Origin of the sequence: Microvirga sp. M2 (genome assembly GCF_047497095.1) — a bacterium.
Classification (GTDB): Bacteria; Pseudomonadota; Alphaproteobacteria; order Rhizobiales; family Beijerinckiaceae; genus Microvirga.
Map to the genome: position 1 here is coordinate 3,757,218 of NZ_CP134063.1, position 57,671 is coordinate 3,814,888.

48 protein-coding genes and 3 pseudogenes (2 of these 51 cut by a window edge) are annotated in these 57,671 nt (G+C 65.6%); 30 read left to right on the top strand and 21 right to left on the bottom strand.

What is annotated here, in order from left to right; genetic code table 11:
• Both gltB and RE429_RS17870 read left to right on the top strand, forming a co-directional pair.
• Positions 1-4,161: the 3' portion of a glutamate synthase large subunit gene (gene gltB / locus RE429_RS17865; protein WP_414472029.1), read on the top strand. It extends 576 nt beyond the left edge of the window; only the last 4,161 of its 4,737 coding nucleotides appear in the window; its start codon lies off the left edge, out of view; its stop codon occupies positions 4,159-4,161.
• An 18-nt stretch (positions 4,162-4,179) separates the two neighbouring features.
• Positions 4,180-5,601, top strand: a complete 1,422-nt coding sequence (locus RE429_RS17870; protein WP_414472030.1) for a glutamate synthase subunit beta — start codon at positions 4,180-4,182, stop codon at positions 5,599-5,601.
• Between the two features lie 74 nt (positions 5,602-5,675).
• Here the strand turns inward: RE429_RS17870 and RE429_RS17875 are convergent, their stop codons facing one another.
• The 3 genes and pseudogenes from RE429_RS17875 to RE429_RS17885 form a co-directional block, all read right to left on the bottom strand.
• The gene (locus tag RE429_RS17875) at positions 5,676-6,914 is read right to left on the bottom strand and encodes a DUF459 domain-containing protein (protein WP_414472031.1); all 1,239 of its coding nucleotides are present in this window, start codon (positions 6,912-6,914) and stop codon (positions 5,676-5,678) included.
• A gap of 54 nt (positions 6,915-6,968) precedes the next feature.
• The gene (locus RE429_RS17880; protein WP_414472032.1) at positions 6,969-8,195 is read right to left on the bottom strand and encodes a lytic murein transglycosylase; all 1,227 of its coding nucleotides are present in this window, start codon (positions 8,193-8,195) and stop codon (positions 6,969-6,971) included.
• A gap of 194 nt (positions 8,196-8,389) precedes the next feature.
• Positions 8,390-9,087 (bottom strand): annotated as a pseudogene (locus tag RE429_RS17885) (NAD-dependent epimerase/dehydratase family protein).
• 247 nt (positions 9,088-9,334) lie between these two features.
• Between RE429_RS17885 and RE429_RS17890 the strand changes: the two are divergent.
• Together RE429_RS17890 and RE429_RS17895 are read left to right on the top strand one after the other, a co-directional pair.
• Positions 9,335-10,201, top strand: coding sequence for a UTP--glucose-1-phosphate uridylyltransferase (locus RE429_RS17890; RefSeq protein WP_414472033.1), 867 nt, complete (start codon positions 9,335-9,337; stop codon positions 10,199-10,201).
• Between the two features lie 49 nt (positions 10,202-10,250).
• Positions 10,251-11,246, top strand: a complete 996-nt coding sequence (locus RE429_RS17895) for a KpsF/GutQ family sugar-phosphate isomerase (protein WP_414472034.1) — start codon at positions 10,251-10,253, stop codon at positions 11,244-11,246.
• A gap of 174 nt (positions 11,247-11,420) precedes the next feature.
• On the opposite strand, the gene RE429_RS17900 is transcribed toward RE429_RS17895, so the two are convergent.
• Genes RE429_RS17900 through RE429_RS17910 form a run of 3 tightly spaced genes read right to left on the bottom strand, consistent with a single transcriptional unit; the run spans position 11,421 to position 13,529 of the window.
• Positions 11,421-12,074: a glutathione S-transferase family protein gene (locus RE429_RS17900; protein WP_414472035.1), complete on the bottom strand. Its 654-nt coding sequence runs from the start codon at positions 12,072-12,074 to the stop codon at positions 11,421-11,423.
• A gap of 19 nt (positions 12,075-12,093) precedes the next feature.
• The gene (locus tag RE429_RS17905; RefSeq protein WP_414472036.1) at positions 12,094-12,543 is read right to left on the bottom strand and encodes an NfeD family protein; all 450 of its coding nucleotides are present in this window, start codon (positions 12,541-12,543) and stop codon (positions 12,094-12,096) included.
• Positions 12,540-13,529 (bottom strand): SPFH domain-containing protein, encoded by a 990-nt coding sequence (locus RE429_RS17910; protein WP_414472037.1) that lies wholly within the window; start codon positions 13,527-13,529, stop codon positions 12,540-12,542. Before RE429_RS17910 ends, RE429_RS17905 begins: the two co-directional genes overlap by 4 nt.
• Positions 13,530-13,685: 156 nt before the next feature.
• Here RE429_RS17910 and RE429_RS17915 point away from each other — a divergent pair, with 156 nt between their 5' ends.
• Entirely contained in the window at positions 13,686-14,402 is a 717-nt protein-coding gene (locus RE429_RS17915; RefSeq protein ID WP_414472038.1) for an alanyl-tRNA editing protein, read from the top strand.
• Between the two features lie 14 nt (positions 14,403-14,416).
• Here the strand turns inward: RE429_RS17915 and hemH are convergent, their stop codons facing one another.
• The 3 genes from hemH to RE429_RS17930 form a co-directional block, all read right to left on the bottom strand.
• On the bottom strand, positions 14,417-15,478 hold the full coding sequence (gene hemH / locus RE429_RS17920; protein ID WP_414472039.1) for a ferrochelatase: 1,062 nt from the start codon (positions 15,476-15,478) through the stop codon (positions 14,417-14,419).
• A 163-nt stretch (positions 15,479-15,641) separates the two neighbouring features.
• Entirely contained in the window at positions 15,642-17,798 is a 2,157-nt protein-coding gene (locus tag RE429_RS17925) for an HWE histidine kinase domain-containing protein (protein ID WP_414472040.1), read from the bottom strand.
• A 230-nt stretch (positions 17,799-18,028) separates the two neighbouring features.
• On the bottom strand, positions 18,029-19,543 hold the full coding sequence (locus tag RE429_RS17930; protein ID WP_414472041.1) for a bifunctional metallophosphatase/5'-nucleotidase: 1,515 nt from the start codon (positions 19,541-19,543) through the stop codon (positions 18,029-18,031).
• A 266-nt stretch (positions 19,544-19,809) separates the two neighbouring features.
• Here RE429_RS17930 and ung point away from each other — a divergent pair, with 266 nt between their 5' ends.
• Together ung and RE429_RS17940 are read left to right on the top strand one after the other, a co-directional pair.
• Positions 19,810-20,517: a uracil-DNA glycosylase gene (ung, locus tag RE429_RS17935; protein WP_414472042.1), complete on the top strand. Its 708-nt coding sequence runs from the start codon at positions 19,810-19,812 to the stop codon at positions 20,515-20,517.
• A 91-nt stretch (positions 20,518-20,608) separates the two neighbouring features.
• The gene (locus tag RE429_RS17940; protein ID WP_414472043.1) at positions 20,609-21,808 is read left to right on the top strand and encodes an aromatic amino acid transaminase; all 1,200 of its coding nucleotides are present in this window, start codon (positions 20,609-20,611) and stop codon (positions 21,806-21,808) included.
• A 150-nt stretch (positions 21,809-21,958) separates the two neighbouring features.
• Here RE429_RS17940 and RE429_RS17945 read toward each other — a convergent pair whose 3' ends face one another.
• On the bottom strand, positions 21,959-25,462 hold the full coding sequence (locus tag RE429_RS17945; protein ID WP_414472044.1) for an indolepyruvate ferredoxin oxidoreductase family protein: 3,504 nt from the start codon (positions 25,460-25,462) through the stop codon (positions 21,959-21,961).
• A 239-nt stretch (positions 25,463-25,701) separates the two neighbouring features.
• On the opposite strand from RE429_RS17945, the gene RE429_RS17950 reads away from it, so the two are divergent.
• Entirely contained in the window at positions 25,702-26,352 is a 651-nt protein-coding gene (locus tag RE429_RS17950; protein ID WP_414472045.1) for a DUF1007 family protein, read from the top strand.
• Positions 26,343-27,353 (top strand): nickel/cobalt transporter, encoded by a 1,011-nt coding sequence (locus RE429_RS17955; RefSeq protein WP_414472046.1) that lies wholly within the window; start codon positions 26,343-26,345, stop codon positions 27,351-27,353. Before RE429_RS17950 ends, RE429_RS17955 begins: the two co-directional genes overlap by 10 nt.
• Before the next feature lie 16 nt (positions 27,354-27,369).
• Here RE429_RS17955 and RE429_RS17960 read toward each other — a convergent pair whose 3' ends face one another.
• The gene (locus tag RE429_RS17960) at positions 27,370-28,965 is read right to left on the bottom strand and encodes a gamma-glutamyltransferase family protein (protein ID WP_414472047.1); all 1,596 of its coding nucleotides are present in this window, start codon (positions 28,963-28,965) and stop codon (positions 27,370-27,372) included.
• Between the two features lie 99 nt (positions 28,966-29,064).
• Here RE429_RS17960 and RE429_RS17965 point away from each other — a divergent pair, with 99 nt between their 5' ends.
• Complete coding sequence (locus RE429_RS17965) at positions 29,065-29,301, top strand: hypothetical protein (protein ID WP_414472048.1); 237 nt, start codon at positions 29,065-29,067, stop codon at positions 29,299-29,301.
• Here RE429_RS17965 and RE429_RS17970 read toward each other — a convergent pair whose 3' ends face one another.
• From RE429_RS17970 to RE429_RS17980, 3 genes are all read right to left on the bottom strand, one after another.
• On the bottom strand, positions 29,302-29,673 hold the full coding sequence (locus RE429_RS17970; protein WP_414472049.1) for a DUF1850 domain-containing protein: 372 nt from the start codon (positions 29,671-29,673) through the stop codon (positions 29,302-29,304).
• Entirely contained in the window at positions 29,670-31,967 is a 2,298-nt protein-coding gene (locus RE429_RS17975) for a TRAP transporter permease (RefSeq protein WP_414472050.1), read from the bottom strand. Before RE429_RS17975 ends, RE429_RS17970 begins: the two co-directional genes overlap by 4 nt.
• 92 nt (positions 31,968-32,059) lie before the next feature.
• On the bottom strand, positions 32,060-33,025 hold the full coding sequence (locus tag RE429_RS17980) for a TAXI family TRAP transporter solute-binding subunit (protein WP_414472051.1): 966 nt from the start codon (positions 33,023-33,025) through the stop codon (positions 32,060-32,062).
• 155 nt (positions 33,026-33,180) lie between these two features.
• Between RE429_RS17980 and RE429_RS17985 the strand changes: the two genes are divergently transcribed.
• From RE429_RS17985 to RE429_RS18010, 6 genes are all read left to right on the top strand, one after another.
• Entirely contained in the window at positions 33,181-34,758 is a 1,578-nt protein-coding gene (locus RE429_RS17985; RefSeq protein ID WP_414472052.1) for a glucan biosynthesis protein, read from the top strand.
• A gap of 143 nt (positions 34,759-34,901) precedes the next feature.
• On the top strand, positions 34,902-35,066 hold the full coding sequence (locus RE429_RS17990) for a hypothetical protein (protein WP_414472053.1): 165 nt from the start codon (positions 34,902-34,904) through the stop codon (positions 35,064-35,066).
• A 5-nt stretch (positions 35,067-35,071) separates the two neighbouring features.
• Positions 35,072-35,821 carry a zinc ABC transporter ATP-binding protein AztA gene (aztA, locus tag RE429_RS17995; RefSeq protein WP_414472054.1) on the top strand — a complete coding sequence of 250 codons (750 nt, stop codon included), beginning with the start codon at positions 35,072-35,074 and terminating at the stop codon, positions 35,819-35,821.
• Positions 35,800-36,699, top strand: a complete 900-nt coding sequence (locus RE429_RS18000) for a metal ABC transporter permease (protein ID WP_414472055.1) — start codon at positions 35,800-35,802, stop codon at positions 36,697-36,699. The genes aztA and RE429_RS18000 overlap by 22 nt, the downstream gene beginning before the upstream one ends.
• A gap of 31 nt (positions 36,700-36,730) precedes the next feature.
• A complete protein-coding gene (locus RE429_RS18005; protein ID WP_414472056.1) occupies positions 36,731-37,669 on the top strand; it encodes a metal ABC transporter substrate-binding protein in 939 nt (312 codons plus the stop codon).
• Positions 37,670-37,728: 59 nt separating this feature from the next.
• Positions 37,729-38,691, top strand: a complete 963-nt coding sequence (locus RE429_RS18010; protein WP_414472057.1) for a CobW family GTP-binding protein — start codon at positions 37,729-37,731, stop codon at positions 38,689-38,691.
• A 48-nt stretch (positions 38,692-38,739) separates the two neighbouring features.
• Here RE429_RS18010 and RE429_RS18015 read toward each other — a convergent pair whose 3' ends face one another.
• A complete protein-coding gene (locus tag RE429_RS18015; protein WP_414472058.1) occupies positions 38,740-39,000 on the bottom strand; it encodes a hypothetical protein in 261 nt (86 codons plus the stop codon).
• Positions 39,001-39,198: 198 nt separating this feature from the next.
• On the opposite strand from RE429_RS18015, the gene RE429_RS18020 reads away from it, so the two are divergent.
• From RE429_RS18020 to RE429_RS18035, 4 genes are all read left to right on the top strand, one after another.
• On the top strand, positions 39,199-40,203 hold the full coding sequence (locus RE429_RS18020) for a WD40 repeat domain-containing protein (RefSeq protein WP_414472059.1): 1,005 nt from the start codon (positions 39,199-39,201) through the stop codon (positions 40,201-40,203).
• Entirely contained in the window at positions 40,200-40,484 is a 285-nt protein-coding gene (locus RE429_RS18025) for a hypothetical protein (RefSeq protein ID WP_414472060.1), read from the top strand. The genes RE429_RS18020 and RE429_RS18025 overlap by 4 nt, the downstream gene beginning before the upstream one ends.
• Positions 40,485-40,502: 18 nt before the next feature.
• Positions 40,503-41,018 (top strand): DUF2937 family protein, encoded by a 516-nt coding sequence (locus RE429_RS18030; RefSeq protein ID WP_414472061.1) that lies wholly within the window; start codon positions 40,503-40,505, stop codon positions 41,016-41,018.
• 203 nt (positions 41,019-41,221) lie between these two features.
• Positions 41,222-42,301, top strand: coding sequence for an IS4 family transposase (locus tag RE429_RS18035; protein WP_414470626.1), 1,080 nt, complete (start codon positions 41,222-41,224; stop codon positions 42,299-42,301).
• 97 nt (positions 42,302-42,398) lie between these two features.
• On the opposite strand, the gene RE429_RS18040 is transcribed toward RE429_RS18035, so the two are convergent.
• Complete coding sequence (locus tag RE429_RS18040; RefSeq protein WP_414472062.1) at positions 42,399-42,737, bottom strand: hypothetical protein; 339 nt, start codon at positions 42,735-42,737, stop codon at positions 42,399-42,401.
• 257 nt (positions 42,738-42,994) lie between these two features.
• Between RE429_RS18040 and RE429_RS18045 the strand changes: the two are divergent.
• Positions 42,995-43,752 (top strand): annotated as a pseudogene (locus RE429_RS18045) (IS5 family transposase).
• 13 nt (positions 43,753-43,765) lie between these two features.
• On the opposite strand, the gene RE429_RS18050 reads toward RE429_RS18045, so the two are convergent.
• A complete protein-coding gene (locus RE429_RS18050) occupies positions 43,766-45,196 on the bottom strand; it encodes a homospermidine synthase (RefSeq protein WP_414472063.1) in 1,431 nt (476 codons plus the stop codon).
• Between the two features lie 254 nt (positions 45,197-45,450).
• Here RE429_RS18050 and RE429_RS18055 point away from each other — a divergent pair.
• Together RE429_RS18055 and RE429_RS18060 are read left to right on the top strand one after the other, a co-directional pair.
• Positions 45,451-46,374: pseudogene (locus RE429_RS18055) on the top strand (MFS transporter); the annotation flags it as partial.
• 55 nt (positions 46,375-46,429) lie between these two features.
• On the top strand, positions 46,430-46,663 hold the full coding sequence (locus RE429_RS18060; RefSeq protein WP_414472064.1) for a hypothetical protein: 234 nt from the start codon (positions 46,430-46,432) through the stop codon (positions 46,661-46,663).
• An 80-nt stretch (positions 46,664-46,743) separates the two neighbouring features.
• Here RE429_RS18060 and RE429_RS18065 read toward each other — a convergent pair whose 3' ends face one another.
• Positions 46,744-47,316 carry a GNAT family N-acetyltransferase gene (locus RE429_RS18065; protein ID WP_414472065.1) on the bottom strand — a complete coding sequence of 191 codons (573 nt, stop codon included), beginning with the start codon at positions 47,314-47,316 and terminating at the stop codon, positions 46,744-46,746.
• 127 nt (positions 47,317-47,443) lie between these two features.
• Positions 47,444-48,598, bottom strand: coding sequence for a type III PLP-dependent enzyme (locus RE429_RS18070; RefSeq protein ID WP_414472066.1), 1,155 nt, complete (start codon positions 48,596-48,598; stop codon positions 47,444-47,446).
• A gap of 632 nt (positions 48,599-49,230) precedes the next feature.
• Between RE429_RS18070 and RE429_RS18075 the strand changes: the two genes are divergently transcribed.
• From RE429_RS18075 to RE429_RS18105, 7 genes are all read left to right on the top strand, one after another.
• The gene (locus tag RE429_RS18075) at positions 49,231-50,805 is read left to right on the top strand and encodes a glucan biosynthesis protein (protein WP_414472067.1); all 1,575 of its coding nucleotides are present in this window, start codon (positions 49,231-49,233) and stop codon (positions 50,803-50,805) included.
• 124 nt (positions 50,806-50,929) lie between these two features.
• Positions 50,930-51,943 carry an ABC transporter substrate-binding protein gene (locus tag RE429_RS18080; RefSeq protein ID WP_414472068.1) on the top strand — a complete coding sequence of 338 codons (1,014 nt, stop codon included), beginning with the start codon at positions 50,930-50,932 and terminating at the stop codon, positions 51,941-51,943.
• Positions 51,944-51,977: 34 nt separating this feature from the next.
• A complete protein-coding gene (locus RE429_RS18085; RefSeq protein ID WP_414472069.1) occupies positions 51,978-52,754 on the top strand; it encodes an ABC transporter ATP-binding protein in 777 nt (258 codons plus the stop codon).
• Positions 52,751-53,566 (top strand): ABC transporter permease, encoded by an 816-nt coding sequence (locus RE429_RS18090; RefSeq protein WP_414472070.1) that lies wholly within the window; start codon positions 52,751-52,753, stop codon positions 53,564-53,566. The genes RE429_RS18085 and RE429_RS18090 overlap by 4 nt, the downstream gene beginning before the upstream one ends.
• 162 nt (positions 53,567-53,728) lie before the next feature.
• Positions 53,729-54,256, top strand: coding sequence for a MarR family winged helix-turn-helix transcriptional regulator (locus tag RE429_RS18095; protein ID WP_414472071.1), 528 nt, complete (start codon positions 53,729-53,731; stop codon positions 54,254-54,256).
• A gap of 103 nt (positions 54,257-54,359) precedes the next feature.
• Positions 54,360-54,665, top strand: a complete 306-nt coding sequence (locus tag RE429_RS18100) for a TfoX/Sxy family DNA transformation protein (RefSeq protein WP_414472072.1) — start codon at positions 54,360-54,362, stop codon at positions 54,663-54,665.
• A gap of 17 nt (positions 54,666-54,682) precedes the next feature.
• Positions 54,683-55,654: a 2-hydroxyacid dehydrogenase gene (locus RE429_RS18105; RefSeq protein ID WP_414472073.1), complete on the top strand. Its 972-nt coding sequence runs from the start codon at positions 54,683-54,685 to the stop codon at positions 55,652-55,654.
• Here RE429_RS18105 and RE429_RS18110 read toward each other — a convergent pair.
• Positions 55,651-56,400, bottom strand: coding sequence for an SDR family oxidoreductase (locus RE429_RS18110; RefSeq protein ID WP_414472074.1), 750 nt, complete (start codon positions 56,398-56,400; stop codon positions 55,651-55,653). The genes RE429_RS18105 and RE429_RS18110 overlap by 4 nt on opposite strands.
• A gap of 28 nt (positions 56,401-56,428) precedes the next feature.
• Positions 56,429-57,671: the 3' portion of an IlvD/Edd family dehydratase gene (locus RE429_RS18115; protein ID WP_414472075.1), read on the bottom strand. Its footprint extends 566 nt past the window's final position; 1,243 of the gene's 1,809 nt are visible here — the last part of the coding sequence; the start codon falls outside the window, past its right edge; it ends in the stop codon at positions 56,429-56,431.

A 57,671-nucleotide genomic window follows, 5' to 3' on the forward strand; every position in this document is an offset into this window, starting at 1 on the left:
GACGACCAGGAGACCTTCGAGCGTCGCCTGTTCATCGCCCGCAAGGTCATCTCCAACGCCGTCTACGACATGAAGGACGAGCGCACCGTCGGCTATTACCCGGTGAGCCTGTCCTCGCGCACCATCGTCTACAAGGGCATGGTGCTCGTGACCCAGCTGCGGCAATACTATCCCGACCTGCAGGATCCGCGCTTCGAGAGCGCCATCGCTCTCGTGCACCAGCGCTTCGCCACCAACACCTTCCCGACCTGGCAGCTCGCGCATCCCTACCGCATGGTCGCGCATAACGGCGAGATCAACACCCTGCGCGGCAACGTGAACTGGATGGCCGCGCGCCAGGCCTCCGTCGATTCCGAGCTCTTCGGAAACGACATCTCGAAGCTCTGGCCGATCTCCTATGAGGGCCAGTCCGACACCGCCTGCTTCGACAACGCGCTCGAATTCCTGGTGCGCGGCGGCTACTCCCTGTCGCACGCCATGATGATGCTGATTCCGGAGGCCTGGGCCGGCAATCCGCTCATGAACGACGACCGGCGCGCGTTCTACGAGTATCACGCGGCCCTCATGGAGCCGTGGGACGGCCCGGCGGCCGTGTGCTTCACCGACGGCAAGCAGATCGGTGCGACGCTCGACCGCAACGGCCTCCGGCCGGCGCGCTATCTCGTGACCGACGACGGCCTCGTGGTGCTTGCCTCCGAGATGGGCGTGCTGCCGATTCCCGAGGAGACGATCGTCGAGAAGTGGCGCCTGCAACCCGGCAAGATGCTCCTCATCGATCTGGAGGAAGGCCGCATCATCTCCGACGACGAGATCAAGCAGCAGCTCTCCGACGCCCATCCCTACAAGGATTGGCTGAAGCGCACGCAGATCGTGCTGGAAGACCTGAAGCCCGTCCAGGCGCGCGAATCCCGCACCGACGTGTCGCTCCTCGACCGTCAGCAGGCCTTCGGCTACACGGCGGAAGACCTCAAGCTGCTCATGCAGCCCATGGCCGTGACCGGCCAGGAGGCCGTGGGCTCCATGGGCTCCGATACGCCGATCTCGGCGCTCTCCGACAAGCCGAAGCTGCTCTACACCTATTTCAAGCAGAACTTCGCCCAGGTGACGAACCCGCCGATCGACCCGATCCGCGAGGAGCTCGTCATGAGCCTCGTGTCGTTCATCGGCCCGCGCCCGAACATTCTCGATCTCGAAGGCACCTCGCGCCGCAAGCGCCTGGAAGTGCGTCAGCCGATCCTCACCAACGAGGACCTGGAGAAGATCCGCTGCATCGGCCATTTCGAGGACCGCTTCGACACGAAGACCCTCGACATCACCTACGATGCCGAGCTCGGCGCATCCGCCCTCGACGGCGCGCTCGACCGTCTCTGCGACCGCGCGGAAGCGGCTGTTCACGGCGGCTACAACATCATCATCCTGTCCGACCGCATGGTGGGTCCGGACCGCATCCCGATCCCGGCGCTCCTGGCCACCGCGGCCGTGCACAACTACCTCATCCGCAAGGGGCTGCGCACCTCGGTCGGCCTCGTGGTCGAATCCGGCGAACCGCGCGAAATCCATCACTTCGCGTGCCTCGCCGGCTACGGCGCGGAAGCGATCAATCCCTATCTCGCGTTCGAGACCATCGCCGACATGCACGCCCGCGGCGAGCTGCCCGAAGAGGTGGACGGGGACGAGGCGATCAAGCGCTACATCAAGTCCATCGGCAAGGGCCTGCTCAAGGTGATGTCCAAGATGGGCATCTCCACCTATCAGTCCTATTGCGGCGCGCAGATCTTCGATGCGGTCGGCCTCAAGTCCGAGTTCGTGGCCCGCGACTTCTTCGGCACCGCGACCACCATCGAAGGCATCGGCATGGGCGAGGTGGCGGAAGAGAACGTCCACCGCCACCGCGACGCCTTCGGCGACGCGCCGATCTATCGCGGCGCGCTCGATGTGGGCGGCGAATACGCCTTCCGTCAGCGCGGTGAGGTGCATGCCTGGAATCCCGATACCGTCGCCACGCTCCAGCACGCGGTGCGCCTCAACGCGCAGGACCGCTACCGCGAATTCGCCCGCCTCGTGAACGAGCAGGACAACGAGCTCAAGACCATCCGTGGCCTGTTCCGCATCAGGACGGCGCAAGAGGCAGGCCGCGCGCCTGTTCCGTTGAGCGAGGTCGAGCCCGCGCAGGAGATCGTGAAGCGCTTCTCGACCGGCGCCATGTCGTTCGGCTCGATCTCGAAGGAAGCGCACGAGACTCTGGCGCTCGCCATGAACGCCATCGGCGGCAAGTCCAATACCGGTGAGGGCGGCGAGGAGCCCGAACGCTTCCGCCCGCTGCCCGACGGGCGCTCCAAGCGCTCCGCCATCAAGCAGGTCGCCTCGGGCCGCTTCGGCGTGACGACGGAATACCTCGTCAACGCGGACATGATGCAGATCAAGGTCGCTCAGGGAGCCAAGCCCGGCGAGGGCGGCCAGCTGCCCGGCCACAAGGTCGACGTGAAGATCGCCCGCGTGCGCCATTCGACTCCGGGCGTGGGCCTCATCTCCCCGCCCCCGCATCACGACATCTACTCCATCGAGGATCTCGCGCAGCTGATCTTCGACCTGAAGAACGTGAATCCCCAGGCCGACGTGTCGGTGAAGCTCGTCTCGGAAGTCGGCGTGGGCACCGTGGCGGCAGGCGTCGCGAAAGCGCGCGCCGACCACATCACCGTCTCGGGCTTCGAGGGCGGCACGGGCGCCTCTCCCCTCACCTCGCTCAAGCACGCGGGCTCGCCATGGGAGATCGGCCTGGCCGAGACGCAGCAGACCCTCGTGCTCAACCGTCTGCGCGGACGCGTGGCCCTGCAGGCCGATGGCGGCCTCCGCACCGGCCGCGACGTGGTGATCGCGGCGCTGCTCGGGGCCGACGAATACGGATTCTCGACCGCCCCGCTCATCGCCGCGGGCTGCATCATGATGCGCAAGTGCCACCTGAACACCTGCCCGGTGGGCGTGGCCACGCAGGATCCGGTTCTGCGCAAGCGCTTCAAGGGCCTGCCGGAACACGTCATCAACTACTTCTTCTTCGTTGCCGAGGAAGTGCGCGAGATGATGGCCGAGATGGGCTTTGCCTCCATCGACGAGATGATCGGCCGGTCCGACCTTTTGGACAAGAACGCGGCCATCGATCACTGGAAGGCGAAGGGCCTCGACTTCACGAAGCTCTTCCACAAGCCGGATGTTCCCGCCGACGTCGCCGTCCGTCACCAGGAGCGTCAGGCTCATCCCATCGCGAACGTGCTCGACCGCGACCTCATCGCTCAGGCCGGCCCCGCGCTGGAAAAGGGCGAAGCCGTCGCCATCGAGGCGCGGGTGCGCAGCTCCGACAGGTCCGTGGGCGCGATGCTCTCGGGCGAGGTCGCCAAGCGCTATGGCCATGAGGGCCTGCCGGACGACACGATCACGGTGAACCTGACGGGCACGGCGGGCCAGAGCTTCGGCGCATGGCTGGCCGCGGGCGTGACGGTGAAACTCGAGGGCGAGGCGAACGACTATGTCGGCAAGGGCCTCTCGGGCGGCAAGCTGATCATCAGGCCGACGCTGTCCTCGAAAGCGGTGCCCGAGCGCTCGATCGTCGTCGGCAACACGGTGATGTACGGCGCGATCGCAGGCGAAGCCTATTTCCGCGGCGTCGCGGGCGAGCGTTTCGCCGTGCGCAATTCCGGCGCCATCGCGGTGGTGGAAGGCACGGGCGATCACGGCTGCGAATACATGACCGGCGGCCTCGTGGTCGTGCTCGGCCAGACGGGCCGCAACTTCGCGGCGGGCATGTCGGGCGGCATCGCCTACGTGCTCGACGAGGACGGCACGTTCGGGAAGCGCTGCAACCTCTCCATGGTCGATCTCGAACCGGTCGAGGAGGAGGAGGACCTCATGCGCCGCCTCCATCATCACGGCGGCGACCTGGAAACCAAGGGCCGCATCGACATCCTGGCCAACATGTCCGGCCCCGATGAAGAGCGCCTGATGCAGCTGATCACCAATCACCACACCTATACGGGCTCGGCCCGCGCGAAGGAGATCCTCGACAACTGGGCGACCTTCCGCACCAAGTTCGTGAAGGTGATGCCGGTCGAATACCGCCGCGCGCTCCAGGAGATGGACCGTCTCCGGAACCTGCAGGCAGCGGAATAAGGAATAAGGGGCAAACCGATGGGCAAGGTCACAGGCTTTCTCGAATACGACCGGCAGGAGCAGAAGTATCAGCTCGCCGGTGAGCGCGTGCGGCACTTCCGCGAGTTCACGCTGCCGCTCGACGACAACGATCTCAAGAAGCAGGCGGGACGCTGCATGGATTGCGGCATCCCCTTCTGCCACGGCCCGACGGGCTGTCCGGTGCACAACCAGATTCCCGACTGGAACGATCTCGTCTGGCAGAGCGACTGGGAGGAGGCCGCGCGCAACCTCCACACCACCAACAACTTCCCCGAGTTCACCGGCCGCATCTGCCCCGCCCCGTGCGAGGAGGCCTGCACCCTGAACCTCGAGAACCAGCCGGTCGCCATCAAGACCATCGAGCAGGCGATCGCCGACAAGGCGTGGGAGATGGGCTACATCAAGCCTGAGCCCGCCGAGATTTCAACCGGCAGGCGGGTGGCCGTCATCGGCTCGGGCCCCGCGGGGCTGGCGGCGGCGCAGCAGCTCGCGCGCGCAGGCCACGAGGTGCATGTGTTCGAGCGTCAGGCTAGGCCCGGCGGCCTGCTGCGCTACGGCATTCCGGACTTCAAGATGGAGAAGTACCACATCGACCGCCGCGTGAAGCAGATGGAGGCCGAAGGCGTCGTCTTCCATTGCGGCGTCAATATCGGCGTGGACCGGAGCTTCGCCTCGCTCCACAACGAGTTCGACGCGGTGCTCTTCGCGGGCGGCGCGGAGGACCCGCGCAACCCCGACCTGCCGGGACAGGACCTGAAGGGCGTTCACTACGCGATGCCCTATCTCACCCAGTCCAACAAGCGCGTGGGCGGCGAGGACGTCGCCGACGAGCCGATCCTCGCCGGCGGCAAGCATGTCGTCGTCATCGGCGGCGGCGATACGGCCTCCGACTGCGTCGGCACCGCGTTCCGCCAGGGCGCCCTGTCCGTCACGCAGCTCGACATCCGCCCCAAGCCCCCCGAGCGCGAGGACAAGCTGACCGTGTGGCCCTATTGGCCGACGAAGATGCGAACCTCCTCCTCGCAGGCCGAAGGCGCGGAGCGCGAGTTCCAGGCGGCGACGCTGGGCATCGTCGGCAAGAAGGGCCAGGCGACAGGCGTGCAATGCGCCCGCGTCGACGAGAAGCGCCAGCCGATTCCGGGCACGGAATTCACCCTCAAGGCCGATCTCGTCTTCCTGGCCATCGGCTTTGCCGGATCCGTGAAGGAAGGCCTGCTGGAGCAGTCGGGCGTCGCGATCGACCGGCGCGGCAACGTGGTGGCCGACGACACGAGCTACAGGACCTCGAACGACAAGGTCTTCGTCGCCGGCGACATGCGCCGCGGCCAGTCCCTCGTCGTCTGGGCGATCCGCGAGGGCCGTCAGGCGGCGCGCGCCATCGACACCTATCTGACGGGTTCGAGCGACCTGCCGGTTTGATCGTCCGGCAAGGGCAAACATAAGGGCGGCCGATCGGAGCGATCAGGCCGCCCTTTCAATTCTCGCTGTTAAGGTCAGGATTTCGGCCAGCGGAAATCGTCTGCGCGTCCGGGGCGCGAACCCGGTGCAATGCCCGTGCGCAAAGCGCGCCTCACCGGATAGGCCTGATCGCCGGTGAGCTTCGGCGCACCGGAAACCAGGGTTCCGCCCGGCGTCACGTCCTGGCGCGTCAGCGGCAGGACCGGGCCGACGAGAGGCTTCATCGGGAGTGAAACCGGAGCGGCGGCATCGGGGAGCGCGGGAAGTGCGGCCTCGATGTCCACACCGCCGGTCGGAGCGGTCGCCACCGGCGTCCCGGTCCGCAGCGATTCCAGGATCTTCTTGATCTCCACATCCGCGAAAAACGCGATCTTGCGCGCGCCCGCCTTGGTGAAGGACACGCCATCGTCGGTGCGCAGCCGTGCGGGCTCGCCATCCACGTCCGGTCCGGTGGAGGTATAGCGGTTCTCGTCGTCCACGAAGCCGGGGAAGATATCCACGTAAGTCCCGCCGTGGCGCGATACGCTCTCTTGGTAGACGTTGTTCACGTCCAGGAGCTCCTCCGAGAGCCTGCTGCTCTTCATGGGCGGCAGGCCGATCCAGATGACGGGAATGCCGCGTTCCTGGAAGGCATTCAGGATCCCGTCGATCCTTTTGCCGTAGAGGTCCTTCCAACGGTCGGAGAGAAGCTCGACCCGTTCCTCTCCCTCCTGCAGGCTCTGCCGGTCGCTCAGGCCCAGCATGACGACGGCGACGGTCGTCTTCTGGCCGGAATCGAGGGTGGACTTGATGAAGTTCGGCCACTCCGCCGGGTCGCTCCGCACGAGATTGCTGCCGTTCCTGATCTTGCCGACGACGGCCACATCCTGATTGTCCGCATAGACCGCCTCGAGACCCTGGCGCGCGAATTCGGCGAGGGAATCGCCGAAGACCACGACATGGGTGCCGGGATCCACCTTGGGCTTTTCCGTGCGCGCGACCGGCGCCGGAGACGGCGCCTTGCGGGGCTTTGCCACGGGGGCGCGCACCGTCGGGGCCGGTTCGTCGGGAATGCCGAAGAAACGGCGAAGGCTGAAACCCTGCTGGGGCTGCGCCGGCTGGACGAGCTTTCCCGGGTAATAGCCCGGCGGATAGGCCCGGGGATCGCGGTAAGGTTGCTGCTGCTGTTGCTGTTGAGGCGGATAATAATAGCCCTGCGCCACGACCGACGTCCCGCTTCCCAGGGCGAGAAGCAGGCTCAAGGCAACCAGACTGAGGATCGTCAGCAACCGCATCGGTGGTTCCACTAGGTCCGCGCCACCCAGTTTATAGAGCTTTTGCGGGACCTGTCAGCGGGCCGCACGCAATTCGCGCAGGACCACGGAATCAGCATAGCCATCGGGAATTAAGCCACGCCTGAGCTGGAAGTTCCGCACGGCCTCCCGGGTCTTGGACCCGAATTTGCCGTCCGCCTCGCCTTCATAGAAGCCGAGCCGGGCGAGGCGCTGCTGCAGCTCGTGGCGCTCGTCCTTGTCGAGCATGGGCTGGTCCTTGGGCCAGGCCCCCTGGATCGGCAGGCCGCCCATGATCCGATCGCCGAGATGGGCTACCCCCATGGCGTAGGCGTCCGAGGAATTGTAGTTCTTGATGACATCGTAGTTCTTCGTGACCAGGAAGGCCGGACCGCCGGCTCCGCCCGGCAGGAACAGAGTCGCCTCGCCGGATCGGGGCATGGCCTTTCCGTCGCTCCGGTTCAGACCCAGGGTCTGCCATTGTGAAAAGGTCAGCGTCAGGTAACGGAAATCGAAGCGCGGCGGCAGCTTGACCTCGAAGCCCCAGGGCAGGCCCGGCTCCCAGCCCTGCTGGCGCAGGTAGTTGGCCGTCGAGGCCATGGCGTCCGGCACCGAGGACCAGATATCGCGCACCCCGTCCCGATTGCCGTCGACGGCGTATTTCATGAAGCTCGAGGGCATGAACTGGGTCTGGCCCATGGCCCCGGCCCAGGAGCCCAGCATCTTGTCGCGGCTGATATGCTCCTCTTCCAGGATCTGGAGCGCGATGAGGAGCTCTTCCCTGAAGAAATCGGCGCGATAACCCGTGTAGGCGAGCGTCGCGAGAGCCCGCACGACGTAGATGGAGCCGGTGAAGCTGCCGAAATTGGTCTCCATGCCCCAGACACCGAGGACCACGGAGCGGGGGACGCCATATGTCTTTTCGACGGCCGCCAGGGTCTTCGGCCATTCGGCCGCCATGTCACGGCCGCGCTGAAGGCGCTGGGCCGACACCGCACCGTTGACGTAGTCCCAGATCGGACGGACGAACTCGGACTGCTTCCTGGTGAGCGCGACGATCTTCGGATCGGGCGAAACGCCCCGGAAAGCCTCGTCGAAGGTGGCGCGCGAAACCCCGCGCGCCTGGGCGGCCGGCCACAGGCCCTGCACGAAGCGCTGGAATCCCGCTTCCGACACGGCCTGCGCCTGGGCGGGCCGCACCGAGCCTTCCACGCCCATCGTGATGCTCAGACCGAGAAGGAGGGCGCCGCAGAAGCGGCGGACCGAGGGAAGCGGCAGATGCATGAATGTCGCTCACGGAAACGGGACAGAATTGTCCTGCCATTGCGACACTAAGAGAGTTAACAACCGGTTGATAGAGCCTCGGACGCCGGAAGTGGATGTGCGCTTTTGGCCCCCCTCCGATGCTCCCTTTTTGGAGAGAGCGCATCGGTCCTGCGAAAAACCGGGGCCACTTTTTCGCACGAGCTAATGGGAGGTTATGCGGCCTTCCGTTCCGCCAGGGTCCGTTCCCAGCGCAGGGCCTGTTCGACGATTTCCGCCAGATCGTCGTGCTGCGGCTCCCAGCCGAGAGCGCGGATCCGGTCCACCTGGGCCACGAGCCGGGCCGGGTCGCCCGGACGGCGGGAGCTGAGCCGCACGCCGAAATCGACCCCCGAAACGCGTTTGACCACATCCACGACCTCCAGCACCGAGGCGCCGTGGCCGTAACCGCAGCTCAGCACGGCGCAATCGCCACCGGCACGCAGGGATCTCAGGGCCGCGAGGTGCGCGCGGGCGAGGTCGTTCACCTGGACGTAGTCGCGGATGCAGGGGACGAGGATGCAGGGGACGAGAAGACGAAGTTCGCGATCCCGGTCCGGACCGCCGTCTCGATCAGAGCCCGGGTCTTCACCGTATTGTTGCAATAGTAGCCTAAGGGATCGGTGACCGATTCAGGCACCACGATCCGGGCGGCGAAATGCAGGATGCTGTCGATTCCATACTCCTCGATGACCTTGGCCACCAGAGCCTGGTCGCCCACATCGCCCACGACGAGAGCGGCGTCCTGAGGAACGGCCCATCGGAAACCCGTGGAGAGGTCGTCGAGAATCACCACCGGCTCGCCTGCGTCGAGCAATTCGAGCACCATGCGGCTTCCGATATATCCCGCGCCGCCCGTGACCAGTACCGCCATAGCCGTGTTCCCCGAAGCCTGCCTGTCCGGGAGCATCGGACGGGCCCGCTTTTCGTCCGATGCCCGCAGAATTTAACCAGAACGCTTCAGCTTCGATTCAGGTCCGGAGCCTCAAAGAAGATCCCGCGCCGGTGCAACGAGGCGGCACATCCGGCGCTACTGAAGCCTAAGCTTGACTGTTGACGGTTTCCTTTTCCTTGTCTTGCCTTAGATTGTCCCCCTTCCCTGCCCAAACATGGCTTGATCGATGAAGCGCATTCGCAAAGCAGTCCTTCCTGTCGCCGGTCTCGGCACCCGTTTCCTTCCGGCCACCAAGGCCGTGCCGAAGGAGATGCTGTGCGTGGTGGACCGGCCCGTGGTGCAGCATGTGGTGGATGAGGCCCGGGCCGCAGGAATCGAGCATTTCATCTTCGTCACCGGACGCGGCAAGGCCGTGATCGAGGACCATTTCGACATCGCCTACGAGCTGAACAGGACCCTCGAGGCCCGCGGCAAGACGAAGGAGCTGGAGCTCCTGGCCAAGGACCAGCCGAAGGCCGGCCAGACGAGCTTCACGCGTCAGCAGGAGCCCTTGGGGCTCGGCCATGCGGTCTGGTGCGCCCGCGAGCTCGTGGGCGACGAGCCCTTCGCGGTCCTTCTTCCCGACATGCTCAGCCGCGGCTCCATGGAGCAGATGCTGGCCGCCTATGAGAAGCACGGCGGCAACATCATCGCCGTGGAGGAGGTGCCCGAGGATCAGACCCATCAATACGGCATCGTCTCGGTGGGCCAGGAATTCGGCCGGACCTTCGAGATCACCGGCATGGTGGAGAAGCCGCCGAAGGGAACCGCGCCGTCCAACTACATCATCTCCGGCCGCTACATCCTGCAGCCCGAGATCTTCGACCTTTTGTCGAACCAGGAGCGCGGCGCCGGCAACGAGATCCAGCTCACCGATTCCATGATCCGCCTGATGAAGGACCAGAAGTTCTTCGGCATGAAGTACGAAGGCACGACCTACGACACGGGCTCCAAGGTCGGCTTCCTCATGGCCAACGTGGCCTATGCCCTCGAGCGCGAGGACCTCGGACCCGCCTTCCGGCAGGAGCTCGAAGCCTTCCTGCGCCAAAAGTAATCAGGTTTCAGGGTTACCTATGGCCGCCCTCCTATGCTAGAGGGCGGCCATGGCACTTGCACAGACCCAATCCCCTTCGCCCGACCAGGCGGTCGCTTCGGCCCTTCGCACCCTCGACACCGAGCGCGAGGGCCTGACCGTGCTGATGGAGGCCGTCGGCAACGGGCTCGGCCCTCTCTTCACCGCCGCCGTCGAGACGATCGCCTCCGCCAAGGGGCGCGTGATCGTGACCGGCATGGGCAAATCCGGCCATGTGGGCCGCAAGATCGCCGCCACCTTCGCGTCCACCGGCACTCCCGCCTATTACGTCCATCCGGCGGAAGCGAGCCACGGCGACCTCGGCATGGTGCAGGCCGACGACGTGATCCTCGCCCTGTCCTGGTCGGGAGAAACGGCGGAACTCGCCGACGTCATCGGCTATGCCAAGCGCTTCCGGGTGCCCTTGATCGCCTTCACGTCGAGTGCGGACTCGACCCTGGGCCAGGCCGCCGATATCTGCCTGACTCTCCCGAAGGCCAAGGAGGCCTGCCCCAACGGGCTGGCGCCCACCACCTCCACCACCATTCAGCTCGCCCTCGGCGACGCGCTCGCCATCGCGCTGCTCGAGAGACGCGGCTTCACGGCCGAGAATTTCCGCGTGTTCCATCCGGGCGGCAAGCTCGGCGCGCGCCTGAAGCTCGTGCGCGACATCATGCACAAGGACGAGCGCCTGCCGGTCATCGGCCTCGACGCCCGCATGGATCAGGCCATCGAGGAGATCGGCCGCAAGGGCTTCGGCTCGGTCATCGTGGTGAATGGGGACGGCACGCTCGCCGGCATCGTCACGGACGGCGATCTGCGCCGCAACCTCCGCCCCGATCTCGGCAGCCTTCCGGTGACCGCCATCATGACCCGCACGCCGCGCACCATCGCGCCGGATGCCCTGGTGGCCACCGCTCTCGAGATCGAGGAAACCGCGCGCATCACCGCGCTGATCGTGGTCGAGGACGACAGGCCCGTCGGCCTCGTGCACTATCTCGATCTGCTGCGGGCAGGCGCCGCCTGACGGCATCGGGCGTGACATCGAATCCGCATCCGACGCTTTAACATTGTGATCTTGAGCACCTTTCCCCGCAAAACCGGTGCCCACTTCCCGCATCCGATGCTCTCCTCGCTTGAGCATCTTTTCACGAAAAACCGGTTCCCACTTTTGCGTCCGAGGCTCGGGCCTCTCCTTCCGTCAGTCGCGATCCGGGGCTCCGAGCGGAAAGAACGGACGGTAGGGCCTCGCCTCGTCCACGGCCCGGGCGAAGGACGGCCGCGCAAGAAGGCGTTCGCGGCAGGCGCGGACCTGGGCATATTCCTCACCAATCGGGTGCGCCCAATCGGCATAGAACAAGGACGGAGCGGCAGCGCAATCAGCCATGCTGAAGGCCTGCCCGGCCGCCCAGTCGCGCCCGGCCATCGCGCGATCGAGCCAGGCATACGCCGTATCGAGCATTCGCCTCGCCTCGGCGACGCCATAGGGATCGCGGTCCGTCTCCGGGCGCAGACGATCCACCACGATCTTCTGCATGGGCGTCATGACGTAATGATCGAAGAAGCGGTCCATCGTCCGCACGTCGAGGGCCATGCGCGGATCCGCGGGAACGAGCGCCACGGGTCCGGGGTGGAAAAGGCCGAGATGCTCGATGATGATGGTCGCCTCGACCACGGTGCGCTCACCATCGACGAGAACCGGAAACCGCCTGATCGGCCAAAGAGACGCCAGTTCCGCATGCGCCGCCTCGTTGTCGAGCATGCGGTATTCGAAGGAAAGGCCGTTCTCGTAGAGCGCCGTCAGGACCTTCTGGCAATAGGACGAGAACGGATGCGCATACAACGTCAGGGTCATGTGTGTTCGGCTCCCATGATTACGGATCGTCCACGACGAGCGTCGAGCCCTCAACGCGCACGACGCGGACCCTTGCGCCCTTCAGACGGTCGGCGCCCGTGACGCGCCACGAGCTGTCATCGACGCGGATGCGCCCTTCCCCGTCCTTGATCGGCGTTTCGAGCGTGAACACGCGCCCCACGAGGGCCTGGCCGCGCTGATTGAGGTAAGGCTCGCCCTGCTCGGGCAGCGCTTTCGGGCGTGTCACGAACCGCCCCGTGATCACCGCCACCACGGCGAGCAGGGCAAAGACGAGGGCGGCCGCCTGCCAGGAGAGGTCGAGCGCCGCATCGAGCAGGCCCGTCGCGAGCGCGGCAAGCCCCAGCCAGAGAAAGAAGATGCCCGGCGCCAGCAATTCGACGCCGATCAGCACGAGGCCGAGGATGATCCAGCTCCAGGCGCCGAGACCGACGACAGCGTCCCGGATCATGAGCGCTCCGATCCCTTCGCCACCGCAGGCACACTGCGGGCAGGCTTCGAGACAGCCGTACCGCCGTCGCCGCCGAAGACGGATCGGGTGAGCTCCGCGATGCCTCCGAGCGTGCCGGCAAGGCCCGCCGCTTCGATAGGCACGATCACGACCTTCTGGTTGGGAGCCGTGGCGATGCTGCGGATGGCCTCGATGTACTTTTCCGCCACGATGAAATTGGCCGCCGCGAGATCGCCGCGCGTGATCGCGTCGCTGACCATGCCGGTCGCCTTGGCCTCGGCTTCGGCAAGGCGCTCGCGCGCCTCCGCGTCGCGAAACGCCGCCTCCTTGCGGCCTTCCGCCGAGAGGATCAGCGCCTGCTTTTCGCCCTCGGCCCTCAGAATTTCCGACTGACGCATGCCTTCCGCCTCGAGCACGGCGGCGCGCTTCTCGCGCTCGGCCTTCATCTGCCGGGTCATGGCCCCGGCGACATCCGCGGGCGGGACGATGTCGCGGATCTCGACGCGGGTGACCTTCGCGCCCCAGGGGGACGCCGCCGCATCGACGACGCGCAGCAGCCGCTCGTTGATTTCGTCACGGTGAGACAGAAGCTGATCGAGATCCATGGAGCCCACGACCGTGCGGATGTTGGTCGTGGTCAGCACCATGAGCGCCTGGTGAAGATCGGCCACCTCGTAGGAGGCGCGCGCGGCATCGAGGACCTGGAAGAACGCCACCGCATCGATGGTGACGCCCGCATTGTCGCGCGTGAAGGCCTCCTGGCTCGGAACGTCGAGCACCCGCTCCATGACGTTCACCTTCTTACCCACCTGCTCGACATAGGGAACGATCAGGGCAAGGCCCGGGGTGAGCGTGCGCGCGTAGCGTCCGAACCGCTCCACCGTATAGGCATACCCTTGGGGTACCGTCCGCACGCCCATGGCGATCGTCACCACGACGACGAGCACCAGAACGATGACGAAGATGTCGAAACCACCGAGCAGCATGAAACCCCCAAAGCAACGCCGTTGCAGCACGGGCAGGCTATCCGATGGAAGCAGAAGTTCCTAGAGCGTCGTGAAAACTCGGGCCTCTCCCCGCACGACGCACTGGAGGCTTCGTGCCGAGCTGCTATTCTTGCTCCTCATTGTCCGAGGCCCGCCATGCCGCGCTATTTCTGCCAGGATCACCCGGATCGGCTCGAACTCGACGCTCCCGTGCTCGACACGCGGCCCGGCGCGGTCCTGCTGGCGCAATCGCCCTTCTTTCCGGGTGGAGGCGGACAGATCGCCGACAGGGGATCGATCCGATGGTCCGGCGGCGAGAGCCCGGTCGAACGCCTCGAACCCGATGCCAGGGGCTTCTGGCATATCCTTACGGCGCCCGTGACGATCGACGGCTCCGTGCGGATCCAGGTCGAGCCGCGCTTCCGCCGGCTCATGTGCGAGCTGCACACCCTGGCGCATGTCCTCAACAGTCTCGTCTACAGGGATTTCGGCGGTGCGCTGCTGACGGGCGCGCAACTCTCCGCGGACGGAACCTTCCGGGTGGATTTCGACGTGCCGGGAGCCGATCCCGACAGGCTGCGGGCGCTGGACGGCCCCATCAACGACGTGATCCGCCAGGACCTCGCCATCCGCTCCTTCTTTATGCCTTGGGTCGCAGCCGAGGCCGAGCCCGGCCTTTTTCGCAGCAAATCCGTCTCGCCTCCGCCGCAGGAGGACGGATCGGTGCGCATCGTCGAGATCGCGGGCCTCGACCGTCAGGCCTGCGGCGGAACGCACCTGGCATCGACGGGGCAGGCCCGTCCCGTCCGCATCCTCAAGGTCGACAACAAAGGCAGGCAGAACCGGCGCATTCGCGTCGGCTTCGCCGATTGATCAGATCCACCCCTTCAGATCCACCCCTGCAGTTCGCGCTCCACGATGTGGTTGATCACGCGCATGCCTTCAGGGCCATCGTTGAGACAGGGCAGATAGGCGAACTCCTCACCGCCGTTGTGCATGAAGATCTCGCGGTTCTCCCCGTCGAGTTCCTCCAGCGTTTCGAGGCAGTCGGCGGAGAAGCCGGGCGCCACGATGGCCATGCGCTTGACGCCGCTCTTCGCCAGCGCCTCCACGGTCTTGTCCGTGTAAGGCTGAAGCCATTCCGCCTTTCCGAACCGGGACTGGAAGCTCATCCGGAACCTGTCCGCCGGCCACCCGAAGGCCTCGCGCATCAGCCGCCAGGTCTTCACGCACTGGCAATGATAGGGATCGCCCTTGAGCAGGTACTCCTTCGGCACTCCATGGAACGACACGAGGATCACCTCCGGCTCGAAGGTGAGCTTGGCGAGTTCCTGCTTCATGGAAGCGATGACGGATTCGATATAGACCGGATCGTCGTGATAGGGCGGCGAAACGCGGACCGTCGGTTGCCAGCGCATGTCCATCAGGGCCCGGAAGGCGTGATCGCAGGCCGTTGCGGACGTCGCCGCGGCATATTGCGGATAGAGCGGAACGAGCAGGATGCGGTCGCATCCCTGGTCGAGCAGCGCCTGGATGCGCTCGCGCACTTCGGGCTTGCCGTACCGCATCGCCCAGTCGACGGTGACCCTGTCTCCTGCGATGCTCTTCAGATGCTCCGTCACCTTCTCGGCCTGATTGCGCGTGATCGTCTTGAGCGGGCCCTCGTCCAGTTCGTTGTTCCAGATGGAGGCGTAATCGCGGCCCTTGGGGGCCGGGCGCTTGGTGAGAATGATCAGATTGAGGATCGGCCACCAGAGCAGCCGCGGCGTCTCGATCACCCGGCGGTCGGACAGGAATTCCTTCAGGTAGCGCCGCATGGGCCAGTAGGTGGTGCCTTCCGGCGTTCCGAGATTCATCAGAAGCACGCCGATCCGCCCTGCCTTCACGGGCGGATGGTCCACAGGGCACGCGCCCGGGCCGGTTTCGGTCATGCTGACACGTTCGTTCATCGATCAAAGCCCTTTGGCAACAGGGTCCGGGGAGGACCGCGCTCCGAATGGGCCCTAGATAGTGGCTTTTTCCCCGTTACGCCAATGCGTTCTGTTTCACGTTGACGTGGGTCGAGCCTTGAAGGGGGATCAGGTCTTGATGTGATTCAGGTCTTGATGTGATTCAGGTCTTGGCCGAGATCGGCGGGCTCAGATTGGCCGTGGCCTTGAGCGGCGCATCAATGGCAACGCGCAGCCCGGTCGGATGATACTCGACATCGACCTGGGCGTTGAGCTGGGTCGTCAGAACGCGGTGCAGCAGGCGCGAGCCGAAGCCCTGGCGCCCAGGCTGAGAGACGTAAGGGCCGCCGCGCTCCTGCCAGGTCATGGCGAGCCGCTTCTCCTCGCCCTCTCCATGCACGTCCCAGGAGACCGCGACTTTGCCGTTGCGGACCGAGAGAGCGCCGTATTTCGCGGCATTCGTCGTCAGCTCGTGGACGGCCATGCCGATGGGAACCGCGATCTCGGACGGCAGCTCGACGGCCGGCCCTTCGAGGACGATCCGCTCCCCCCTCGAATCATTGTAGGGTTTGAGTTCCTTCTCGAGGATTTCGCGCAGCGGCGCGGTCTGCCACAGGGCCTCGGTCAGCAGGGAATGCGTATTGGCGAGCGAGACGATGCGTCCCACGAAGGCCTTGTAGAAATCGTCGATGCTCGATGTCGAGCGCGCCGTCGCACCCACGACGGCCTGCACGGTGGCGAGCGTGTTCTTGACCCGGTGGTGCAGCTCGCGGATCAGGAAGGATTGCTGGTTCTGCGCCTGCCTGCGCTCCTCGATCTCGTGCTGCGCCTCGCTGTAGAGGCGGCCGTTTTCGAGAGCGATGGCCGCTTGCGCGGCGAGCCCCGTCACGAGGCGCTCGGCGCGCTCGGTGAACGCTCCCGCACGCTCATGCGCGAACAGCAGCAATCCCTGGATCTGTCCGTTTCGCGAAGAGACCGGGACCGCCATGACGCTGCGCACTCTGGCGCCGTCCTGCGCATCGGCCGCCTCGTCAGACGGCCCGAACTCGGGATGCTCGGCGATGTCGTCGAACCGGATGACCCGGCCCTGCTCGAAGACGGTTTCGCAGATCTTGTCGCTGGGCAGCGTCGCAAAGGCCGTACGGGCGCCGCCCGAGGTATAGAGCCCATATTCCTCCGTGCGCGCATCGGCTCCGGAGAGATCGTCCGCGTTGGAGAAATAGGCGCCGGCCTGCGCTCCGGTGAGAAGCACCGCCGCCTCGACCACGTTCTCGATCAGCCGATCCACGTCGAGCTCGGCCGCAAGCGCCCTGCCCGTTCGGTTCAGCACTTCCAGCGCGGCCGTCTCCGCCTGCAACTCGCTCGTGCGAAGTGCGACCTCTTTCTGCAGCAACGCCTCGTTGGCGGCCTGCTCCCGGAACTGCTGGGATGCGAGGGACGTGAGGGCGGCCAGCGCCAGAAGCGCGATCAGCGCGAAGGCGCCGTAGAGCTTCATCTGGACGGTCCACGGCCCCCAATAGGCATCGTTGGGAATGCTGACATTGATGTAGAGCGGCAGCTCCCCGATACGGCGATAACCTCCCGTCCGCTCCTCGCCGCCGCTGCGAAAGGCATAGATTCCGGAGCTGCGGTTACGCTCGACCGCGCGGTCGAGAGCGGCCTTGTCGATGGGCGCGAAGGACAGACCGTCGGCGGGCAACGGCAGCTGGGCGATGATCTGGCCGTCCGTCTCGCGCAACAAAGTCACGCGATTGCCCTTCGGCAGGCGGAGCTTGCCCCAGTACGTCTCGAAATAGGACAAGGCCACGGTGGCCGAGACGATGCCGCGGAATGAATCATCCGGGCCGCTGAGGCGACGGCTGATCATGAAGGTCGGCTGCTGCGTGACCTTCCCGATGATCGGCTCGCCGACGTAAAGCCCCTGGTCCGCCTGGACGTGAGCCCGAAACGCATCCCGGTTCGACGCGTCGGAGGACGGCGCCGGAAACTCGGCTGTCGTGAGCCGCAGGCGTCCGGTGGCATCGTTGAGCCAGAGATTGTCGAAGTATGGAAGCGATTCCTTGACGGCCCTGAGATGCTGCCAATCGGCTCGGGAATTCGCGACCCGATCCCAATCGGCTCCTCCGAACTGCGCCGCCAGCTGCCTGAGGGTCAGATCGGTGACTTCGAGAAGACGGGCCGTATGATCCGCCAGAAAATAGGCGTTGCTGGTGATGTCCTCCTCGTTGCGCTGGATCAGCCGGTTACGCTGCTCCCAGGCGATGTAGCCGAAGGTGAGGAGGATGAAGGCAACCCCGAAGAAGCCCATGACCAAGGTCAAGCGTCCCCGTGCCAGCCGCTGGCGGCGGCGCTTGACCGATAGGCTTGGATGCTCTGGGCGCGGTGGAAACTGCAATGAAACAGGTCGTGTTAGTGCTGCGATTCGCGTCAGGCGGGCCAACATGGCACAGCATCGGCGAGAGATGGAGAGATAAATTATAGACCTCTCCCCCTTGAAAAAGAAACGCCGGGGCTCCGACCGGGCCCCGGCGCGATGTCGGCGAGGAAGAATCAGCGCAGGACGACGCGGCCCTCGACCTTGGGAGCGACCTTCCCGGCCTTGGCCACATAATCGATCACCTGGCTCGCCATGAGCTGGCTGGCCGAAACGTCGATCAGCGACTTGGCGTCGATGAACGTCCGGTAGCCGTCGCCGCCGCGGGCCATGAAGTCGTTGGTGGCGAGCTTGTAGGTCCTGGCAGGATCGAGCGGTTCGCCGTTGATCTTCACCGACTTCACGCGGCTGCCGACCGGTTCCTTCAGATCGACCTCGGCCACGATGCCGGAAACCTGTGGGAAACGGCCTCCGAGCTCGCGCACCTGGCTAACGCCGTTCTCCAGCGCCGCCTTGATCTGTTCGCCCTTCACCTCGATCAGCACGGTGGTATTGCCGAAGGGCATCTCGGCCAGGATGTCGCGCCGGGTCAGCTTCTGGCCTGCCGCATATTGCTTGTCCGCGCGGATGCCGCCGCCGTTGGTGATGGCGACATCGGCCCCGACGGACGCCCTGAGCGCATCGGCGATCAGGTTGCCCATGGCCGCCTCGCCGCCGCGGACCGTGGCGCGGCGGCTGTCGAGAGGCGTCTCGGTCACGCCGACCTCCACGTCCAGCTCCTTGGAGAGCTTGTCCTCGTAGCCCTTCACCACCGCCTCGACCTCCGGATCGGGCTTCACGTCGGCGCTGTCGACGATGCGGAATTTGGGCGTCCAGGTGACGCTGGTCTTGCCGTCCTTCGTCGCCTTGGTGACGGCGAGCTCGATGACGTTGATGTAATTGCCCTGCGATTCCGATTCCGAGAGAACCACCTTGCCGTCATAGAAAGCCAGAAGATGCTCGTCGTGGCCGCTGATGATCACGTCGACGCCGGCGGAACGGGCGACGATCATGTCCACTTCCAGAGGCGTGTGGGCGACGGCGACGACGATGTCGGCCCCTTTCTCGCGCAGCTCCTTGGCCTTGGCGCGCGCCGTGTCGATGGTGGACGCGAACTTGATGTCGCCGGGGCTCGAGGCGATGGGCGTCTCCTCGGTGGTGAGGCCGAAGAAGCCGACCTTGACCCCCTGGACATCGACCATCTTGTCGGGCTTGGTGTTGGCCGGCAGGCCATTGCCGTCGATGATGTTCGTCGCGAGCACGTCGAACTTGGCCTCCGCCATGCGGGCCCGGAAGGCGTCGGGGCCGAGGTCGAATTCATGATTGCCCGGCACCATCGCGTCCACGCCCATGTGGTTGAGGATGTCGATGATGTGCGCCCCCTTGTCGAAGCCCGACAGAAGCGACGGCGAAAGGGTGTCGCCCGCGTGGATGAAGAAGGCGTTGCCCTTCGCCTTCTCCTCCTTGATCACCGTCGCCAGCTTGGCAAAGCCGCCGCGTCCCTTCTCCGCGCTCATGCGGTCGATGTCGTTGGTCTGGACGAAACGGAGGGTCACGGCTTCCTGCGCCAGGGCGGTACCGGAGAGCAGCAGGGACAATCCAAGGAAACCGGCGCGCAGGGCCGCGGAGGGTCGGCTCGTCAACATCATCATAGGTCCTCATGTCGGGCGGCGCCCGTGGCAAGCGGCCGGGAGCCTAGACAGGAAACGTGTCACAGAAGTAACACTCTGTCGATGTCCCCACGCTTGGGAGGCCGGCACGAGGTGCTGCCATTTTCGGCAGGGTCGGCGAGAGCATCGTTCATTGCGGACCCGAAGGGCCGCGTTCGTGAAAACCGGGTCCACTTTTCCGCACGATGCGCTAGAGATCCTGCCCGATGGAGCGAGATCGCTCCCCGTCCCTCCAGGCAAGGCTTTCCATGACCGGTCCCATCAGCAATGCCCTTGCGGAATTCCGCCGAAACAAGCAGGTCGCATCCTGGCTTGCACTCCCCTTCTTCCGGGAGGGCGCCGCCGACCGGGTGGCCGCGAAGGTGGATGCGGTGATCGCCGATGGAGGCCAGGTGCTTCCCCCGCCCGAGGCGGTCTTCACGAGCCTGACGCTGACCCCGCTCGACACAGTCAAGGTCGTGATCCTCGGCCAGGACCCCTATCCCACCCCGGGCGATTCCCATGGCCTCGCCTTCTCCTATCGCGGGGCGCGGCGCCTGCCCGCATCCCTGCGCACGATCCTCGCCGAGATGGCCGCGGATCTCGACGTGCCCGCGCCGAAATCCGGCGACCTGACGAAATGGGCGAGGCAGGGCGTTCTGCTCATCAACACGGCGCTCACGGTGGAGGCCGGGAAATCCGGGGCGCACGTGAAGTTCGGATGGTCGGACCTGGTCGATCAGGCCATCGCGGCCATCTCGGCGCAGCAGCCCGCCGTCGTCTTCCTGCTCTGGGGCGGGCCGGCCCGCAAGCGGGCGGCCCTCGTCGACCGCGCCCGGCATCTCGTGATCGAGGCGGGTCACCCCTCACCCCTCAACCGCCTCAACGACTTCAAAGGCACGCGCCCCTTCAGCCGGGCCAATGCCTGGCTGGCCGAGAAGGGCCTCAAGCCCATCGACTGGCGGCTCGACCCCTGAGCGTCGATGAAGGCCCTTGGAAGAACCTTGTCGAGGGCCGTGCCGGGGAGTAGGTCTCTCCGCAAAGCGACCGCGATATCTGGAGATCAGCATGACGCAATCCCTGTTTGGACATGTCGAGCCCTTTGCGGGCGATCCGATCCTGTCCCTCAACGACAGCTTCAAGGCTGATCCCCGCAACGAGAAGGTCAATCTCAGCATCGGTGTCTATACGGACGAGAAGGGCCGCATTCCCGTCCTCGGCTCCGTCAGGTCGGCCTATGAGCGCATCGGCTTCGCCGAGCGTCCCTATCTTCCCATGGACGGCCATCCCGGCTACCGCGACGGCGTGCAGAAGCTGGTCTTCGGCGCCGCCCATCCGGCGCTCAAGGATAAGCGCGTCGCGACGATCCAGACCATCGGCGGCACCGGTGCGGTCGGCATCGCGGCCGACTTCCTCGCGAAGCATACGCCGGGCCGCACCGTTCTCGTCAGCGATCCGACCTGGGAGAACCATCACGGCCTGTTCCAGCGGGCCGGCTTCAAGACCACGACCTATCCCTATTGGGATCGCGCCCGCCGGTCCGTCGATTTCGACGGCATGATCAAGGCGCTGGAAGCCGCCGATTCGGGCTCCATCGTGGTGCTCCAGCCCGTCTGCCACAACCCGACCGGCGTCGACCTGAGCGAAGAGCAGCAGGCCGCCGTGACCGAGGTCCTCGTCGCCAAGGGGCATATCGCGGTGTTCGACATGGCCTATCAGGGCTTCGGCACCAGCGTCGAGGCGGATGCCGCCTTCGTGCGCCGCTATGCCGCGCGCGCGAGCTGCCTCGTGGCCAATTCCTTCTCGAAGAACTTCTCGCTCTATGGGGAGCGCTGCGGCGGCCTGAGCATCGTCTGCCGCGATGCGGACGAGGCCGAGCGCGTCCTGGGGCAGCTCAAACTCGCGGTGCGCCGCAGCTATTCGAGCCCGCCGATGACGGGCGGCCTTCTCGTGGCCACCGTGCTCGGCAACGACGAGCTGCGCGCGCAATGGATCGGCGAAGTCGACGAGATGCGCACCCGCATGGATTCCATGCGCAAGCTCCTCGCCGGGCAGATCCGCGCGCTGTCGAACGAGGTGGACGTGAGTTTCCTGCTGAACCAGCGGGGCATGTTCAGCTTCACCGGCCTGAGCGAGCAGCAGGTCCGCGCCATGCGCGAGAAGGACGGCGTCTATCTCGTCGGATCGGGCCGCATGTGCGTGGCGGGCCTCAACGAGGAAAACGTCCCGAAGGTCGCGCGGAGCTTCGTGGACGTCAGCCAGGGCTGACCGGGAAGCCGTCGTCCCGGAAAAGGCGAGGATCCGTAAACGCCGACATGACGAGGAGAGGCGCAACCGCCTCTCCCACCCTCCCGCACGATCAGAGGTTATGGATCCCGGGCTCCGCTACGCGGCCCCGGGATAAGGCTTGCCCGGGCCTCATTCCGCCGCGACCGGCATGGGCTGTCGCGGCTCGGCGCGGAACTTCGCCAGGAGGTCGGCTTCTTCGGCCCTGGCGGTTTTGAGATTCCGCTCCTTGACGTGACCGAAGCCGCGGATCTTCTGCGGAACGGCGGCAAGCCCGACCGCGACGGCGTGGTTCTCCGCGTCGAGCCTTGCCGCGATCTCGTCGATCCGCCCGATGAATTCGCGCATCAGCTCGCGCTCGGTGCGTCGCTCGTGCGTGTAGCCGAACGGGTCGAGCGGCGTGCCGCGAACGTGCTTGAACCTCGCCAGAACGCGCATGGCCTTCATCATCCAGGGGCCGAAGCTCATCTTCTTCGGAACGCCGGTAGCGGGATCTCTCCGGGCGAGGAACGGCGGGGCCATGTGGAATTCGTAAACCAGGTTCTCGCCCTCGAAGGTGGAGGCCACCTGCCGCTCGAAATGTCCGTCCGTGTAGAGGCGGGCCACCTCGTATTCGTCCTTGTAGGCCATGAGCTTGAAGAGCGAGCGCGCCACCGTGTCGGTGAGCGCGGTCGAACCCGGCACTGCCCTGGCTTCAGCCTCGCGCACGCGCTCGACCTGCATGCGATAGCGTCCGGCGTAACGTTTGCTCTGATACGCGGTCAGGAATGCGGCGCGCCGATCGATCACCTCGTCGAGCGTGCCGGAGATCGTCCGCTCGTCGCCCGGGGCCTTCAGCTCGCTCATCATGGTCGCGATGAGCTCCGGCTCCGCGGCAGCGCGGCGGCCCCAGGTGAAGGCGGCAAGATTCATCTTCACCGCTTCGCCGTTGAGTTCGATCGCCTTCTCGATCGCCTCGGCATGGATCGGCACCCGCCCGGCCTGATAGGCGTAACCCAGCATGAACATGTTGGCCGCGATCGAATTCCCCAGAAGCGCGGTGGCGATCGCCGTCGCGTCCACGAAGGCGACGCCGTCGTCGCCCGCGGCCCCCTCGATCGCGCGCTTCAGGCGCTCCGTCGGGAGGGAAAAGTCGGCATTGCGCGTGAACTCGCCCGGCATCACCTCGGCGGTGTTCACCACGAGCGCGGTCCGTCCCTGCTTCACGGAAGCGAGCACCTTCTTCGTCCCCGTCACCACGAGATCGCAGCCGAGGACGAGATCGGCCGATTCCGCGCTCACCCGGATCGCATGGATGTCGTCCTGGCGGTTGGCGAGGCGCACGTGGCTGTAGACCGCGCCGCCCTTCTGCGCGAGGCCCGCCATGTCGATCATGCCGAGCCCCTTGCCTTCGAGATGCGCCGCCATGCCGAGGATCGCCCCGATGGTGACGACGCCTGTCCCGCCCACGCCCGTCACGATCACGTTGAAGGTGCGGTCGATGGCGGGAAGCGCCGGTTCCGGCAGCGGACTGAAAGTCCGCCCCTCCGTGGCGACGGTCTCCGGCACGGCCTTCTTCACCTTGGCGCCGTGCACCGTCACGAAGGACGGGCAGAAGCCCTTCACGCAGGAAAAATCCTTGTTGCAGTTCGACTGATCGATCTGGCGCTTGCGGCCGAACTCGGTCTCGAGGGGCTGCACGGCGACGCAGTTCGACTGCACGGAGCAATCGCCGCAGGCCTCGCAGACGAGGTCGTTGATGATCACGCGCTTGTCCGGATCCGGAAACTCGCCGCGCTTGCGGCGCCGCCGCTTCTCGGACGCGCAGGTCTGATCGTAGATCATCACGCTGACGCCGGAAATCCGCGCCAGCTCGCGCTGTACGGTATCGAGATCGTCGCGATGATGGATCGTCATCCGGTCGGGCCAGCGGATCGATTTCGGGTACTTGTCCGGCTCGTCGGTGACGAGGGCGATGCGCTCCACGCCCTCTTCCCGCACCTGACGGGCGATCATGTCGACGGTGAGCCCGCCCTCGTGCTTCTGGCCGCCGGTCATCGCGACGGCGTCGTTGAAGAGGATCTTGTAGGTGACGGTGGTCCCGGTATGGATCGACCAGCGCAGGGCGAGAATGCCGGAATGGTTGTAGGTGCCGTCGCCGAGGTTCTGGAACACGTGTCCGCGGTTGGAGAACGGCGCCTCGCCGATCCAGTTCGCGCCCTCGCCGCCCATCTGGGTGAAGCCGTCGGTCGAACGGTCCATCCACTGCACCATGTAGTGGCAGCCGATGCCCGCATAGGCGCGCATGCCCTCGGGGACTTTGGTCGAGGTGTTGTGCGGGCAGCCGGAGCAGAAATGCGGCACGCGGGTCGCCACGTCGCTCGTGATGTTCAACACCTCCTGCGCATGGCGGAGCCGCGCCACGCGGCCGCGCAGATCGTCGTTGTTGTGATAGGCGAGCAGCCGCTCGCCGATGACGATGGCGATGTCGTGCGGATCGAGCGCGCCCTTGACGGGGAAGAGCCAGTTGCCGGCCTCATCCTTCTTGCCGATGCAGAGCGGCTGGTTGGCGGTGCCGTAGAGTTCCTCGCGCAGCTGCACCTCGATGAGCGAGCGCTTCTCCTCGACCACGATGACCTTGTCGAGGCCCCGTGCGAATTCCAGGAGCTCGGCTTGAGAGAGCGGCCAGGGGCAGGCCACCTTGTAGAGGCGAAGCCCCATGTCGTTCGCCTTCACCTCGTCGAGGCCGAGCTCGTCCAGGGCCTGGCGCACGTCGAGATAGGACTTGCCGACGGTGATCACGCCGATCTTCGGCTGCCGGCCGCCGGAGAGAACGATGCGGTTGAGGTTGTTGGCGCGCACGAAGGCCAGCATGGCATCGCGCTTGAAATCCTGGAGGCGCGCCTCCTGGTCGAGCACACCGTCCCGCGTGCGGATGTTGAGCCCGCCGGGCGGCATGGTGAAATCGTCGGGCAGGACGATCTTCACGCGGTCGAGCGAGCCGTCCACGGAGGCCGTCGACTCGATGTTGTCCTTCACGCATTTGAAGGCCACCCAGGCGCCGCAGAAGCGGCTCATGGCGTAGCCGTAGAGGCCGTAATCGAGAATCTCCTGAACCCCTGCCGGGTTCAGGATCGGGACCATCACGTCGACGAAATGGAATTCGGATTGGTGCGCGACGGTGGAGGATTCCGCCGTGTGGTCGTCGCCCATCAGGGCGAGGACACCGCCGTGTCTGGAGGAGCCCGCCATGTTGGCGTGGCGGAACACGTCGCCGGAGCGGTCGACGCCCGGGCCCTTGCCGTACCAAAGGCCGAAGACGCCGTCGTATTTGCCGTCGCCCCGGATCTCGGCCTGCTGGGAGCCCCAGATGGCGGTGGCCGCGAGCTCCTCGTTGAGGCCGGGCTGAAAGACGATGTTGGAGGCCTCGAGCCATTTCCTGGCCCGCCAGAGGTTCTGGTCCAGGCCGCCGATGGGCGAGCCGCGATAGCCCGAGACGAAGCCCGCCGTGTCGAGGCCCGCGAGCCTGTCCCGCTCGCGCTGCATCAGCAGCATGCGGATGACGGCCTGCGTGCCGGTGATGAACACGTGATCCTTGGTGAGATCGTACTTGTCGTCCAGCGTAACGCTACGAAGCGCCACATGACCTTCGGTCATGCCGTCCCTCCTTGGAGCCCCTGCCCCGCACGCCGGTTCGCCCGGTTCTTGTTGGTTTTATTATTTACGTCAGCAATGCTGACATAACTGCCGAAGTCCGTCAATCGAACAGATCTCGCGAACAGGCCTCGCGGGCAGGTCTCGCCCGAAGCCTTCGTTTCGCCTCCATTAACCTTAAAGCGTCTAGATCCCGGTTTCGCCTCCAGACATCCTGGAAGCGTCGCTTTGGAAGGCAACGCATGACATTCCGCCTTGGTCCCGTCCTCTGCCTCGCTCTCCTGTCGGCAGGGCTCAGCATGCCGGCCGTCGCGCATCCTCATGTGTGGATCACCGCAAGGGCCCAGGTGGTGTTCGCCCCCGACGGCAAGGTGACGGGCATCCGCCATCGATGGACCTTCGACGAGGCCTATACCGCCTATGTCACCCAAGGGCTCGACCGGGACGGCGACGGCAAGCTGACATCGGAGGAGCTGCAGGAACTGGCGGACGAAAACGCAGGCGGCCTCTCGGAATTCGACTACTTCACGACCCTCAAGGTGCATGGAAAGCCACAGGCCTTCGGCGATCCGCGGGAGGCCCGGATGACCATGGACGGCCAGCAGGTCACCATGGACTTCCTGCTGCCCCTGAAGGCCCCGGCCGCCGTGACCGGCGCCCTGGCCATGGAGATCGACGACCCGACCTTCTTCGTCTATTTCAGCCTCGCCGATCAAACTTCCGTGACCTTGGCCAATGCACCGCAGGGCTGCGTGACGAACATCGCCAAGGCCAAGCCGCTCGACGCCGCCATGCTGAAGATCCTCCAGGACGAGGGCGCGGTCCAGGCGACGCCACCGGGCGCGAATTTCAGCGTGGAATATTCGAACAAGGCGATCATCGCATGTCCGTGACGTCCGCTCCGCTCGCCTCCTCCTCCGGCCCGGCACCGTTCTGGCAGAGGCTTGTCCTGGCGGTCGCGGCGGTTGCCGTCGTGGCGGCCGGCATGGGGCTGCTCGCGCTCTGGGTCGGCCCCGTCGGCGCTCCGCCTCCCCGCACTCCCTTCGGCATGGGCATTCGGGAGGCGGCCCCCTCGGGCCATCTCGGGGCCTGGCTGCTCTCCGTCCAGTCCGGTTTCTATGCCAGCCTCCAGGCGAGCGTGCGCGCCATGAAGGAGAGCGGCGCGGCGCTCGGGTCGCTGCTGGCCGTCGGCTTCGCCTACGGGGTCTTCCATGCGGCGGGACCGGGGCACGGGAAGAGCGTGATCGCGGCCTATCTGGTGGCCGACGAGAAGGCGCTCCGCAAGGGCTTCACCTTGAGCTTCGCGGCCGCCTTCGTGCAGGCCATGGTCGCCATTCTCATCGTGGGAACCGTGAACCTCGTGCTGCACGCCACGGCCGCCACCATGAACCGGCTCGCCATGAACGTGGAGCTTTTGAGCTTCATCGCGGTCGCCCTGCTGGGCCTCGCGGTCACCTGGCGCAAGAGCGGCAAGCTCCTCGGCGTCATGGCGCTCGCGCGCAATCCTCTGGCCCCGGCGCAGGAGGAGTGCTGCGATCATGTCCACATGCCGCCGCCCGAGGAACTCGGCCGCCTCACCGGCTGGCGCGACATGGCGGGCGTGGCGCTCGCCGCCGGCATCCGCCCCTGCGCGGGAGCGCTGATCGTGCTCGTCTTCTCCCTGGCGCAGGGCCTGTTCGCCGCGGGCATCGCGGCCACCTTCGCCATGGCTCTCGGGACCGCCCTGACCACCAGCGCCATCGCGGCCATGGCGGTCTTCGCCAAGGCCCTGGCCCTGAGAATGGCGGGCGGCCGGGGAGCCACGGGCGCCGTGGCCGCCGCCGGCCTCGAGCTCATCGCCGCCGCCTTCGTCCTTGTCCTGGGCGCGAGCCTGCTGGCGGGTCTCCTGGGCTGATTCGGGACTGGGCGGATCAAAGCCCCAATGCGCCGCCGTCCGCACGCGGATCGTGCACGGCCTCGACGCGCCCGTTGCGGGGATGCCTTACGAGCATGCCCGCATGCCCCATGGCGTCCGCATAGGAGCGGCCCAGCTCCTCGACCGGATGGCCGTAGCTCGAGAGAACGCGCAGGAGGCTCGGATCGAACCGGTCCTCGACCTTGAGGGTCGAGGACGGCGCCTGCCAGGTCTTGCCGAGGAGCCAGCGCGGCGCATCGACGGCATCGGCGAGGCCCATGCCGAAATCGGCATAGCGCGTGAAGATCTGCCCCAGGATCTGCGGCTGCCCCTCGCCCCCCATCGTTCCATAGGACAGGACGCGCCCGTCATTGAACACCGCCAGCCCCGGGCTGAGCGTGTGGAAGGGCTTTCTCCCCGGCTCCAGGGGGTTCCGGCTGTTCGGATCGAGCGAGAAGCCAAGGCCCCGGTTATGCCAGTGAATGCCGGTCGACGGCAGCACGCAGCCGGAGCCGAAGGACCAGTAGACGGACTGGATATAGGACACCGCCAGCCCGTCCTTGTCGATGCAGCCCATCCACACCGTATCGCCCTCCGCCGGGCGCACCGGCGTGGGAGCGGCGCGGCGCGCATCGATCAGCGCCGCCTCCTTCTCGAACGAGGCGGGCGTGAGGAAGGAGGCGGGATCGAGGGCGAGTTCGCGCGGGTCGGTGACGACCCTGTCGCGGATGGCGGAGGCGCGCTTGGCCGCCTCGATCAGGCCGTGGTGATGCTCCGGCGTTTCGCCGTGCTTCACGGCGAGCCGGGAGAACAGGCCGAGCATGAGAAGCACGGCGATCCCCTGGCTCGGCGGCGGCATGTTGTAGACGGTCGAATGCTCCAGCGTCACCGAGAGCGGCTTCACCACCCGGGCCTGATAGGCCTCCATGTCCTTGCGGGTGATCGGGCTGCCGATGCGCTCCAGGTCCGCCGCGATCTCCCGCCCGACGTCGCCGCGATAACAATCGGCCAGGCCAGCATGGGCGAGCTGTTCGAGCGTATCGGCGAGCCGCGGAGAGCGCCGGACCTCGCCCGCAGGCGGCAGCTTGCCGTCCTTGAGAAAGGCCTCGGCAAATCCGGGCGCCGAGAAGAGCGCCGCCTCCTCCAGCATGCGATTGCGCCCCTCGGCGACGGCGATCCCATAGCCCTCGCGGGCGAGGCGGACGGCATCGGCGAGCAGCATGTCGCGCGGCAATTGCCCGCCGAGCGCCTTCGCGAGCTCCAGCGCGAGGCCCCAGCCGCTGACGGCGCCCGCTACCGTGAGCGCCGCATCGGGCCCGCGCGGCGGGACCCGGTCGTAGCCCTTGTCCCGGTAGCGCTTGATGGTGGCGAGCGACCCGGCCGGCCCCGAGGCGTCGAGGGCATGGACCCGCCCCTTCGGCTCCCGCACCAGCCAGAAGCCGTCTCCCCCCAGGCCGTTCATGTGCGGATAGACGACCGCGATGGTCGCGGCCATCGCCACCATGGCCTCCACGGCGTTGCCGCCGGCGGCCAGGATCGCCTGGCCGGTCTCGGCGGCGAGCTGATGGGGAGCGGCGACGGCGGCGGTCGAGAAAACGGGGGTCTCGGGCATGTTTCCAGGATAAGGCGTTAAGGTGGAATGTCAGGCGAACCTTGCACCGGAGGGGGCGTTTAGGGTAGTCCCTTCCGGCAGAGAATGGAGACTGGAACCGTGGCTCAGGCGAAAAGCACCAACTGGCGCAACCTCATCACCATCATCAGCATCATGGTCCTGGTCGGTGCGGAGGTCTTCGGCGTGGCCATCTCGGCCGGATGGGCCATCGCGGGCCTGTTCGAGCTCGGCCATATCGTGGGCTATGTGCTGATGGGCCTCTTCAGCCTGCTCGCCCTCTATTTCCTGGTCAATCTCTGGCGTCGCTGCGTCGCTGCCGAACCCCTGGCCGGGTGATCAGGGGCTGCCGTCGCAGACCCTCATCGCGACGGGATCGGCCTCCGGCGGCACATAGGCCTCCATCGGGCGGCACCGCCCTTCGATGCAGATCCGCCAATCCGCCGTGGCGCCCGAGCGGCGCATGATCACCTCGCGCCGAGGCGGCACGTCCGGCTTCCAGACCCAGGCGCCGTCGACGAGCCGCGCCTCCGGCGGCGGCTCCATTCCGGCGCCTGAGCCCCTGACCCGCGCTTCCACGAGTTCGAGCCCCGCGGGGGTCGCGCGCCAATCCTCCTCCCAGACGATCTTCTCGACCGAATGCGTCCAGGCAAGGGTCATCGCACTCACCATCAGGGGCGCGACGACCTTGCCCGCGACGAGGCAGATCACGAGCGGGCCATCCCAGTCGCAGCTGGCCGGCGCGCACGCCAGAAATGGAAGCCGAGCACGAGCGCCGCGAGGACGAACCCGACTTCATCCGTGACCGGCAGCGCCAGCACCAGGAAGGCTGCCGCGACGGCCGCTCCGAGGCGCTCCCACCAGGGCATCCTCGCATTGAGATAGCCGACGGAAGCCGCGCCCCACAGCAGCACGGCGAGCCCGGCCTTCACCACCATGTAGGCGACGCCAGCCCAGAACGCGGCGCCGGAGAGCCCCGCCACCGGCTGCATCATGAGGGTAGGATCGTAGACCGCCATATACGGAATGATGAAGCCCGGCAGCGCGATCCGCAGGGCCTGGAACCCGATCTTGAACCCCGAAGCCTTCGCGATGGGAGCGGCCGCGAAAGCCGCCAGCGCCACCGGCGGCGTCAGGTCCGCCATGATGCCGAAATAGAAGACGAACATATGCGAGACGATGAGCGGCACGCCGAGCGTCAGCAGGGCGGGCGCGGCCAATGACGAGGTGATGATGTAGTTCGGGATCGTCGGAATGCCCATGCCGAGAATGAGGCTCACGATCATCGTCAGCACCAGCGAGAGGATCAGCGAGTCGCGCCCGATGGACACCACCCAGTTGCCGAAGATCGTCCCGACGCCGGTGAGCGTCATCGTGCCGATCACGATGCCGACCACGGCGCAGGCCAAGCCGACCGGAAGGGCCTGACGGGCGCCGTCCGCCAGCGCATCACGGCACGCCGCCAGCGTCTCGGGTCCCCCGCGCACAAAGAGGCTCACGAGAACCAGAAGACCGACCAGCAGAAGAACGAGCGTCACGCCGACCCAGAGGAAGGCCGCAGCGATCAGGCCGAGGCCGATCCAGAACACCAGACGCACCGTCTCGTTGACGAGCCCCAGCGCAAGCCCGCCCGCCAGGATCAGCACCACGGTGAGAGCAAGACCGATCGAACCCGCGAACAATGGCGTGTAGCCGGAGAAGAGAAGGTAGACGAGAACCGCCAGCGGCAGGATGAGGTGCCATTTCTCCTTGAGCGCACGGCCTGCGCTCGGCAGTGCCGATTTCGCGATTCCGAGGAGGCCGGCCCGGCCGGCCTCGAGATGAACGGCCAGGAAGGCGGAGGCGTAATAGAGAAGGGCCGGAATGATCGCGGCCTTCACGATCTCGACGTAAGGCACGTCGATGGTCTCGGCCATGATGAAGGCCACTGCGCCCATGACCGGCGGCATGATCTGGCCGCCCATGGAGGCGGTCGCTTCCACACCACCCGCGAATTCCGGTTTATAGCCGAAACGCTTCATGAGCGGGATGGTGAACTGCCCCGTGGACACCACGTTCGCCACGCCCGAGCCGGAGATCGTGCCCATGAGCGCGGAGGAGAACACGGCCACCTTCGCGGGCCCGCCCCTGGCGCTGCCGAACAGCCCCATCGCCACATCCGTGAAGAGCTGAATCATGCCTGCGCGTTCAAGGAATGCGCCGAACAGGATGAAGAGGAAGATATAGGTCGCAGAGACCAGTGTTGGCGTCGCGTAAAGCCCTTCGGTGCCGAAGGACATGTGCTCGATCACCTGTTCGAGCGAGTACCCGCGATGGTCGAAGGGAGCTGGCAGATAATTGCCGAACAGGCAATACGCGAGAAAGACGCCGGCAACGATGGGGAGGGCCGGTCCCATGACGCGCCAGACGAGATAGAAAAGAATCGCGATGGCCGTGATGCCGACGACGAGATCTGCCTGCGTGAGTTCGCCGGCGCGCACGACGAGCTGCTCATAAAGCGCCCAGTGATAGACGCCGATTCCGAAGCCGATGAACCCGACGACCCAGCCGAGTGTCCGTGTGGCCCGGCTGCGCGCCTTGTGGTTTGCCAGCATGGCACCCGCCACGAGGCAGAGAAAGCCCACGTGCAGGGCGCGGACCACCTGGCTCGGCAGGCTGCCCGGAAACTTGAAGATGAGTGCATAGGCGGCGGCGAGCGCGATGAGCGCCAGCGCCCCGTCGATCACGCTGCGGCCGTTCAGGCGCTGAAAGACGAGCCAGCCGGCCCATACGACGAAAGCCGCGCCGATGAGGTAGAGCGGCGTAATATTGGCGATGATCGGATGATCGAGGGGGATGCCGAAGGCCGTGACGATCTGGAACGCCGAAAACGCCACCGCGATCCAGAAAAGGAATTTACCCGGGATACCCTCGCCGAAATTCTCCGGCAGGCCATGCTCGGGATTGGCAGGCGCGGACGGCTGCTCGAGCGTTGCGATCTCGGACGCATTCATGCCCTGGCTCATGGAGTCCCTCTCTTCGAGCGATTATTCTTCTTCTCATGCGAAAGCCGGGGCAGGTGCGCCGCCCCGGCTCGAATGTAAATCCGTCAAAAGGATTAGGGTGCCTTCTTCACGCCCTTCTCGTCGAAGTAGCGCTGCGCGCCCGGATGCATGGGGACCGGCATGCCCGAGAGAGCGTTTTCGAGCTTTATGTCCTTGGCGGCCGCGTGAGCGGCGGCGAGTTCGGGCAGGCTCTCGTAGATCGCCTTGGTCATCTGGTAGACGGTGTCGTCCTTCACGCCGGAATGGGTGACGAGATAGTTCACGACGGCCGCCGTCTCCACGGGCGCGGTCTGGCCCTCATAGGTGTTCGCCGGGATCGTGGTCTTGATGTAGGGCGATCCGACCTTGGTGACGATGTCGGCCGGGATCTCCACGACCACGATCGGCACGGAGGTGGCGAGATCGCGGATCGAGGACACGCCGAGGCCCGCCGATTGCAGGGTGGCGTCGAGCTGGCGGTTCTTCATGAGTTCGACGGATTCGCCGAAGGGCAGATACTCGACCTTGCCGAGATCCTGGTAGGACAGGCCGGCGCCATGGAGGATCGCGCGGGCATTGAGCTCGGTGCCCGATTTCGGCGCGCCGACCGAGAGACGCTTGCCCTTCAGATCCGCCAGCGACTTGATGCCGGAATCCTTTGTGGCGACGATCTGGATGTAGTTCGGGTAGATGGCCGTAATGCCGCGCAGCTTGTCGAGCTTGCTCTTGAAGCCCGCCTCCTCGTTGCCTTCCCAGGCCATGGCCAGGCTGTCGCCGAGCGTAAAGCCGATCTCGCCCTTGCCCTGCTGGAGCAGCGTGAGGTTTTCCACCGAAGCCTTGGTGGCCTGGACCGAGGGCCGCGAGCCCGGGACCTTTTCCGTGAAGACCTTCGAGAGAGCCACGCCGAGGGGATAGTAAACGCCCGAAGTGCCGCCCGTCAGAATATTGATGAAATCCTGGGCCTGGGCCGGAAGGCTCGTCCCGGCGAGGGCCAGGGCGGTGGCCGCGCCCATGAGGCGGCGCATAACGTTTCGATGCATTACGTACTCCCTTTCTGCGGCGCCTGTTGTCGCGGCACCTGTGTGTGCAGCCTAGTTTGGCTGCTGACGAAGTTTTCTCAAGGGGCTAAGAGTGACTTAATCCTGCCACCTTGGTCGGTAGGTGTCCGTCTCTCCACAACCAAATGCGTCGATCCATGCTCAACCGCCGCCAGTTTCTCCAGACCGCCACCGCCACGGCCGCCTTGGCCGCCCAGGGTTTCTCAGGATCTGCCTTGGCGCAGCAGGGTCTGAAGATGGGAGCTCCGGCTTCCTTCACGTTCGAAGAGCTGAAGAAGCAGGCCGAAGCGATGGCCCGCTCGGCCTACACGGCTCCGCCGAGCCCCTCGCCCGAGATCCTTCACCAGATCGACTACGACGCCCACGGCAAGATCAGGTTCAAGACCGATCTCGCCCTTTGGGCCAACGGCCCCAGCAGGTTCCCGGTCACCTTCTTCCACATGGGCCGCTTCTTCCAGAAGCCCGTGCGCATGCATGTCGTGGAAAACGGCCAGGCCCGCGAGATCATCTACGATACCGAGTATTTCGACATGCCGGCGGATTCGCCGGCCCGCAAGCTCCCGGACAACACGGGCTTCGCCGGCTTCCGGTTCCAGGAGGCCCGCGACGGCAAGCTCGATTGGAGAAAGAACGACTGGGTGGCGTTCCTCGGAGCGTCCTATTTCCGCGCCATCGGCGAGCTTTACCAGTACGGCCTCTCGGCGCGCGGCCTCGCCGTCGATGTGGCGGTGCACGACAGGCCCGAGGAATTCCCCGACTTCACCCATATCTATTTCGAGACCCCGCAGCCGGGCTCGGACACGGTCACCGTCTATGCCCTCCTGGACGGGCCGAGCGTGGCGGGAGCCTATCGCTTCGTGATGACGCGCGCGGCCGCCGTCGTCATGAATCTCGACTCCGTCCTCTTCCTGCGCCGGGACATCGCGCGGCTCGGGATCGCGCCCCTCACCTCCATGTACTGGTACTCGGAGATGGCCAAGACGACGGCCATCGACTGGCGCCCCGAAATTCACGATTCCGACGGGCTCGCCATGTGGACCGGCGCAGGCGAGCGCATCTGGCGCCCCCTCAACAATCCGCCGCGCATCATCACCTCGGCCTTCTCGGACGAGAATCCGAGGGGCTTCGGCCTGCTTCAGCGCGACCGGAACTTCGACCACTATCTCGACGGCGTGTACTACGACCGCCGCCCGTCGCTCTGGATCGAGCCGCTGAGCACCTGGGGCCGGGGCACCATCCAGCTCGTGGAAATTCCCACCGACGACGAGATCCACGACAATATCGTGGCCATGTGGGTCCCCGCCGAGCCAGCCAGGGCGGGCCAGTCCCTGGAATTCCGCTATCGCATGCACTGGGCGGCGGACGAGCCCTACCCGACCCCGCTCGCCCGCGTCGTCGCCACCCGGTTCGGCAACGGCGGGCAGGCCGGCACCGTGCGCCCCAAGGGCGTGCGCAAGTTCATGGTGGAATTCCTCGGCGAGCCCCTGACCAAGCTGCCCAGCGGCGTCATTCCGAAACCGGTGCTCACGGCCTCCCGCGGGGAATTCTCGAACCTCATCACCGAAGCGGTGCCCGACAACGTGCCCGGCCATTGGCGGACCCAGTTCGACCTGACGGTCACGGGCACCGAGCCCGTCGAGATGCGCTGCTACCTGCGCAACGGGGACGAAGTCTTGAGCGAAACCTGGCTCTATCAGTACCATCCGACGTTCTAGCGCATCGGGCAGACCTGAGAAGGCCCGATCCGCTTCTCACGTCCGGGGCCGGGATTTTGCTTCCAAACCACGATGTTAACAGGGGCGTATAAAATACTATACGCCCCTGGAAACGGCGTCCGATCCGGTTTATGTGTGGAGACATGTCGCACGGTCACCACCACGATCATCACCATTCTCACGCGCCCCGGGCCGTCGCCGCGACCCCGACCTTCTCGCTGCTGCGGCTCTCGATCTGGCAGCGGCTGGCGGGCGCCGCCGTGGCCCTGGCGGTCTTGTGGCTGCTGGTCTTCCAGGTGACCATGTAGGAACCATGGCCATGCCCTCCACCGCCATCCGCTTCGAGGAAGTGACCCTCGGCTACGGCCGAAGGCCCGCCGTGCATCACCTCGACGGGGAAATCCCATCGGGGAGCCTGATGGCCGTGGTCGGCCCCAACGGGGCCGGCAAATCGACCCTGCTCAAGGGGGTCGTCGGCACCCTGAAGCCGCTCGAGGGTCAGATCCGCCTCGGCGGCTCCTCCGCCGGGATCGCCTATCTGCCGCAGGCGGCCGAGATCGACCACTCCTTCCCGCTCTCCGTCTACGATCTGGTGGCCATGGGGCTGTGGTCCCGGTCGGGGCTCTTCGGAGGCATTTCGGCCAAGGACCGCACGGCCATCGAGGCCGCGCTGGCGTCGGTCGGCCTGATCGGCTTCGAGCGCCGCCCCATCTCGACCCTCTCCGGCGGCCAGATGCAGCGCGCCCTCTTCGCGCGCCTGCTCCTGCAGGATGCGCCGGTGATCCTGCTCGACGAGCCGTTTACCGCCATCGACGCCAAGACCACCGCCGATCTGCTCGATCTCGTGCGCCGCTGGCACGACGAAGCGCGCACCGTGATTGCGGTGCTGCACGATCTCGACATGGTCCGGCGCGTCTTTCCGAAAACGCTGCTCATCGCCCGCGAGCCCGTCGCCTGGGGCGAGACCCCCGAGGTGCTGAGCGCGGACAACCTCCTCAAGGCCCGCCGCATGGTCGAGGCATACGATCCGCATGCGGATATATGCCAGCGCGGCGCAGCATAAAGAATCCGGCCGTGCTCAGCTTCGCTTTCACTCCCTTTTCCGAATTCGAGTTCATGCAGCGCGCACTCGTGGGCGTGATCGCCATCGCGCTCGGCGGCGGCCCGATCGGCGTGTTCCTGATGCTGCGCCGCATGAGCCTGACGGGCGATGCCATGGCGCATGCCATCCTGCCCGGCGCGGCGGTCGGCTATCTTCTCGCCGGCCTGTCGCTCCCCGCCATGACCATCGGCGGATTGGCGGCGGGCGTCATCGTCGCCGTGGCGGCGGGCCTCGTCTCGCGCCTGACGTCCCTGAAGGAGGACGCTTCCCTCGCGGCCTTCTATCTGCTGTCGCTGGCGCTCGGCGTCACCATCGTGTCGCTCAGGGGATCGAACATCGATCTCCTGCACGTGCTCTTCGGCACGGTGCTGGCGCTCGACGACAACACCCTTCTGCTGCTGGCCTCCATCTCGACCCTGACGGTGCTGGCTCTCGCCGTGCTGTATCGTCCGCTCGTGCTCGAATGCGTGGACCCTGTCTTCCTGCGCTCGGTCAGCCGCGCCGGAACGCCCACGCATCTCATCTTCCTCGGTCTCGTGGTGATGAACCTCGTCGGCGGCTTTCACGCGCTCGGCACCCTGCTTGCCGTCGGCATGATGATGCTGCCCGCCGCGGCCGCCCGCTTCTGGACCAACGACATCACCCTGATGATGATCGTGTCCATCCTGGTCGGCATCGCATCGGGCATCGCGGGCCTTCTGCTCTCCTTCCATGCGGAGCTGCCTGCGGGACCTGCGATCATTCTCTCGGCCGGCGCCATCTACGTGGCCTCCCTGCTCCTGGGACGGGAAGGCGGCGTGCTCTGGCTCGCCTGGCCGGGCAAGCATCTGGAAGCCTGAAACCGCCTGAACCCGACGGAAGGATGTCGTCATGCCGACGAGAAGAACCGCCCTGTCCCTGCTCGCGGGATCGCTCGCCTTGTTGGGCTGCGCCTCGCTGCCCGCCGTCGCTGAGCCGGCCCGGCCGCTCAAGGTCGTGGCGACCTTCTCGATCCTCGGCGATCTCGTGCGCAACGTGGGGGGAGCGAGGGTCGACGTGACGACCATCGTGGGCCCGAACGGCGACGCCCATGTCTACTCGCCCACGCCCGCCGACGGACGGCGCCTGACGGAGGCCCGGATCGTCTTCACGAACGGCCTGAAATTCGAGGGCTGGATCGACCGCCTCGTGAAGTCCTCCGGCACGAAGGCCACGCGGGTCGAAGCCTCCAAAGGCGCGAAGCTCCTGGAGGGTGAGGTCGATCACGGTCACGATCATGGCCACGACGGCGATCATGGTCATGGGGTCGATCCCCATGCCTGGCAGAATATCGGCAACGCGAAGGTCTACGTGGCCAATATCCGTGACGCCCTGATCGCGGCGGACCCTGGCGGCAAGTCCGATTACGAAACCAATGCCGCCGCGTATCTCGCCAGGCTCGACGCCCTGGAGACGCAGGTGAAGGGGCTGGTCGCGCACATCCCGGCCGAACGGCGCAAGATCATCACGTCTCACGACGCCTTCCGCTATTTCGGAGATGCCTACGGGATCCTCTTCGTCGCTCCGCAGGGCGTGTCGACGGAGGCGGAAGCCTCCGCAAAGGACGTGGCCCGGATCATCCAGCAGATCAAGCGCGAGAAAATTCCCGCCATCTTCGTGGAGAACGTCTCCGACGCCCGCCTGATGGAAAGGATCGCCGCGGAAACCGGGGCGAAGATCGGCGAACGGGTCTATTCCGACTCCCTTTCCGAGCCGAGCGGTCCCGCCGGCACTTACATTGACATGATGAGTCACAATATAAGAGCCTTCAGCGCGGCCCTGTCGAGCTGAACCCCGCTGCCCCTGCCCGTTCAGAGACAGCCCTCCATTGACCTTCCTGGAACCATCCGATGACCGACAAGATCCCCGTTACCGTCCTCACAGGCTATCTCGGCGCCGGTAAGACCACCCTCCTCAACCGCATCCTCACCGAGCCCCACGGCAAGAAATATGCCGTCATCGTGAACGAGTTCGGCGAGATCGGCATCGACAACGAGCTCGTCGTCGGCGCCGACGAAGAAGTGTTCGAGATGAACAACGGATGCATCTGTTGCACCGTGCGCGGAGACCTGATCCGCATTCTCGACGGCCTGATGAAGCGAAAAGGCAAGTTCGACGCCATCATCGTCGAGACCACCGGCCTCGCCGACCCGGCCCCCGTCGCCCAGACCTTCTTCATGGATCAGGACGTATCCGATGCGGCCCGTCTCGACGCCGTGGTGACGGTGGCGGACGCCAAGTGGCTGTCCGACCGCCTGAAGGACGCGCCCGAGGCCAAGAACCAGATCGCCTTCGCCGACGTGATCATCCTCAACAAGATCGATCTCGTGACGCCCGAGCAGCTCGACGAGGTCGAGGCGCGCATCCGCGCCATCAATCCCTACGCCAAGGTCCACCGCACGCAGAACTGCGCCCTTCCGATCTCGGACGTGCTCGACCGCAAGGCGTTCGACCTCGACCGCATCATCGAGATCGAGCCCGACTTCCTGGAGGAGGGCCACCACCATCATCACGACGAAGAAATGCAGTCCGTATCCGCGTCGATCGACGGCGAGGTGAACCCCGAAAAGTTCATGCCCTGGATCTCGAACCTGACCCAGGTCGAGGGCCCGAACATTCTGCGCTGCAAGGGGATCGTGGCCTTTCCGGACGAGCCGAAGCGCTTCGTCTTCCAGGGCGTGCACATGATCCTCGACGGCGACGTGCAGGGCGAGTGGAAGCCCGGCGAGAAGCGCACCTCCAAGGTGGTCTTCATCGGACGGGACCTGAACGAAAAGGCGATCCGCGAGGGATTCCTGGCCTGCGCGGCCTAACACCTCCGTCCGGGAGCAGGATTCCTGCTCCCGGCAAACGGCTGCTCCTCAGGAGGCGAAGCCGGCTTTCGCCAGACAATCATGGACATAGGCCCTGCAGGTCGCCTTCACCTGCTGCTGCCATTCGGTGGAAACGTTTCTGCCCTGCCGGTAGATGAGCCTGGCATCCCTCTCGCAGGCGGCCTTGTGCGTGGCCCGCTGATTCGCACCGGCGCCTTCCTGAGAGGGAAACCCGCCCATGGTCTGCGCGGAAGCCCCCATCGAACCGAGCGCCGTCATGACGAAAGCAATGATGCTCAAAATCCTCATGCCGCAGCTCCCGACAATCAAAAGACCCATGATGGGCAAAAGACCCATGATGGGACCGCCATGGCGTCGCGGCCATGGCCCAGAAGGCTTAACCCCGATGTTCGAAGCAAGCACCGCCGATGATCCCGGCCTGAACCGCGCCTTGCCTGTGCACCCCGCAAGCATGCTATGGGAAACCCACCTGAAGGGGATCGCCTGATGAGTAATGGTACTGCTCCGTCCTTGACACAAAGCGTCGCGACCGTGGCGGCGGACGCCCACGTCGTCGCCCTCGGCTGGCTCAAGGGCACCGTCGCCTTCGGCCTGGGAGACGGCGGCGTCCTGCTGGTCAAGGATGGCCAGACCCACCGCGTGGCCGCCCATCCCGATGCGGGGATCCTCGTCGGCGCAAGCGACGGCGAGCGATTCGTGACCGGCGGGGACGACGGACGGGTGGCCGTCACCGGACCCGACGGTGCCACGGCGACGCTGGCGGTGGCCAAGGGCGCCTGGATCGACTCGCTCGCGCTCAGCGCCAATGGTGCCTTCGCCTATGCGGCCGGCAAGCGCGTGTTCGCCCACGACGAGAAAGGCCGCGAGAAGACGCTGGAGGTCCCCTCCACCGCGCGGGGCCTGGCCTTCGCGCCCAAAGGCTACCGCCTCGCGATCGCGCATTACAACGGCGCGACCCTGTGGTTCCCGAACGTGGAGGCGAAGCCCGAGATGCTCGACTGGAAGGGCTCGCATCTCGACGTGACCTGGTCGCCCGACGCCCGCTTCGTGGTGACCTCCATGCAGGAGAATGCGCTCCACGGCTGGCGTCTCATTCCCGATAAGGGCCACATGCGCATGAGCGGCTATCCGTCGAAGACGCGCTCGCTCTCCTGGTCGCATGACGGCAAGTGGCTCGCCACCTCGGGCGCCGAAGCCGCCATCGTCTGGCCCTTCGAATCCAAGGAAGGCCCCATGGGCAAGGCGCCCCGCGAATGCGGCGTGCGGCCCGCGAAGGTCAGCCGCGTCGCGTTCCATCCCAATACCCCCGTGCTGGCCGTGGGCTACGAGGACGGTTGTATCCTGCTCATCCGCCTGAACGATGCCTCCGAGCTTCTCGTGCGCTCCGCCGTCCAGGGCAGCGGAGTCACGGCCATGGCCTGGGACAAGGCCGGGCGGCGCCTCGCCTTCGGCTGCGAGGACGGTCAGGCCGGTATTCTGACCCTGCCATGAGATCGCCCGTGGCGCTGTTCGGGGCATTCCTGAGAGGCAGCTTCGGCCTCCCGAAAACGGATCGGGAGACGATCGAGCGCGTGAAGGAGATGGCCCGCACGGTCCTTCGGGCCTCTCCCGAAACGGCCTTCGCCGTCAACGAGATCGCCTGCACCGACCCGGGCTGCCCCGGGATCGAGACGGTGATCCTGGTGATGGAACCAGGACGGAAGACCCGGGCGCTGAAGGTGCAAAAACCCCTCGATGAAGTGACGGAACAAGATATCCTCGCAGCGATTTGATCCTCCGGGAGGTCACGCTTGTCACGGATCGTTCGCATCATCGCCTTCGGCCTCGGGATCCTCGGAGGCGTCACGGCTTCGCAGCTGCCGGAATATTCCCAGCAGTACCGCCAGCGCCTCGGCGGCGTGATCGACGAACTCAACCGGGTGATTGCGCAATTCGACGTTGGGGCGGCCGCCAACGGCGAAACCCAGGAAAGCGCCATCGCGCGGCTGCGCTCCAATCCGGACGATTTCGTGAGCCGCCAGGGCGTCGCGATGGAAGGCAACGTGGATCGCCTCCGGCGACTGCAAGGCCATCGCAACGCCATGATGCAGGCCGGGCCCTTCGCGCGCATTGCCTTCATGGTGCGCGACGGCGACCGGGACGTGATGGAGGCCGCCTATCGCGACTTCGAGCCCGCGATGCCGGTGACGGAAGAAGGCCTTCTCGCCACGGCGGCCGGCTTCATCGCCGTCTGGGGCAGCCTTCTGCTGCTGGCGGGTTTCGTGCGCAGCCTACGGCGGCGTGCGCGATCCGCCGCCCGGGCCTAAAGGACAAGGCTTGGAATCGCACTCACATCCGGTGCTGTCAGCCTCTGTTTTCGAACCCCGTTTCACGCAAAACCGGTTCCCACTTTTCACGTCCGATGCTCTAGAGCCTTTTCCATGAACTTCGGTTCCACAGTACACGACAGTCTGGTGGTGGACGGTGCGATCTGGTGGAGTAGCGGATTCTTCGCCAAAAGGATCCTGCTATGCCGATCTGTCTTCGCACCGCCCTGATGCGGACTTTAGCGCCGCACCTGGGTCTGAGCCAATCCCGTCTGGAAACCGCCTGCCTGTTTCTGGTCGCGCTGATCCAGGGCCGCACGGTCAACCTGACCCATGTCGCCAGCCAGTTTCCCGGACCGGCCCGCTATGCCTCGAAATACCGTCGCCTGCAACGCTTCTTCCAGGTTGTGCGCTTCGACCAAACGGTGGTGGCCGCCCTGGTGGTCCGCATGCTCAACCTGTCGCGGCCGAAATGCCTGGCGCTCGACCGCACGCACTGGAAGATCGGCCGCCGCGACATCAACATCCTGGTGCTGGCCATCGTCACGCGCCGCTTCCGGGTGCCGCTGCTGTGGAGCGTTCTCACCCATCCGGGCAACAGCACCAGCGCCCAGCGCATGGCCCTGATGCGGCGCTATCTGGCCCGGTTTGGGCCCGACACCATCGAGCTGCTGCTGGCCGACCGTGAGTTCATCGGGGCCGACTGGATCAAGTTCCTGATCGACCACGACATTCCGTTCGCCATCCGGGTCAAGGAGGACTTGCGCCTGGCGCTCGCCGACCGGCAGCTGTGGTCGATCCGGACCCTGTTGCGCACCAAGCGCGCACGCCACCTCATCCACACCGTCGACGTGTTCCTGCCCGACCACCCGACCCCGCTGCGGCTCGCCGCCCGCCGGATCAAAAGCGGCCAATGGCTCGTCGTGCTGACCAACCGCACCGATCCGCGCCGGGCGTTGCAGACCTATCGCCGGCGCTGGGCGATCGAATGCCTGTTTGCCGAGGCCAAGACGCGCGGCTTCAACCTGGAGGATACGCACCTGGCCGATCCGGGCAAGATCGAAACCTTGACCGCCCTTCTGGCGCTCACCATCACCTGGGTTTACGCCACCGCGTCGCGCACCATGGGGCTCAAGGCCATCCCACGAAAAGTCCATGGCCGGCGCGCGAAGTCATGGTTCCGCACCGGCCTCGATACCCTCAGGCAGGCGCTCTTCAACACCCCTCACATCGCCGCAAACGCATGGACGGCAAAATGTCCGATCAGGCTCAAAGCAACATGAGTCGTGTACTGTGCTTCGGTTCATGGAAAAGGCTCCTGTTGTTTGAGAAAGACGCCTTTTCTTCGCAAAACCGGCATCCACTTTTGCGGAAAAGGCTCTAGGCTCCGCGTTCCGGCTTGCCTGCCAACACCACGTAGAACCCCAATCCATCACTGGCCGGCAGGGTCTGCAGACGTTCGATCCAGCCGCGCTTCTTGGCCTCCAGCAGGACCTTGCCGATGGGCTGGAACAGCGTTTCTCCACCCCCCTCCGGCGGCGGGTCGAGACGCACGGCGACGGACTTCGCCTGTGCGAAGCGGCTGCGCTCCAGCATGTCCCGAAGGGAGGCGGAGGCCTTCTCCCGGGATGCGCCGCGCAGGTCGAGAACGGCCTCGGCATCGACGATGCCCAGGCCCCCGCGCAGCTTGTTGGCGTAGAATTCCTCGAAATGAGGCATGGCGATGTCTCCACCCTGCGTCATGGCCGGCACGGAGCCGGCCATGACGCCTATGGCTTAGCGCATCGTGCGAAAAAGTGGTCCCGGTTTTTGGCAGGACCGATGCGCTCTTTCCAAGAAGGGAGCATCGGATTCGATCCCAAAAGTGCAAACCCGCTTTTGGGTCCGACGCTCTAGGGCCAATCCACATTCAGGATTCACACGAGCGAAGAAAGCTGACTCACTGGGTTGCAGGTGGTTTGATTCGGAGCCGGACGATGGGTGTGAAGCGATACGAACTGAGCGAAGCCCAGTGGCGGCGCATCGCCCCCCTGCTGCCGGGCAAGGTGGGCGACCCCGGCCGCAGCGGGGCGGATAACCGCCTGTTCGTCAACGGCGTCTTGTGGGTGCTGCGCTCTGGAGCATTCTGGCAGCATCTGCCCGAGCGCTACGGCAAATGGAAGAGCGTCCACGCCCGCTTTACCCGCTGGACCAAGGCCGGGGTCTGGGAGCAGGTGTTTGCCGAGCTGATCAAGGATCGCGACAATCACTATCTCATGCTCGACACCACCCTGGTGCGCGTCCATCAGCAGGCCGCCGCCGGAAAAGGGGGGCCGCCACTCAGGCGCTGGGGCGTTCCCGCGGGGGTCTGACCACCAAGATCCACATGATCTGTGACGGCCTCGGCCGACCGCTGCGCTTCCTGCTGAGCGCCGGCCAGCGCCACGACTGCCTCGGCGCCAAGGCGCTGCTCGACGGCTTCCAGGCCCGGTCCGTCCTGGCCGATCGGGCCTATGACACCAACGAGCTGCGCCAGACCATCGCGGCGATGGGCGCCGAGGCGGTCATTCCCTCAAGCCGATCGCGCAAGCAGCCGATTGCCCATGACGCCACCGCCTACAAACTGCGCAATCGGATCGAACGCTGCTTCAACAAGCTCAAGCACTGCCGACGCTTTGCAACCCGGTACGACCGGCGCGCCTGCCACTTCCTCGCCTTCATCCACCTCGCCGCCATCATGCTCTGGCTGTGCTGAATGTGGATTCGTCCTAGCGCACCAGAATGTTCCGGAACTGCCACGGATCCGAGGTGTCGATGTCCTCGGGGAAGAAGCCCGGACGATCGTCCAGCGGCGTCCAGTCCGTGTAGTAGCCTTTCACGGGCCCGAGATACGGCATCTGCACCTCGAGGCAGCGACGGAAATCGATGTCGTCGGCTTCCACGATGCCGGCATTCGGGTTTTCGAGCGCCCATACCATGCCGGCGAGAACCGCGGAGGTCACCTGGAGGCCGGTCGCGTTCTGGTAGGGGGCGAGCTTGCGGGTCTCCTCGATGGAGAGCTGCGAGCCGAACCAGTAGGCGTTCCTGGCATGGCCGTAGAGCAGCACGCCGAGCTCGTCGATACCATCCACGATCTCGTTCTCGGTGAGGATGTGCTGCTTCCCCTGGAACTTGCCGGCATTGCCGAACATCTCGTGCATCGACAGCACGGCGTCGTTTGCCGGATGATAGGCGTAGTGGCAGGTCGGACGATAGGCGACCTTGTCGCCCTCGCGCACGGTGAAGTAATCCGCGATCGAGATCGCCTCGTTGTGCGTGACCAGGAAGCCGTATTGCGGACCGGGCGTGGGACACCAGGTGCGCACGCGCGTATTCGCGCCCGGCTGGAGCAGGTAGATCCCGGCGCCGCAGCCCTTGTCGTGCGTGCGCGCGTTCTCGGGCATCCACGTCTCGTGAGTGCCCCATCCGAGTTCCGCGGGCTGCAGGCCCTCGGACACGAAACCTTCCACCGACCAGGTGTTCACGAACACGCCCATGGGCTTCGGCTTCTCCGCGCGCTGGGTGTCGCGCTCGGCGATGTGGATTCCCTTCACGCCCGTGCGCTGCATGAGCCCGGCCCATTCCTCGCGGGTCTTCGGCACCTCGACATCCAGGCCGATATCCTTGGCGACGTTGAGCAGCGCCTGCTTCACCAGCCAGGAGACCATGCCGGGATTGGCGCCGCAGCAGTTCACCGCCGTCGGACCGCCGGGCGCCTGACGGCGCGCGTCGAGAATGTTCTCGCGCAGCATGTAGTTGGTGCGCGTCGCGGGATCTGCGCTCTTGTCGAAGTAGAAGCCGGCCCAGGGCTCGGCCACGGTATCGACGTAAAGAGCGCCGAGCTCACGGCAGAGCTCCAGGATCGCACGGGAGGAGGTGTCGACCGAAACGTTGACGCAGAAGCCCTGCCCGCCGCCTTCCGTCAGAAGAGGCGTCAGGATCTCGCGATAGTTATCGGGGGTGAGGGCCTTGTTGACGAGGGTGATGCCGCGCACGTCGAGCATGCTGCGGTCCGTGTCGACCGGGTCGATGACCGTGAAGCGGTTCTTGTCGAACTCGAAATGCCGCTCGATCAGGGGCAGCATGCCTTTTCCGATCGAGCCGAAGCCGATCATGACGATCGGACCGGTGATGCGGCCATGAACGGGCCAAGTGGTCATCGATAATTCTCCTTGCAAAAGCGTGAGATGGAAGAGGTTTGTCTCCGGTAGAGCGATTCCGGGCGCATCTAGGATTGAGGGACCCCCTGGGTCAATGCCTGGACGGCGCTATCTGCTCCGGATCGTGATTTCCCTGCGGATCGAGGGCACAAGGAGCGGCATGAAAAAGCTCCCGTCGCGGTTTCAGGCCTCGACATCGGCGAACAAGGCATCATGATCGGGAATCGCGATCACCCATTCCCGGCTTCAGCCCGATGACATTTCACGAACTCCTCAGGCGCCACGGGCGCGTGATCGGCCTCGGCTTCGCCCTGACCTTTCTGTCCTCCTTCGGGCAGACCTTCTTCATCTCCCTGTCAGGGCCTGACATCCGTGAGGCCTTCGGGCTCACGAACGGCGCCTTCGGACTGATCTATTCCGCCGCGACCCTCTGTTCCGGTCTGCTGATGATCTGGGCCGGGGCCGCGATCGATCGCATCGACATGCGCCTCTACGCCACGATCGCCCTTGTCGGCCTGGCAGCCGCCGCGCTCGGGCTTTCGCTGGCCTCCGACGCCGTGATGCTGGGCCTGAGCCTTTTCGCCCTGCGCCTCTTCGGCCAGGGCATGTCGAGCCATGCAGGCGTGATGAGCACGGCCCGGCTTTCGGCAGGCATTCGCGGCCGGGCGACGAGCGTGGCCGCGCTCGGCTTCCCGGCGGGCGAGGCCCTGCTGCCCACGATCGTCATCGCGGGGATCGCGATCCTCGGCTGGACCGGCATGTGGCGCGTCGCGGCGCTCGTCATCGCCTTCTGCCTCGGCCTCGGCTGGGCCTTGAGCGCCTTTCTTGCCCGGCAGGGTCCCGAGACGGGCGAGCCTGTTCACGCAGGCGGCATGACGGAAGCGGGGCCGCGCTGGATCGATCTTCTCCGCGACCGGCGGTTCCTCGCCCTCGTTCCGACCATGATCGGCTACCCGGCCATCGTCACGGCCTATTTTTTCCATCAGCGCCTCATCGCCGAGATCGAGGACTGGCCCCTGGAATTGCTGGCGAGCAGCATCACCGTCTATGCGCTCGTCTCCGTCACCGTGGCGATGCTGACGGGGAGCCTTGTCGACCGCTTCGGAGCGATACGCCTGAGCCATTTCTATCTTCTGGGTCTCATTCTCGCATCTGTGGCCCTGGCGCTTCTCAGCGGCCCTGCCCTTGCGCCGATCTTTTTCGCCCTCATCGGCCTCTCGGCAGGCGCGACCAATGTCATCAATCATCGCGGCGGTTCTGGCCGAGCTCTTCGGCACGAAGCATCTGGGAAAGATCCGTGCGCTCTCCGGCGCGCTCATGGTGCTCGCCTCCGCGGCAACGCCCGGCTTCATCGGCCTGCTGTTCGACACCGGCGTCAGCCTCGCGGCGATTGCCTCAGGGTTCGCCGCTTATCTGCTGGTCGCCGCGGGCGTCACCTTCGCGCTTCCCGATCCGAGGGCCGCTTAGAGCATCGGATTCTATCCCAAAAGTGGAATCCACTTTCAGGTCCGATGCTCCGGGCCGCCCTCGGATCGAGGCTCGACGGTTCAGGCCGCAGGGCGCAGGCCGGGCAGCCGTCCCTGCGCGGCGGCCGCGACGAGCGCCGGGAGATCGGGCTTCTCCTGGAGGGCGCCGGTCGCGGATACGAGGCCGCGTGCGCCGTCGAGATAGCCGGCTTCCAGCTCCAGCGCGAGGAAGCGGTTGCGCTCGTAAGGTCCCGGCAGCCAGAGGGATCCGGTCTTCTCCCGCGAGAAGCCGAAACGCTCGTAATACGGCGCATCGCCGACCAGCAGCACCGCCTTGTGGCCGAGAGCGGCCGTGCGGCCCAGCGCCTCGCGCATGAGCTTGCCGCCGAGGCCGAGGCTCTGGAGCGCGGGATCGATCGCGATCGGGCCCAGCATGAGCGCGGGCCGGTTCGGACCGGCCGAGACATGCCACAGACGCACGGTGCCGACGAGCTCGCCGTCGCGCTCGACGGTCAGCGAGAGACCATCGGCGGCCATTCGCCCCTCGCGCAGGCGCTCGCAGGTCTTCTGGAACCGCGCGGGACCGAAGCAGGCATCGAGCAGCGCTTCCCGCGCCTGCGCATCGTGAAAGGATTCTTCGCGAATCGTGATCATGGCCGTGGCCTCCCAGACATGGGGTGAGCGACAGCCCTCGCACCCGGGTGCATCGCATCCAGGCCGTCCGGGACAACACTTTCGGGGTTGGTGCCTGCCTCGCTCACCGAGGCAGGCGGGACGTGAGTCAGATCACGTAGGACTTGAGCGGCGGGAAGCCGTTGAACGCGACCGCCGAGTAGGTGGTCGTGTAGGCGCCCGTGCCCTCGATCAGCACCTTGTCGCCGATCTCCAGCGAGACGGGGAGCAGATAGGGCTCCTTCTCGTAGAGAACGTCGGCCGAGTCGCAGGTGGGGCCGGCCAGCACGCACGGCACCTTGTGGTCGCCGTCGCGCTCGCTGCGGATCGGATAGCGGATCGACTCGTCCATCGTCTCGGCGAGACCGCCGAACTTGCCGATGTCGAGATAGACCCAGCGCACCTCGTCCTCATCGCGGCTCTTCTTCGACACGAGGACGACCTCGGCCTCGATGATGCCCGCGTTGCCGACCATGCCGCGGCCCGGCTCGATGATCGTTTCCGGAATGCGGTTGCCGAAATGCTTCGACAGCGCCCGGAAGATCGACTCGCCGTAAGCCTCGACCTGCGGAACCGTCTTCAGGTACTTCGTCGGGAATCCGCCGCCGAGATTGACCATCGACAGGTGGATGCCGCGGCTGGCGCACTCGCGGAAGATCGCGGAAGCAGAGCCGAGAGCCTGATCCCAGGCTTCCGTGTTGCCCTGCTGCGAACCCACGTGGAACGACACGCCGTAGGCTTCCATGCCCTGACGAACCGCATGCTCGAGCACGTCCACCGCCATTTCCGGCACGCAGCCGAACTTGCGGGAGAGCGGCCACTCGGCGCCGGCGCCGTCGCACAGGATGCGGCAGAACACCTTCACGTCGGACGCGGCCACGCCGGCCGTCGCGGCGGCACGGGCGATCTTCTCGACCTCGGCCTCGCAGTCGACCGCGTAGAGGCGAACGCCGATCTCGAGCGAGCGCGCGATATCGCGCTCCTTCTTGATCGTGTTGCCGAAGGAGATGCGGTCGGGGGTCGCGCCGGCGGCGAGCGCAAGCTCGATCTCGACGACCGAGGCCGTGTCGAAGCACGAACCCATGTCGGCAAGAACCTTCAGCACTTCCGGAGCCGGGTTCGCCTTCACGGCGTAGAAAACGCGGGTGTCGGGGAGCGCACGGGCAAATTTGGAGTAGTTGTCACGCACCACGTCGAGATCGACGACGACGCACGGGCCGTCCTCACGTCGGTTGCGCAGGAATTCACGAATGCGCTCAGTCATGGCGCTCTCCCCACCAAAGGTTCAATGGAGGTCTTCAAGCCTCCGGATTGAAATCTGAACGGTCAGAGCCTTCTGCCGTCCGGCGTCAGCGAGGGAAGATGCATCCCGCTTCGTGCGATGGAGACACGAGGAGCGTGAGATGGGCTCTTCACCCGACGATGCTGCCTTGGATTGGATGGGGATGTCCCGTCCGCACGCCTGGCAATGAGAAACAAGCCTCTTCGGTGTTGACCTTTGGAGGGCCAACGAGACCAAAAAAGCCCGTTCGTCGTTGCTTTAAGTCACGTCCCCCGTTGAGAACGGGGTGCGCCGGTTTCGCCTCCGGCTGCCGGTTAGGGGTAGTCGAGAACTAGGTCGTCCTCGGGCGGCTGTCCGGCCTCTTGTCCGGATGCCCACCAACCGGCACGCGACCACAGGCACGTGCGAATTTGGGCAGGAGTGAAATAAGACCTTTTGGCCCCGATCACAAGAGCCTTTCGGGCCTTCTGCGCAATTTTTTAACCCTGCTTCCGGAGGGGAATGGCGGCACCTCCATTCAGCCCCTATTAAGCGGACCCAGCTCACCCATCTATGGATTGCGGCTTCAAAAGGCCGCCTCCTCCCGAAGATTCAGGACGAACAGTCTCTCAGCCATGCTCGATCTCTCCCGCCGCGCCCTTCTGCAAAGCCTGCTCGCCGCGACCGCGCTCTCCGCCTGGGGCGGACCAGCCTCGGCGCAAGCTCCGCAGAACGGCGTGCCGACGCCGGAACCGTTCCGATTCGAGGACGTGGTGCGCCGGGCCCGGGAGCTGGCGAGCGCCCCCTTCGAGGCGCCCCCCACCCAGCTGCCGGAGCCGCTCAACCGGCTGAGCTTCGACGATTACCGCGATATCCGCTTCCGGACGGACAAGGCCCTGCTCGCCACCGGCAACAGTCCGTTCCGGCTGCAATTGTTTCATCTCGGCTTCCTCTATCAGAGGCCGGTGACGGTCAACATCATCCGCGAGGGCGTGCCGACTCCGGTTCCCTACCAACGCGAGCTGTTCGATTATGGCCGCAACAAGATCGACAAGCCCCTGCCGGTCAATCTCGGCTTCGCGGGGTTCCGGCTGCATTATCCGCTCAACAACCCGAAGGTGTTCGACGAATTGATCGCCTTCCTGGGCGCAAGCTACTTCCGGTTCCTCGGGCGCGATCAGAAATACGGCCTCTCGGCGCGCGGCCTCGCCATCAACGTGGAAGGCGGAGAGCAGGAGGAGTTCCCGTATTTCCGCGAGTTCTGGATCGAGACGCTCAAGCCGGAAAGCACGCGGGCGACGGTCTATGCGCTCCTCGACAGCCCCTCGGTCGCCGGCGCCTACCGGTTCGAGATCTATCCGTCCAAGGAAACGACCCTCGACATCACGGCCACGCTCTTCCCGCGCCAGCGCATCGAGAATGTGGGCCTGGCCCCGCTCACCTCGATGTTCTTCGAGGGCGAGAACGACCGGAAGCCCACGGACGATTTCCGGCTGGAGCTTCACGATTCAGACGGGCTGCTCATGCAGTCGGGCGCGGGCGAGTGGATCTGGCGCCCTTTGCGCAACCCGAACGGCAAGACGATCTCCTCGTTCTCCGACAACAACCCGCGCGGGTTCGGCCTGATGCAGCGCGACCGGGTGTTCGAGAATTACCAGGATCTGGAGGCCTATTATCACCAGCGCCCCGGCTACTGGGTGGAGCCGGTGGGCGATTGGGGCGAAGGCTGGGTCGAGCTCGTCGAGCTGCCGACCCCGGACGAGACCCACGACAACATCGTGGCCTATTGGCAGCCCAACAAGCCTTACGAAGCCGGCCAGGAGGTCACCTTCTCCTACCGCCTGCGGGCGGCCGCCGCCATCGGCACCATGCATTCGGGCGGCAAGGTGATCAACACCTTCCAGACCCCGCCCCGCGCCAGCGGCTCGAATGCCCCGAGCGACCGCAGGCATCGTCGATTCATCATCGACTTCGCGGGCGGCGACCTCGCCTACTACACCGGCGCTCCCGACCTGGTGCAGCTGGTGCCCTCCACCTCCGTGGGTCAGATCACCAGCACGTTCCTCATGCCCAACGGCCACATCAACGGCTTCCGGGCCGCCATCGACGTGAAGCTGGAACCGGGCCAGTCCACCGATCTGCGCGCCTTCCTGCGCGCGGGGAACCGGGCGCTCACGGAAACCTGGACCTATCCCTGGGCCGTGGAGTAGCCAAGCGCTCTTGCCAACCGCTCTTGCCAACCGCTCTTGCCAATCGCTCTTGCCAACCGCCATGGAACCGCGCAGAACCGGCTCCGACGCAGGAACCGTCTGCGGCACGACAGGGGCACGCGCGATGAAGCGGAATGCTTGGGCAGCAGGGCTGTTGATGATGGTCTCCGGCTGGAATGCGGCCCCTGCCGACGCGCAGCCCGCACCGCGGGAGATCACGTTCGGCACCAACTGGCTCGCCCAGGCCGAGCATGGCGGCTATTATCAGGCGCTGGCGGACGGCACCTACGAGAAGTACGGCCTGAAGGTCACCATCGTGCCGGGCGGCCCACGCGCCAACAACCGCATGCTCATGAGCGTCGGCAAGCTCGACTTCTACATGGGCGGCAGCCTGATCCAGGCGTTTTCGGCGGTCGAGAAGGATATCCCGACCGTCGTGGTCGCGGCCCATTTCCAGAAGGATCCGCAGATCCTGATGAGCCATCCGGGTCAGGGCCTCGACACGTTCGAGGCTCTTAAGACCTCGAACGACATCCTGCTTTCGAAGGACGGCATGGCCACCTTCTTTCAATGGATGAAGGCCGAATACGGCTTCAAGGACGAGCAGGTGAAGCCCTATGGCTTCAGCCCCGCGCCCTTCATGGCCAACATCCGGGCGGTGCAGCAGGGCTATGTGACCTCCGATCCGCTGGTGATCGAGAAGGCTGCGGGCTTTGAACCCACCGTGTTCCTGCTCGCCGATCACGGCTTCAGCACCTATTCGACCACCATCGAGACGCGGCGCGACATGGTCGAGACGAATGCAGAGCTCGTGCAGCGTTTCGTCGATGCCTCCACGATCGGCTGGTATCATTACCTTTATGGCGACAACCGACCGGCGAACGCGCTCATCAAACGCGACAATCCCGAGATGACGGACGAGATTCTCGCCTATGCCGTCGCGAAGATGAAGGAATACGGCATCGTCGATTCAGGCGATGCGCAACAGCACGGCATCGGCGCCATGAGCGACGCGCGCATGAAGGACTTCTTCGACAAGATGGTGAAGGCAGGCCTCTTCAAGGCCGATCTCGACTACAGGAAGGCCTACACGCTGCGGTTCGTGAACAAGGACGTCGGTCTCGAGCTCAAGAAGTAGCTCGCTTCCGCCCGCACCCCGTCTTGCGAATCCCATGACCCCCCCTCCTCTCGTTTCGCTCGAACAGGTCGGAAAAGTCTTCGCCAACGGCGTGACGGCTCTTGGCGGGTTCAGCCTCGATGTCCGCGAGGGCGAATTCCTGTCCCTGCTTGGTCCGTCGGGCTGCGGAAAGTCGACGGTCCTGCGTTTGATCGCCGGCCTCGCCGAGCCCACGACGGGACGCATCGCCTGGCCCGGCTCCTTCGATACGGACCATCGCGGCCGGATCGGTTTCGTGTTTCAGGAGCCGACCCTGATGCCGTGGGCTCCTGTGGCGGACAATGTCTGGCTGCCGCTGCGCCTGCGCGGCGTGTCACGGAAGGCCGCGCAGGATCGCATCGCTCAAAGCCTCGCGCTCGTGGGCCTGCAGGATTTCGCGAAGGCCTATCCGCGCGAACTCTCCGGCGGCATGAAGATGCGCGTTTCGATCGCCCGCGCGCTCAGCATGGAGCCGCGCCTTCTCCTCATGGACGAGCCCTTTGCCGCCCTCGACGAGATCACCCGCTTCAAGCTGAACGACGACCTTCTCGACGTGCAGAAGGAACTGAGCTGCACCGTGGTCTTCGTGACCCATTCGGTTTACGAGAGCGCCTATCTGTCGAACCGCATCGCCGTTCTGTCCCCGCGCCCGGGACGCATCGTTGCCGAACTCGCGGGCGCCTCCTCCCGCGAGCGCGACGGCGACTTCCGGGCAAGCCTCGCCTATGCGGATCTGTGCCGGAAGGTCTCGCAGGCCCTGACCGGCAGCATGCGGGACGGGGGGCTGCGATGATCCGCGATCCCCTCAAGCTGATCCTGCCGCTCGCGGTCTTCGTCGCGTTCATCGCCGCATGGGAGATATCCGTGCGCGTCGCCGCGGTTCCGCCCTATATCCTGCCGGCCCCGAGCCTGATCGCATCGACCCTGAAAGCCGATTGGCCTCTGCTCTCGGCGTCGCTGCTGGTGACGCTGAAGACCACGCTCGCGGCCCTTGTCCTGGCGGTCGTCGGCGGCGTGGCGCTGGCCGTGGCGCTGAGCCTCTCCCGCATCGTCGAGTATTCGCTCTATCCCTTCGCGGTCGTGCTGCAGGTCACCCCCGTCATCGCCATCGCGCCCCTGCTTCTGATCTACATGCCGCAGGATCTGGCGGTGCTGGTCTGCGCCTGGCTCGTCGCCTTCTTCCCGGTTCTCTCGAACACCATGCTCGGGCTTCAATCCGTCGACAGGAACCTCCTGGAGCTGTTCGAGCTCTATGGCGTTCCCGCGCGGCCGAGCCGGCGCGCCCGCATCCGCTCCCGGCTGAAGGCCCTCTGGTATCTGCGCCGCCCCGCGGCCCTCCCGGCCTTCCTCGCGGGCCTGCGCATCGCGGGCGGCTTGTCCCTCATCGGAGCCGTCGTCGCCGAGATGGCGGCCGGCTCGGCGGGAGCCGGCTCCGGATTGGCCTATCGGATCATCGAGAGCCAATATCGGCTCAATATTCCCCGGCTGTTCGCCGCCCTCGTTCTCCTGGCCGCACTGGGGGTCGCCCTGTTCCTTGTCCTGAGCGTGCTCAGCAGGTTTCTGCTGCGGCACTGGCACGAAAGCGCCCTGCCCCGGGGGGGTTAGCGCATCGTTCGCGCAGAAAACCGGGTCCCCTTTTCGCTCGCGCGGCCTGCCGGGTCCGCACGATGCGCCCATGCGGGATCTGTTGACGGTTACATATCTGTCATCGAAACGTCATGACTTCCTGCTCAAGTTGCTGTCATCGTTGCACCAGAGAGGCATTGCATGGACAAGGACATCATTCATCCCGGCGTAAAAAGCGTCGGCTGGTCCCTGGTCCAAGCGGCGCGGCTCCACCGCAGCCGCACGGGCGACAAGCTCTCCGAACTCGGTCTCTTCGCGGGCCAGGAACAGGTTCTCCAGGCTCTTGCCAGCTCCGGCCCCATGACCATGGGTGATCTGGCGGCCATTCTGCGGGTGCGCCCGCCCACAGCCTCCAAGACCGTATCGCGCCTCTCCTCCCTCAAGCTGGTCGAGCGGCACACGGAGCCGGGCGATGCGCGCGTGGTGCGCGTGAAGCTGACGAAGGAAGGAAAGCGCAAGGCCGCAGCCATCGACGCTCTCTGGGACGAAGTCGAGGCGGAACTGCTCGCCGGCTTCGACAACAAGGACCGCAAGCGCCTCCGCAAGCTGCTGCGCAAGGCCGCCAAGAACCTGGCGGGCATCACGGGCGCCGATCAGACCGGCTTCGAAGCCGAGGACGATATCGAGGAACTGGGCACCGAAGAGCCGGAACTCACCGCAACCGCCTGATCCATCCCAAGCTCATTCTCCCTGACAGGGTGTCGTCCATCGCGTCCGGCTGAAACTTGCTCTATCGTGCGGGCACGAAGCAGCAGGAGCCGGATCCGTTCTCATGAGCGACGCAGCCATCGACAGCCTGCCCGGAATCGGACCGGTCACGCGGGACCGTTTGCAGGAGGCCGGGATCCGCACCGTATCGGACCTTAAGGCCATCGGCTCGGTCGAGGCCTTTCGCCGTCTCAAATTCATGCTGCCCCGACATGTGAGCCTCAATGCCCTCTATGGACTCGAAGCCGCCCTGCGCGGTTGCCATTGGCTCGACCTGCCCCAGGATGTGAGGACAGCCCTTCAAAGGGAGGCTCGCCTCATCGAAGAAGCCTTCCGCCGGGGTCCCGCATCGCGCTGCACGATCGCCTGAAGACCAGAGACATCACCATGAGCAAAGCCGACATCCTCATGACCGCCCCGATGATGCCCGTCGTCATCGACGCCCTCGACAGGGCATTCAATCTTCATCGCCTCTGGGAGCATGACGATCGGGACACTTACCTGAGCGAGATCGGCCCGCGGATTCGCGGCGTTGCCACCAGCACTCTTTACGGCCGCATGGACGCCACCCTGTTCGAGCGTCTCCCGAACCTCGAAATCGTCGCGAGCTTCGGCGTCGGCTACGACAACGTGGATGTCGCGGAAGCGGCCCGGCGCCAGGTCATCGTCACCAACACGCCGGACGTGCTCAACGATGAGGTGGCGGATCTCACATTGGGCCTGCTTCTCGCGACCTTGCGCAAGATCCCTCAAGCCGACCGGTACTTACGCGATGGACGCTGGCTGACGGCGCCGTTTCCGTTGTCGAACACCCTGCGCGGGCGCAAGGTCGGCATCGTCGGCCTCGGCCGCATCGGAAAGGCCATCGCAAAACGACTCGAGGGCTTCGGCGTCGGCATCGCCTATCATGGACGGACACGCCAGGAGGATGTCGCCTACGCCTATCATCCGACGCTTCTCGGCATGGCGGAAGCCTGCGACGTCCTGATCGCAATCACCCCGGGCGGCACTGCCACGAAGCATCTCATCAATGCGGATGTTCTGAAGGCCCTTGGCCCTCATGGCGTTCTCATCAACGTGGCGCGCGGCAGCGTGGTGGACGAGCAGGCGCTCATCGAGGCTCTGAAATCCGGGACGATCCTGACGGCAGGCCTCGACGTCTACGACGACGAGCCACGCGTTCCGCAGGAGCTGATCGACATGGAGCATGTGGTGCTTCTGCCTCACATCGCGTCCGGCTCCGTTCACACGCGCAATGCCATGGGCCAGCTCGTCGCCGACAATCTCATGTCCTGGTTCGACGGCAAGGGGCCGCTGACGCCCGTTTCGGAAACGCCTTATCCGGGCAACAAGGTTTAAAGCGCGAACCCGCCATCCACCATGTGGATGTGGCCCGTGGTGTAGCTCGCCTCATCGGACGCGAGATAGACGGCGAGCGCCGCAACCTCCTCGGCTGTGCCCAGGCGCCCCATGGGCTGACGGTCGATGAAGGCCTGGCGCACCGTCCCGATGCTTTGGCCGGAGCTCGCCGCCAGGGCCGCGATGCGCTGGTCGAGCGACGGCGACTGCACCGTACCGGGGCATATGGCGTTGGCGCGAATCCCGCGCCTGATGAAATCGGCAGCCACCGCCTTGGTCAGACCGATCACGGCCGCCTTGGTGGCGCCGTAGACATACCGGTTCGGGATGCCGCGCACGGAGGACGCGCCCGAGGCGATATTGACGATGGATCCGCCCCCCTTTTCCAGCATGCCCGGGAGAACGGCCCTGATGGTGCGATGCATGGATTTCACGTTCAGGTCGAACGAGAAATCCCAGTCGTCGTCAGAGCATTCGAGCACGGTGCCGTGATGCACGAATCCGGCCGCGTTCACGAGAATGTCGAAGGGCCCTGTCTCGGAGACGAGCGCGTCGACCGCATCACCCGAGCGGACATCGAGCACGCGCCGCGTCGCTTCTCCTTCAAGGCCTTCGAGCTTTGCCTCGTCGAGATCCGTTGCGCATACGCGCGCACCTTCGCGGAGGAAGGCCTCCGCGATGGCGCGCCCGATCCCCTGCCCCGCCGCGGTGACGAGAGCCGTCTTGTTGTTCAGCCGACCCGCCATGACACCCCCCAAACGCTTCCCGCCTGCCTCAGTGGTTGTCGCGCGGCACGCCATAGGTCTGCGCGACTTTCTGATATTTTACGGCGGGCTTGAGCGTCATGCCCTCCGAGAGCTGATCGACCATGGAGCGCTGGATTTCCTGCCAGGGCGTCTGGCTTGCCGGATAGGCATAGCCGCCCCGCGCCTCGAGATCGGCGCGGCGCTTCTCCAGTTCCTCGCTGGACAGCAGGATATCCGCCGTGCGCTTGTTGAGATCGATGCGGACACGGTCGCCCGTCTGCAGCAGCGCCAGGCCGCCGCCGGCCGCCGCCTCGGGAGAGGCGTTGAGGATGGACGGCGTGCCCGACGTGCCGGACTGGCGCCCATCGCCGATGCAAGGCAGCGAAAGCACGCCGCGCCTGATGAGCGCGCCCGGCGGCTGCATGTTCACCACTTCCGCCGCGCCCGGATATCCGATCGGACCTGCGCCGCGCATGATGAGAATCGTATGCTCGTCGATATGAAGCGACGGGTCGTCGATGCGGTTGTGGTAATCCTCGGGTCCATCGAAGACCACCACGGGGCCTTCGAACGCATTCGGGTCGCTCGGATTGTTGAGGTAGCGCTCCTGAAACTCGGGACTGATCACGCTCGTCTTCATGATCGCGGAGTCGAAGAGCGTGCCCTTCAGGTTCAGGAAGCCTGCCTTCTCCTTGAGCGGCTTGTCGTAGGAGCGGATCACATCGCGATCCCAGGTGTGTTTGCCGCGGCAGTTCTCGCCGATGGTCGTGCCCGTGCAGGTCAGCGCATTCTCATGGATCTTGCCGGCACCGATCAGCTCGGCGATCACGGCCGGGAGACCGCCCGCGCGGAAATACTCTTCACCGAGGTACTCGCCTGCGGGCTGTACGTTCACGAGCAGCGGAATGTCGAAACCGATGCGCTCCCAATCGTCGTTGTCGAGCGGTACGCCGATATGTTTCGCGATGGCATTGATATGAATCGGCGCGTTCGTGGAGCCCCCGATGGCCGCGTTGGCCACGATGACGTTTTCGAAGGCCTCGCGCGTCATGATGTCGGAGGGCTTGAGGTCCTCCCACACCATCTCGACGATGCGCTTGCCCGTCTCGTAAGCCATCTGGCCGCGCTCGCGATAGGGAGCCGGGATGGCGGCCGAACCAGACAGGGACATGCCGAGGGCCTCGGCCAAGGCGTTCATGGTCGAAGCGGTCCCCATGGTGTTGCAATGACCGACCGACGGCGCCGAGGAGCCGACGATGTCCATGAACTGC

Coding starts and splice junctions, on each gene's coding strand:
- RE429_RS17870 (WP_414472030.1), top strand. CDS start 4,180: ATGGGCAAGGTCACAGGCTTTCTCGAATACGACCGGCAGGAGCAGAAG.
- RE429_RS17875 (WP_414472031.1), bottom strand. CDS start 6,914: ATGCGGTTGCTGACGATCCTCAGTCTGGTTGCCTTGAGCCTGCTTCTC.
- RE429_RS17880 (WP_414472032.1), bottom strand. CDS start 8,195: ATGCATCTGCCGCTTCCCTCGGTCCGCCGCTTCTGCGGCGCCCTCCTT.
- RE429_RS17890 (WP_414472033.1), top strand. CDS start 9,335: ATGAAGCGCATTCGCAAAGCAGTCCTTCCTGTCGCCGGTCTCGGCACC.
- RE429_RS17895 (WP_414472034.1), top strand. CDS start 10,251: ATGGCACTTGCACAGACCCAATCCCCTTCGCCCGACCAGGCGGTCGCT.
- RE429_RS17900 (WP_414472035.1), bottom strand. CDS start 12,074: ATGACCCTGACGTTGTATGCGCATCCGTTCTCGTCCTATTGCCAGAAG.
- RE429_RS17905 (WP_414472036.1), bottom strand. CDS start 12,543: ATGATCCGGGACGCTGTCGTCGGTCTCGGCGCCTGGAGCTGGATCATC.
- RE429_RS17910 (WP_414472037.1), bottom strand. CDS start 13,529: ATGCTGCTCGGTGGTTTCGACATCTTCGTCATCGTTCTGGTGCTCGTC.
- RE429_RS17915 (WP_414472038.1), top strand. CDS start 13,686: ATGCCGCGCTATTTCTGCCAGGATCACCCGGATCGGCTCGAACTCGAC.
- hemH (WP_414472039.1), bottom strand. CDS start 15,478: ATGAACGAACGTGTCAGCATGACCGAAACCGGCCCGGGCGCGTGCCCT.
- RE429_RS17930 (WP_414472041.1), bottom strand. CDS start 19,543: ATGATGATGTTGACGAGCCGACCCTCCGCGGCCCTGCGCGCCGGTTTC.
- ung (WP_414472042.1), top strand. CDS start 19,810: ATGACCGGTCCCATCAGCAATGCCCTTGCGGAATTCCGCCGAAACAAG.
- RE429_RS17940 (WP_414472043.1), top strand. CDS start 20,609: ATGACGCAATCCCTGTTTGGACATGTCGAGCCCTTTGCGGGCGATCCG.
- RE429_RS17945 (WP_414472044.1), bottom strand. CDS start 25,462: ATGACCGAAGGTCATGTGGCGCTTCGTAGCGTTACGCTGGACGACAAG.
- RE429_RS17950 (WP_414472045.1), top strand. CDS start 25,702: ATGACATTCCGCCTTGGTCCCGTCCTCTGCCTCGCTCTCCTGTCGGCA.
- RE429_RS17955 (WP_414472046.1), top strand. CDS start 26,343: ATGTCCGTGACGTCCGCTCCGCTCGCCTCCTCCTCCGGCCCGGCACCG.
- RE429_RS17960 (WP_414472047.1), bottom strand. CDS start 28,965: ATGCCCGAGACCCCCGTTTTCTCGACCGCCGCCGTCGCCGCTCCCCAT.
- RE429_RS17975 (WP_414472050.1), bottom strand. CDS start 31,967: ATGAGCCAGGGCATGAATGCGTCCGAGATCGCAACGCTCGAGCAGCCG.
- RE429_RS17980 (WP_414472051.1), bottom strand. CDS start 33,025: ATGCATCGAAACGTTATGCGCCGCCTCATGGGCGCGGCCACCGCCCTG.
- RE429_RS17985 (WP_414472052.1), top strand. CDS start 33,181: ATGCTCAACCGCCGCCAGTTTCTCCAGACCGCCACCGCCACGGCCGCC.
- RE429_RS17990 (WP_414472053.1), top strand. CDS start 34,902: ATGTCGCACGGTCACCACCACGATCATCACCATTCTCACGCGCCCCGG.
- aztA (WP_414472054.1), top strand. CDS start 35,072: ATGGCCATGCCCTCCACCGCCATCCGCTTCGAGGAAGTGACCCTCGGC.
- RE429_RS18000 (WP_414472055.1), top strand. CDS start 35,800: ATGCCAGCGCGGCGCAGCATAAAGAATCCGGCCGTGCTCAGCTTCGCT.
- RE429_RS18005 (WP_414472056.1), top strand. CDS start 36,731: ATGCCGACGAGAAGAACCGCCCTGTCCCTGCTCGCGGGATCGCTCGCC.
- RE429_RS18010 (WP_414472057.1), top strand. CDS start 37,729: ATGACCGACAAGATCCCCGTTACCGTCCTCACAGGCTATCTCGGCGCC.
- RE429_RS18015 (WP_414472058.1), bottom strand. CDS start 39,000: ATGAGGATTTTGAGCATCATTGCTTTCGTCATGACGGCGCTCGGTTCG.
- RE429_RS18020 (WP_414472059.1), top strand. CDS start 39,199: ATGAGTAATGGTACTGCTCCGTCCTTGACACAAAGCGTCGCGACCGTG.
- RE429_RS18025 (WP_414472060.1), top strand. CDS start 40,200: ATGAGATCGCCCGTGGCGCTGTTCGGGGCATTCCTGAGAGGCAGCTTC.
- RE429_RS18035 (WP_414470626.1), top strand. CDS start 41,222: ATGCCGATCTGTCTTCGCACCGCCCTGATGCGGACTTTAGCGCCGCAC.
- RE429_RS18040 (WP_414472062.1), bottom strand. CDS start 42,737: ATGCCTCATTTCGAGGAATTCTACGCCAACAAGCTGCGCGGGGGCCTG.
- RE429_RS18050 (WP_414472063.1), bottom strand. CDS start 45,196: ATGACCACTTGGCCCGTTCATGGCCGCATCACCGGTCCGATCGTCATG.
- RE429_RS18060 (WP_414472064.1), top strand. CDS start 46,430: ATGTCATCAATCATCGCGGCGGTTCTGGCCGAGCTCTTCGGCACGAAG.
- RE429_RS18065 (WP_414472065.1), bottom strand. CDS start 47,316: ATGATCACGATTCGCGAAGAATCCTTTCACGATGCGCAGGCGCGGGAA.
- RE429_RS18070 (WP_414472066.1), bottom strand. CDS start 48,598: ATGACTGAGCGCATTCGTGAATTCCTGCGCAACCGACGTGAGGACGGC.
- RE429_RS18075 (WP_414472067.1), top strand. CDS start 49,231: ATGCTCGATCTCTCCCGCCGCGCCCTTCTGCAAAGCCTGCTCGCCGCG.
- RE429_RS18080 (WP_414472068.1), top strand. CDS start 50,930: ATGAAGCGGAATGCTTGGGCAGCAGGGCTGTTGATGATGGTCTCCGGC.
- RE429_RS18085 (WP_414472069.1), top strand. CDS start 51,978: ATGACCCCCCCTCCTCTCGTTTCGCTCGAACAGGTCGGAAAAGTCTTC.
- RE429_RS18090 (WP_414472070.1), top strand. CDS start 52,751: ATGATCCGCGATCCCCTCAAGCTGATCCTGCCGCTCGCGGTCTTCGTC.
- RE429_RS18095 (WP_414472071.1), top strand. CDS start 53,729: ATGGACAAGGACATCATTCATCCCGGCGTAAAAAGCGTCGGCTGGTCC.
- RE429_RS18100 (WP_414472072.1), top strand. CDS start 54,360: ATGAGCGACGCAGCCATCGACAGCCTGCCCGGAATCGGACCGGTCACG.
- RE429_RS18105 (WP_414472073.1), top strand. CDS start 54,683: ATGAGCAAAGCCGACATCCTCATGACCGCCCCGATGATGCCCGTCGTC.
- RE429_RS18110 (WP_414472074.1), bottom strand. CDS start 56,400: ATGGCGGGTCGGCTGAACAACAAGACGGCTCTCGTCACCGCGGCGGGG.